This window comes from Rahnella inusitata (genome assembly GCF_003263515.1).
Lineage (GTDB): Bacteria > Pseudomonadota > Gammaproteobacteria > Enterobacterales > Enterobacteriaceae > Rahnella > Rahnella inusitata.
On sequence record NZ_JYDE01000007.1, the window covers coordinates 172,068 to 215,306 of the forward strand.

At 49.7% G+C, this 43,239-nt stretch carries 45 protein-coding genes and 1 pseudogene (1 of these 46 cut by a window edge); 32 read left to right on the forward strand and 14 right to left on the reverse strand.

Annotated features, from left to right (window positions below):
* Positions 1 to 99, forward strand: partial view of an NADP-dependent oxaloacetate-decarboxylating malate dehydrogenase gene (gene maeB, locus TU92_RS05035; protein ID WP_112164908.1) — the final stretch only. Its footprint begins 2,181 nt before the window's first position; 99 of the gene's 2,280 nt are visible here — the last part of the coding sequence; its start codon lies off the left edge, out of view; its stop codon occupies positions 97 to 99.
* 171 nt (positions 100 to 270) lie between these two features.
* Here maeB and uriH read toward each other — a convergent pair whose 3' ends face one another.
* The 4 genes from uriH to amiA form a co-directional block, all read right to left on the reverse strand.
* The gene (uriH, locus tag TU92_RS05040) at positions 271 to 1,218 is read right to left on the reverse strand and encodes a uridine-preferring nucleoside hydrolase UriH (RefSeq protein ID WP_112164910.1); all 948 of its coding nucleotides are present in this window, start codon (positions 1,216 to 1,218) and stop codon (positions 271 to 273) included.
* A gap of 47 nt (positions 1,219 to 1,265) precedes the next feature.
* Entirely contained in the window at positions 1,266 to 1,715 is a 450-nt protein-coding gene (locus TU92_RS05045) for a YaiI/YqxD family protein (RefSeq protein ID WP_112164912.1), read from the reverse strand.
* Entirely contained in the window at positions 1,715 to 2,680 is a 966-nt protein-coding gene (gene hemF / locus TU92_RS05050) for an oxygen-dependent coproporphyrinogen oxidase (protein ID WP_112164914.1), read from the reverse strand. The genes TU92_RS05045 and hemF overlap by 1 nt, the downstream gene beginning before the upstream one ends.
* Positions 2,681 to 2,752: 72 nt before the next feature.
* Positions 2,753 to 3,637 carry an N-acetylmuramoyl-L-alanine amidase AmiA gene (gene amiA, locus TU92_RS05055; protein WP_112164916.1) on the reverse strand — a complete coding sequence of 295 codons (885 nt, stop codon included), beginning with the start codon at positions 3,635 to 3,637 and terminating at the stop codon, positions 2,753 to 2,755.
* Between the two features lie 277 nt (positions 3,638 to 3,914).
* Between amiA and TU92_RS05065 the strand changes: the two genes are divergently transcribed.
* On the forward strand, positions 3,915 to 4,340 hold the full coding sequence (locus tag TU92_RS05065; RefSeq protein ID WP_112164920.1) for a GNAT family acetyltransferase: 426 nt from the start codon (positions 3,915 to 3,917) through the stop codon (positions 4,338 to 4,340).
* A gap of 68 nt (positions 4,341 to 4,408) precedes the next feature.
* Here the strand turns inward: TU92_RS05065 and TU92_RS05070 are convergent, their stop codons facing one another.
* Complete coding sequence (locus tag TU92_RS05070) at positions 4,409 to 4,807, reverse strand: YgiW/YdeI family stress tolerance OB fold protein (RefSeq protein ID WP_208640418.1); 399 nt, start codon at positions 4,805 to 4,807, stop codon at positions 4,409 to 4,411.
* Positions 4,808 to 4,978: 171 nt separating this feature from the next.
* Between TU92_RS05070 and TU92_RS05075 the strand changes: the two genes are divergently transcribed.
* From TU92_RS05075 to TU92_RS05185, 23 genes are all read left to right on the forward strand, one after another.
* A complete protein-coding gene (locus TU92_RS05075) occupies positions 4,979 to 5,422 on the forward strand; it encodes a DUF2919 domain-containing protein (RefSeq protein ID WP_112164924.1) in 444 nt (147 codons plus the stop codon).
* Between the two features lie 147 nt (positions 5,423 to 5,569).
* Entirely contained in the window at positions 5,570 to 6,196 is a 627-nt protein-coding gene (locus TU92_RS05080) for an RpoE-regulated lipoprotein (protein WP_112164926.1), read from the forward strand.
* A 107-nt stretch (positions 6,197 to 6,303) separates the two neighbouring features.
* A complete protein-coding gene (locus TU92_RS05085; protein ID WP_112164928.1) occupies positions 6,304 to 7,203 on the forward strand; it encodes a Dyp-type peroxidase in 900 nt (299 codons plus the stop codon).
* Between the two features lie 297 nt (positions 7,204 to 7,500).
* Positions 7,501 to 8,478, forward strand: a complete 978-nt coding sequence (locus TU92_RS05090; RefSeq protein ID WP_244207721.1) for a sulfate ABC transporter substrate-binding protein — start codon at positions 7,501 to 7,503, stop codon at positions 8,476 to 8,478.
* Positions 8,478 to 9,308, forward strand: coding sequence for a sulfate/thiosulfate ABC transporter permease CysT (gene cysT / locus TU92_RS05095; RefSeq protein WP_112164931.1), 831 nt, complete (start codon positions 8,478 to 8,480; stop codon positions 9,306 to 9,308). The genes TU92_RS05090 and cysT overlap by 1 nt, the downstream gene beginning before the upstream one ends.
* Complete coding sequence (gene cysW, locus TU92_RS05100) at positions 9,308 to 10,183, forward strand: sulfate/thiosulfate ABC transporter permease CysW (RefSeq protein ID WP_112164933.1); 876 nt, start codon at positions 9,308 to 9,310, stop codon at positions 10,181 to 10,183. The genes cysT and cysW overlap by 1 nt, the downstream gene beginning before the upstream one ends.
* Positions 10,173 to 11,267: a sulfate/thiosulfate ABC transporter ATP-binding protein CysA gene (gene cysA / locus TU92_RS05105; RefSeq protein ID WP_112164936.1), complete on the forward strand. Its 1,095-nt coding sequence runs from the start codon at positions 10,173 to 10,175 to the stop codon at positions 11,265 to 11,267. The genes cysW and cysA overlap by 11 nt, the downstream gene beginning before the upstream one ends.
* A 644-nt stretch (positions 11,268 to 11,911) precedes the next feature.
* The gene (locus tag TU92_RS05110; RefSeq protein WP_120078184.1) at positions 11,912 to 12,268 is read left to right on the forward strand and encodes a hypothetical protein; all 357 of its coding nucleotides are present in this window, start codon (positions 11,912 to 11,914) and stop codon (positions 12,266 to 12,268) included.
* Positions 12,269 to 12,659: 391 nt separating this feature from the next.
* A complete protein-coding gene (locus tag TU92_RS05115; RefSeq protein WP_167457449.1) occupies positions 12,660 to 13,385 on the forward strand; it encodes a type IV pilus major pilin in 726 nt (241 codons plus the stop codon).
* Between the two features lie 39 nt (positions 13,386 to 13,424).
* Positions 13,425 to 15,074 (forward strand): type II secretion system protein, encoded by a 1,650-nt coding sequence (locus tag TU92_RS05120; protein ID WP_167457450.1) that lies wholly within the window; start codon positions 13,425 to 13,427, stop codon positions 15,072 to 15,074.
* A 69-nt stretch (positions 15,075 to 15,143) separates the two neighbouring features.
* A complete protein-coding gene (locus TU92_RS22420) occupies positions 15,144 to 15,728 on the forward strand; it encodes a TcpQ domain-containing protein (protein WP_244207698.1) in 585 nt (194 codons plus the stop codon).
* A gap of 23 nt (positions 15,729 to 15,751) precedes the next feature.
* Positions 15,752 to 17,230, forward strand: coding sequence for a type II and III secretion system protein (locus TU92_RS05130; RefSeq protein WP_112164944.1), 1,479 nt, complete (start codon positions 15,752 to 15,754; stop codon positions 17,228 to 17,230).
* Positions 17,231 to 17,235: 5 nt separating this feature from the next.
* The gene (locus TU92_RS05135; RefSeq protein WP_112164945.1) at positions 17,236 to 17,787 is read left to right on the forward strand and encodes a hypothetical protein; all 552 of its coding nucleotides are present in this window, start codon (positions 17,236 to 17,238) and stop codon (positions 17,785 to 17,787) included.
* A 121-nt stretch (positions 17,788 to 17,908) separates the two neighbouring features.
* Positions 17,909 to 18,616, forward strand: coding sequence for a hypothetical protein (locus TU92_RS05140; protein WP_167457451.1), 708 nt, complete (start codon positions 17,909 to 17,911; stop codon positions 18,614 to 18,616).
* On the forward strand, positions 18,598 to 19,125 hold the full coding sequence (locus tag TU92_RS05145; RefSeq protein WP_112164949.1) for a hypothetical protein: 528 nt from the start codon (positions 18,598 to 18,600) through the stop codon (positions 19,123 to 19,125). The genes TU92_RS05140 and TU92_RS05145 overlap by 19 nt, the downstream gene beginning before the upstream one ends.
* Positions 19,126 to 19,160: 35 nt before the next feature.
* Positions 19,161 to 20,648: an ATPase, T2SS/T4P/T4SS family gene (locus TU92_RS05150; RefSeq protein ID WP_274611823.1), complete on the forward strand. Its 1,488-nt coding sequence runs from the start codon at positions 19,161 to 19,163 to the stop codon at positions 20,646 to 20,648.
* A complete protein-coding gene (locus tag TU92_RS05155) occupies positions 20,635 to 21,663 on the forward strand; it encodes a type II secretion system F family protein (protein WP_112164953.1) in 1,029 nt (342 codons plus the stop codon). The genes TU92_RS05150 and TU92_RS05155 overlap by 14 nt, the downstream gene beginning before the upstream one ends.
* Before the next feature lie 21 nt (positions 21,664 to 21,684).
* A complete protein-coding gene (locus TU92_RS05160) occupies positions 21,685 to 22,656 on the forward strand; it encodes a hypothetical protein (protein WP_112164955.1) in 972 nt (323 codons plus the stop codon).
* Between the two features lie 23 nt (positions 22,657 to 22,679).
* Complete coding sequence (locus tag TU92_RS05165; protein ID WP_112164958.1) at positions 22,680 to 23,522, forward strand: prepilin peptidase; 843 nt, start codon at positions 22,680 to 22,682, stop codon at positions 23,520 to 23,522.
* Complete coding sequence (locus tag TU92_RS05170) at positions 23,522 to 24,265, forward strand: M23 family metallopeptidase (RefSeq protein WP_112164960.1); 744 nt, start codon at positions 23,522 to 23,524, stop codon at positions 24,263 to 24,265. Before TU92_RS05165 ends, TU92_RS05170 begins: the two co-directional genes overlap by 1 nt.
* Positions 24,266 to 24,451: 186 nt before the next feature.
* A complete protein-coding gene (gene cysM, locus TU92_RS05175) occupies positions 24,452 to 25,336 on the forward strand; it encodes a cysteine synthase CysM (protein WP_112164962.1) in 885 nt (294 codons plus the stop codon).
* Positions 25,337 to 25,436: 100 nt separating this feature from the next.
* The gene (locus TU92_RS05180) at positions 25,437 to 26,120 is read left to right on the forward strand and encodes a response regulator transcription factor (RefSeq protein WP_112164964.1); all 684 of its coding nucleotides are present in this window, start codon (positions 25,437 to 25,439) and stop codon (positions 26,118 to 26,120) included.
* A 4-nt stretch (positions 26,121 to 26,124) separates the two neighbouring features.
* Complete coding sequence (locus TU92_RS05185) at positions 26,125 to 27,453, forward strand: HAMP domain-containing sensor histidine kinase (protein ID WP_112164966.1); 1,329 nt, start codon at positions 26,125 to 26,127, stop codon at positions 27,451 to 27,453.
* A 65-nt stretch (positions 27,454 to 27,518) separates the two neighbouring features.
* Here TU92_RS05185 and crr read toward each other — a convergent pair whose 3' ends face one another.
* From crr to cysZ, 5 genes and pseudogenes are all read right to left on the reverse strand, one after another.
* On the reverse strand, positions 27,519 to 28,028 hold the full coding sequence (gene crr, locus TU92_RS05190; protein WP_056774079.1) for a PTS glucose transporter subunit IIA: 510 nt from the start codon (positions 28,026 to 28,028) through the stop codon (positions 27,519 to 27,521).
* A gap of 47 nt (positions 28,029 to 28,075) precedes the next feature.
* The gene (gene ptsI, locus TU92_RS05195; protein ID WP_112164969.1) at positions 28,076 to 29,803 is read right to left on the reverse strand and encodes a phosphoenolpyruvate-protein phosphotransferase PtsI; all 1,728 of its coding nucleotides are present in this window, start codon (positions 29,801 to 29,803) and stop codon (positions 28,076 to 28,078) included.
* A 50-nt stretch (positions 29,804 to 29,853) separates the two neighbouring features.
* Complete coding sequence (gene ptsH, locus TU92_RS05200; protein ID WP_003038086.1) at positions 29,854 to 30,111, reverse strand: phosphocarrier protein Hpr; 258 nt, start codon at positions 30,109 to 30,111, stop codon at positions 29,854 to 29,856.
* A gap of 400 nt (positions 30,112 to 30,511) precedes the next feature.
* Positions 30,512 to 31,476, reverse strand: a pseudogene (gene cysK, locus TU92_RS05205) (cysteine synthase A).
* A gap of 234 nt (positions 31,477 to 31,710) precedes the next feature.
* Complete coding sequence (gene cysZ, locus TU92_RS05215) at positions 31,711 to 32,496, reverse strand: sulfate transporter CysZ (protein ID WP_112164973.1); 786 nt, start codon at positions 32,494 to 32,496, stop codon at positions 31,711 to 31,713.
* A gap of 223 nt (positions 32,497 to 32,719) precedes the next feature.
* Between cysZ and zipA the strand changes: the two genes are divergently transcribed.
* From zipA to TU92_RS05230, 3 genes are all read left to right on the forward strand, one after another.
* Positions 32,720 to 33,706, forward strand: a complete 987-nt coding sequence (gene zipA / locus TU92_RS05220) for a cell division protein ZipA (protein ID WP_112164975.1) — start codon at positions 32,720 to 32,722, stop codon at positions 33,704 to 33,706.
* Positions 33,707 to 33,776: 70 nt separating this feature from the next.
* On the forward strand, positions 33,777 to 35,798 hold the full coding sequence (gene ligA, locus TU92_RS05225; RefSeq protein ID WP_112164977.1) for an NAD-dependent DNA ligase LigA: 2,022 nt from the start codon (positions 33,777 to 33,779) through the stop codon (positions 35,796 to 35,798).
* A gap of 3 nt (positions 35,799 to 35,801) precedes the next feature.
* Entirely contained in the window at positions 35,802 to 36,044 is a 243-nt protein-coding gene (locus TU92_RS05230) for a DUF3820 family protein (RefSeq protein WP_112164979.1), read from the forward strand.
* 51 nt (positions 36,045 to 36,095) lie between these two features.
* Here the strand turns inward: TU92_RS05230 and TU92_RS05235 are convergent, their stop codons facing one another.
* A complete protein-coding gene (locus TU92_RS05235; RefSeq protein WP_112164981.1) occupies positions 36,096 to 37,088 on the reverse strand; it encodes a bile acid:sodium symporter family protein in 993 nt (330 codons plus the stop codon).
* A gap of 100 nt (positions 37,089 to 37,188) precedes the next feature.
* Between TU92_RS05235 and TU92_RS05240 the strand changes: the two genes are divergently transcribed.
* Positions 37,189 to 38,115, forward strand: a complete 927-nt coding sequence (locus TU92_RS05240) for a LysR family transcriptional regulator (protein ID WP_112164983.1) — start codon at positions 37,189 to 37,191, stop codon at positions 38,113 to 38,115.
* 32 nt (positions 38,116 to 38,147) lie between these two features.
* Here the strand turns inward: TU92_RS05240 and TU92_RS05245 are convergent, their stop codons facing one another.
* Positions 38,148 to 38,489, reverse strand: a complete 342-nt coding sequence (locus TU92_RS05245; protein ID WP_112164985.1) for a FlxA-like family protein — start codon at positions 38,487 to 38,489, stop codon at positions 38,148 to 38,150.
* Between the two features lie 103 nt (positions 38,490 to 38,592).
* Positions 38,593 to 39,150, reverse strand: a complete 558-nt coding sequence (locus tag TU92_RS05250) for a nucleotidyltransferase family protein (RefSeq protein ID WP_244207699.1) — start codon at positions 39,148 to 39,150, stop codon at positions 38,593 to 38,595.
* Between the two features lie 261 nt (positions 39,151 to 39,411).
* Here TU92_RS05250 and eat point away from each other — a divergent pair, with 261 nt between their 5' ends.
* Genes eat through eutC form a run of 3 tightly spaced genes read left to right on the forward strand, consistent with a single transcriptional unit; the run spans position 39,412 to position 43,041 of the window.
* A complete protein-coding gene (gene eat, locus TU92_RS05255) occupies positions 39,412 to 40,821 on the forward strand; it encodes an ethanolamine permease (RefSeq protein WP_112164989.1) in 1,410 nt (469 codons plus the stop codon).
* Between the two features lie 21 nt (positions 40,822 to 40,842).
* On the forward strand, positions 40,843 to 42,225 hold the full coding sequence (locus tag TU92_RS05260) for an ethanolamine ammonia-lyase subunit EutB (protein WP_112164991.1): 1,383 nt from the start codon (positions 40,843 to 40,845) through the stop codon (positions 42,223 to 42,225).
* 30 nt (positions 42,226 to 42,255) lie between these two features.
* Positions 42,256 to 43,041 (forward strand): ethanolamine ammonia-lyase subunit EutC, encoded by a 786-nt coding sequence (eutC, locus tag TU92_RS05265; protein ID WP_112165007.1) that lies wholly within the window; start codon positions 42,256 to 42,258, stop codon positions 43,039 to 43,041.
* Here the strand turns inward: eutC and TU92_RS22350 are convergent.
* The coding region (locus TU92_RS22350) for a hypothetical protein (RefSeq protein WP_211182591.1) at positions 43,028 to 43,239 on the reverse strand (212 nt) is incomplete at its 5' end. The two genes, eutC and TU92_RS22350, sit on opposite strands and share 14 nt — an antisense overlap.

A 43,239-nucleotide genomic window follows, 5' to 3' on the forward strand; every position in this document is an offset into this window, starting at 1 on the left:
TCGAAACCGGTGCATATTCTGACGCCCATTGCCTCGGTCAGACGCATTGTAAACATGGTGGCGCTGGCGGTGGTCGAAGCGCAGACCGAACCATTATAACTTTCGTTATATAAGTAAAAGGGCGTCCCGGAGGAAGCCCATCAGATTGCTAAGTCCAGTCTGTGCAGATAAAGACAGGCAGAAGAGTAAAGCGTCCACGCCATGGATGGCGCGGTTCTGCCTGGTTTCACTGTTGCGGACTGTTTGTGAACTGCCTCAGACATCATTAGGTCAGTATTTCACTTCTCCGATCCGTTCAAGCGCATCGACGATCAGATCCCAAAAGCGCTGATGATCGAGTTTCACTGCGACCTGTGTATGACAGTTCGGCGGCGGCGGGGCGCGGAAATCTGCGACGGTCATGCCCAGCGTCAGCATACCGGTCAGCTCGATATCTATCGGCACTTTGCGCACCGTCATCACGTTCGGATCAATTACATAAGCCACGGCGCAGGGGTCATGCACAGGCGGGGAATCAAAGCCCTGACGGTCTTTGTAGCTCAGGCCGAAGAATTCGAGCAGCTCGCCGACGAATTTTGCCGGTTGCGTACCGACGGCGGCGATGCGTGCCGCCACTTCCGGCGTCGCCAGCGCCTGATGGGTTAAATCCAGCCCGACCATGGTCAGCGGCCATTTTTCGTTGAAGACGATGTGTGCGGCTTCCGGGTCAATTTTGATATTGAACTCCGCCACGGCGCTCCAGTTACCGACGTGATAACCACCGCCCATCAGCACCACTTCTTTGACGCGTTCTGCAATGCGCGGCTCTTTGCGTACCGCCATAGCAATATTGGTCAAACCACCGGTCGGCACCAGCGTGATGGTTTTCGGCGGATGGGACATGATCAAATCAATAATCAGATCGATGGCGTGAACCGGTTCGAGGGTAATGGCGGCTTCCGGTAAAACCGGACCATCGAGGCCAGAGTCCCCGTGGATTTCATCGGCGATTTCCACCTGACGCACCAGCGGGCGGGTTGCGCCTGCGGCGAAAGGCACACCGGTCAGGTTGATGACCCGCGCCACGGCTAAGGCGTTGCGGGTGACTTTTTCCAGCGTCTGATTGCCGACCACCGTGGTGACGGCGAGCAGTTCGATCTCCGGATTTCCGTGCGCCAGTAACATCGCAATGGCGTCATCGTGTCCCGGATCACAATCGAGGATAATCTTTTTGACCATTTCTTATTCCTTTAATGTGTAGGGTAAATCGGTTTGCCCGACCGGATTTAGCGTTTGGCCTGTTGCAGCCATTTATCCAGTTCATTGGCGAATTGCTGACGGTCGCGTTGATTGAGTGCAGGCGGTCCGCCGGTCTGCACGCCGCTGGCGCGCATGGTATCCATGAAATCGCGCATGTTCAGACGCTCTTTAATGGTTTCAGTGGTGTAGCGTTCGCCGCGCGGATTAAGCGCGACGCCGCCTTTCTCGATCACTTCCGCTGCCAGCGGGATATCGGCGGTGATCACTAAATCGCCCGGCTCAGTGCGCCGGACGATTTCATTATCGGCGACGTCAAAACCGGCCTCTACCCGCAGCGTGCGCAGGAATTTGGACGGCGGGGTATGGATGATTTGGTTAGCCACCAGCGTCACCATCATGCCGGTGCGCTCGGCGGCACGGAACAGAACGTCTTTGATGACGTTCGGACAGGCATCGGCATCGACCCAGATTTGCATCAGTACTTTTCCTCATTCTTTAGCCAGTCGCGTACCGGCAGGAAATCGCTGTACAGCGCGGCTTCCGGGCTTCCCGCCTCTGGCTGATAACCGTATTCCCAGCGCACCAGCGGTGGCATCGACATCAGAATCGATTCTGTGCGGCCTCCGGTTTGCAGGCCAAACAGAGTACCGCGATCCCACACCAGATTGAATTCCACATAGCGGCCACGACGGTAAAGCTGGAACTGGCGTTCGCGTTCGCCCCACGGCAGCGCTTTACGTTTTTCAACAATCGGCAGATAGGCGTCGGTAAAACCGTTGCCCACGGCCTGCATGAAATCGAAGCAAGTTGAGAAATCCGGGGTGTTCAGATCGTCGAAGAACAAGCCGCCGATACCGCGCGCCTCGTTGCGATGTTTGATAAAGAAGTAGTCGTCGCACCACTTTTTGTATTTCGGATAAACGTCGTCGCCAAATGCCTGGCAAAGCTGCTGCGCCGTCAGGTGCCAGTGGCGTGCGTCTTCTTCAAATCCGTAGTAAGGCGTAAGGTCAAACCCGCCACCGAACCACCACACCGGCGCTTCACCTTCTTTTTCAGCAATGAAAAAACGCACGTTGGCATGACTGGTTGGCACGTAAGGACTCAGCGGATGGATGACCAGCGAAACGCCCATCGCCTGGAAGCTGCGTCCTGCCAGCTCCGGCCTGTGCGCGGTGGCGGAGGCCGGAAGCGTGGCGCCTGAAACATGCGAGAAGTTGACGCCCGCCTGTTCGAAGACTGCACCGTCGGTTAACACCCGGCTCTGGCCGCCGCCGCCTTCTTCGCGCACCCACTGATCTTCGGCGAACTGGCCCTGACCGTCGGCGGCTGCCAGTTGCTGAGTAATGTTCTCCTGCAGTTGGAGCAGGAAAGTTTTAACTTGCTGGATGTCGGGAATCGATTGGCTCACGGGCAAACTCGCAGACGTTGACTGAAAAGACATTCAGCGCCTTGCGGGCGCTGAATCAAAAAAATAGGAGGTCAGTATAACGTGATTTGTGCTCAGGTTGGCAGATCAGCGGGGTTTGCGTTCGTTGGCATCGAAGTAACTGAAGAAATTGATAATGCCCTGCGAAATCGCCTGCGCTATCTCTTTACGGAACGCCGTGGTGCTCAGCAACTGCTCTTCCTGATGGTTTGTGATGAACGAGGTTTCCACCAAAATCGACGGGATCGACGGGGATTTCAGTACCGCGAACGCCGCCTGTTCGGTCTGCTGACTGTGCAGGTGGTGGATCGGACGGATGCGGTCGAGCACATGGTGGCCGAGCGTCAGGCTGTTTTTAATGGTATCGGTTTGCACCAGATCGAATAAAACCTGTTGCAGGTAATTGTTGTCTTCTTTGGCATATTTCGCCCCGGCGACCAGATCGGCATCGTTTTCTTTTTTCGACATATATCGCGCCATCGCGCTGCTGGCTCCTCGATTGGAGAGGGCGAACACCGAGGCGCCGGAGGCACTCGGGCTGGTGTAGCCATCGGCGTGAATCGATACAAACAGGTCGGCCTGATGCTGATGAGCCAGCTCGACGCGCTGATACAGCGGAATAAAATGATCGGAATCGCGGGTCAGTTTGACTTCAATATGGCTCTGCTCACCGAGGATGGCGCGTACATAATTGGCGATTTCCAGCACCACGTGTTTCTCTTCTGAGCCTTCGTGGCCAACGGCACCCGAATCAATCCCGCCGTGGCCCGGATCAATCATCACCAGCTTTTTAGAGCCGGGCGGCTTGGGTGCCGGAGCTGATTTGGTGATATGTTCCTGCTGCGCGGCGGTGGCGGAGCGGGAACCAAAAGCGGCAATGGCTAAACCCAGACCGGACAACAAGAGTTGGCGACGTGTGGCGGCAGCAGGCAGAGGCTGGAAATGCAGAAATTTGTTCAGAGGGTTTAACATCAGTCCATTACCGTCAGAATAAGTGCAGAATGCCCTATGTTATAGAGTATCTTTTTTGTAGTTTCGATCTGAGAACTATTACTTTTTATGAATTTTGTGTCGTGAATGAATATATTGCCGCGCAAATATTTCCCAAAGTAATGATTAATTCTCTGCCGGGCGATGAAAGTGACGGATAAATTGCGGTTATAAAATACACGATTTTCGATTTTGATGTTGCGTATCAAGCAGATCACGCGATAATTAGATCATCCCTTTATTACCCGTGGCGACAGTGATGGAAATTCGCGTATACCGTCAAGAAGATTTCGAAGAAGTACTGACCTTATGGGAGCGCTGCGACCTGCTGCGTCCGTGGAATGATCCTGAACTGGATATTGAGCGCAAAATTAACCACAGCCCGGAGTTTTTCCTGGTGGCGGAAGTCGGTGGGGAAGTGGTCGGCACGCTGATGGGCGGCTACGACGGTCATCGTGGATCAGCGGGTTATCTCGGTGTTCATCCGGATTATCGCGGGCGCGGCATTGCCAATGCGCTGGTGAACCGTCTGGAAAAGAAACTCATCGCGCGCGGCTGTCCGAAAATCAATTTAATGGTGCGCGCTGAAAACGATGCGGTTGTCAGTATGTACGAAAAGCTCGGCTATGAGATTTCAGACACGTTATTGCTGGGGAAGCGGTTGATCGAAGATCAGGAATATTGATCCCCTCAGGCATTCATTAAAAAGCCCCGACAGCTTTCACCGTCGGGGCTTTTTACGTCAGGGCGTGGTTACTTGATGACTTTTACGCTTTTGACGTCCACTTCCACAGAGTTCCAGTCTTTATCGACTTTACCTTCGATGCGGATTTTATCTTTTGGCGATACGTTCTGTCCCTGCCAGCGTTTGCCATCAATCTCAACATTCAGGGTACCGGTACTGTCGCGGAAAATGTATTTGTCATGGTCGATGCGCTGATCGATAAAACCTTCCAGCATTACCCACTGATCGTCTTTCATGGTTTGCGCATCTTTCACCGTGCTGAGCGCAGTCGTGCCGGTGAATCCGCCCTGTGGTGCGGCCTGAGTTTGAGCTTCCTGCGCCGAAGGACCATTAAATCCGCCGGTCTGTTGTGCAAAGGCAGTCGCTGAACATAGTGCGATGAGGGTTGCCAGAGTGATCTTCTTCATCATAATAGGTCTTCCTTAATTAACTGTTTCTGGTGAGTGTCAGCAACTATGGCATCTTTTCGATGTGTTGCTGCGTTGAGAACCATTAAAACAGAGTCTTCTTAACGGTTTCTTAAGCTGCCCTGATTATTGTTTAATTTCCCTTAATGTGCAGGAACATTGTCCTCATTTATGAACCCGGATGATTATAACGACCACGGTATGTTGCGATTGCCGCTGTGGTTCTGGACGATTTTGATTTTACAGGCGCGAACCTGGTTGCTGTTTGTGATGGCAGGCGCATCGCGTCAGCAGGGCAGTGATTTGCTGGCGCTGTTCTACCCTGATCCCCGCAGTTTCTGGTCAGGTATTTTGCTCGGCCTGCCGCCCGCGATGATTTTTCTGCTCAGCGGCCGCCGTCATTTGTTTCCGCGTGTCTGGCAGGCCGGTTACTGGTTATTGCTGGCGGGCATGTTCGTGACGTTCGCGTTGCAGGCGCTCGGGCTGTGGCAAAGTACTGATATGATTTCGGGTGTCGATATCGTGCTGGCGCTGCTCGATGCCGCCGCGCTGGCGTACTGGCTGTTGAGCCGCCGTCTGCGCGCCTGTTTTGATGCCGCACGACGTCTGGTATGAAGCTTTTGAACTTTTACACAAAGAAAGCACTCGAACTGGCGCTGATTTCGAAAAACTGATCTCTGAAAAATATCCCATTTTTATGCTGCCGGTTTATCTGTCAGGCCGTACCGGCCAACGGGAACGGGCCGTCAAGGAGTGTACTGAATGACTGTTCGCTTACAGGTTCGCCCGATGTTATTGGCGCTGCCTCTGATCCTCACCGGCTGTTCGTCAATGTCACATATGTCGATGCCGAGCGTGTCCTGGTCATCTTTCAATCCGCTTAACTGGTTCGGCAGCAGCCTGACCGTGTCCGACAAAGGCGTCGGCGAGATAACCGCCAGCACGCCGCTGACAGAAGAGGCCATCAAGGACGCGCTGGACGGTGATTACACCCTGCGAAGCGGCATGTCGATGAGCAACGGCAAGATGCTGAGCTTCTATCAGGCGATGAGTGATAAAGAGGTGAAAATGTCCATCAGCGGCGCGCCGAAGGGTTCGGTGGAGCGTGTTGATGTGGTGGATGCTAAAGTCGAAAGCGAATGGGGCGTGAAAATCGGTACGCCGTTTAGCGATCTCTACACCAAAGCGTTTGATGTGTGCGTGAAAGGCGAGGGCGACGATGCCCAAAACATCGAGTGTAAAGCGCCGCAAAGCACGCACGTCAGCTACGTGTTCAGTGGTATCTGGCATGGCCCGGATTCTCTGATGCCTGCAGATGATTCACTCAAAGACTGGAAGGTCAGCAAAATTATCTGGCGCGCGGATCCTACGGCGGCAACTGCGCAATAAAGCCTGAATTTTTGGCCCCACTAAATCCTCAATGCCTTGCCTTCGCGCAAGGCATTTTTATTGACATCCGGTATGATATCGCCGGTCAAATTAACGAGGATGAAAACATGACTCAGGTTCAGAGCGGCATCTTGCCCGAACATTGCCGTTTCGCCATTTACATAGAAGCGAAAGCTCAGGGCGACCTGGATGCGCTCCGGCAGGGCTGCCGGACATTTGTAGCTGCGCTCGAAGAGTTGCAGCAAAAGTTTCCTGATCAACATCTCGGCGCGGTGGTGGCATTTGGTCACGACGTCTGGCGCGACCTTTCCGGTAATCAGGGCGCGGACGAGCTGAAATCTTTCGTGCCACTGGGCAAAGGGCTGGCACCGGCCACGCAGCGCGATATGTTGCTGCACATTCAGTCTCTTCGCCATGACGTGAACTTTGCGCTGGCGCAGGCGGCGCTAAAAGCCTTTGGGACATCCATTGTAGTGGAAGAAGAAACGCACGGTTTTCGCGGAATCGAAGAACGTGATCTCAGTGGTTTTGTCGATGGTACTGAAAATCCGAAAGCCGAAGCCCGTGCGCAGGTGGCGATCATTCCTGAAGGCAGCGTTGATGCCGGTGGCAGCTACGTGATGGTACAGCGCTGGAAACACAATCTTGTGCAGTGGGAGCGCTTCTCCGTGCAACAGCAGGAAGAGGTGATTGGCCGCACCAAGCTGACCGACGAAGAACTGGATTCAGAAACCCGTCCGGATACCTCTCACGTCAGCCGCGTGGATCTGAAAGAAGAAGGCAAAGGCCTGAAGATCCTGCGTCAGAGTCTGCCGTACGGCACCGTCAGCGGCGAGCACGGTTTGTACTTCATCAGTTATTGCGCGCGTTTGTGGAACATTGAGAAACAACTGCTGAGCATGTTTGGTGACCTGGACGGTAAACGCGACGCCATGTTGCGCTTCACCCGCCCGGTGACCGGCAGCTATTATTTCGCGCCTTCCCTGACCCGTCTGTTAGCGCTGTAAATTCTCCCTGCGCGTCCGTTTCGGGCGCGCTGTTTTCCCATCCTCCTTAACACCCGCCTTGTTTCTCCCCTCGATTGTTAATGCCTTATAGCTTTTCATGCTTGAAAATCACTAAATGGTATATAAAACCGTTACAGCCTGAACCTCAGTTATAAATACACTGTGTGATATTGAGCGGCATTTATCAGCGTCGCATATCGGTTCACTCACCTAAGGCTAAGCATGAAAACTATCGGGTTTGCAGAAACGGGGTTGGGTAAAGCGTGGTTTACAGGCAACGTGCTGAAAGGTTCCGTGATGGCGATGTTGCTGGCAAGCGGTGCGGCATCCGCCACCGAATTGCTGAACAGCTCTTATGATGTTTCCCGCGAGCTGTTCGCGGCGCTGAATCCGCCGTTTCAAAAACAGTGGGCTGAGCAAAATAACGGCGACAAACTCGAGATCAAACAATCGCACGCCGGTTCGTCAAAACAGGCGCTGGCGATTTTGCAGGGCCTGAAGGCCGACGTGGTCACTTACAATCAGGTGACGGATGTGCAGATCCTTCACGACCGTGGTGATTTAATCCCCGCCGACTGGCAAAGCCGTCTCCCAAACAACAGCTCGCCGTTCTATTCCACCATGGCGTTCCTGGTGCGTAAGGACAATCCGAAGAACATTCACAGCTGGGATGATTTAACCCGTGCTGATGTGAAGCTGGTGTTCCCAAATCCAAAAACCTCCGGCAATGGCCGTTATACCTATCTGGCCGCCTGGGGCGCTTTCAATCTTGAAGATAAGAAAGATACCGTGAAGACTCGCGCCAAAATGGCGAGCTTCCTGAAAAACGTGCAGGTTTTTGATACCGGCGGCCGTGGCGCGACCACCACGTTTGTGGAACGCGGTCTGGGCGATGTGTTGATAAGCTTCGAATCCGAAGTGAACAACATTCGCAAACAGTACGGCGACGACAAATACGAAGTGATTGTTCCACCTGTGGATATTCTTGCTGAGTTCCCGGTGGCGTGGGTCGATAAAAACGTCGAGAAAAATGGCACCGAGAAAGCGGCCAAAGATTATCTGAATTACCTGTGGAGCCCGCAGGCGCAGAAAATTATCACCAGTTTTAACTACCGCGTATATGACAAAACGGCAATGGCCGCGGCGAAAGGGCAGTTCCCGGACACCCAACTCTTCAAAGTCGAAGACCAGTTTGGCAGCTGGAAGCAGGTCATGGACACCCATTTTAGTACCGGCGGTGAGCTGGATAAACTGTTAGAGCAAGGTCACAAGTAATGTTGTTGTCGAGCAAACGCGTATTACCCGGATTCACCCTGAGCCTCGGCAGCAGCCTGCTGTTCGTGTGTCTGGTGCTGCTCTTACCGCTGAGTGCACTGGTGATGCAGCTGTCACAAATGACGCTGTCGCAATATTGGGACGTGATAACCAACGGTCAGGTTGTCGCCGCGTACAAAGTGACGCTTCTGGCGGCGGGCGTGGCCAGCCTTTTCAACTGCGTGTTTGGCATGCTGATGGCGTGGATCCTCACCCGTTATGAGTTCCCCGGAAAAAGTCTGATCGATGGCCTGATGGATTTGCCGTTTGCGTTACCGACTGCCGTAGCGGGGCTGACGCTGGCGGGACTGTTCTCAACCACCGGTTTTTACGGCCAGTGGCTGGCACATTTTGATATCAAAGTCTCTTACACCTGGCTCGGTATCGCGGTGGCAATGGCGTTTACCAGCATCCCGTTTGTGGTGCGTACTGTTCAGCCGGTGCTGGAAGAGTTAGGCCCTGAATATGAAGAAGCTGCTGAAACGTTAGGGGCATCGCGCTGGCAGAGTTTCCGTCGGGTAGTGTTGCCGGAAGTGATGCCTTCGCTGATGGCGGGCACGGCGCTGTCGTTTACCCGCAGCCTCGGGGAATTCGGCGCAGTGATTTTCATCGCCGGCAATATCGCATGGAAAACTGAAGTAACGTCGCTGATGATTTTCATCCGCCTGCAGGAATTTGATTATCCGGCGGCCAGCGCCATTGCCTCGGTTATTCTGGCGGCGTCTCTCATCTTACTGTTCGCAATTAATACGTTACAGAGCCGCTATGGCCGTCGTCTGGGAGGCCAATAATGTCTGATGTTCCGGCTTTTGCAGGCGCATCCCGCCAGCGTATTGACTGGGTGAAATGGGCGCTGATCGGCACCGGCGTGCTGATTTGTATTCTGCTGTTGGTGATCCCGATGATCAGCATCTTTGTGCTGGCGTTTTCTGACGGAATTGCCGCGGTGTGGAAGAACCTGTCGGATTCCGACATGTTGCACTCCATCTGGCTGACCGTGCTGATGGCGCTTATTACCGTGCCGGTCAATCTGATTTTCGGCACGTTGCTGGCCTGGCTGGTGGCGCGCTTTAACTTCCCTGGCCGCCAGCTGCTGCTGACGCTTATCGACATTCCGTTTGCCGTGTCGCCTGTGGTTGCCGGTTTACTGTATCTACTGTTCTACGGCACCAACGGGCCGCTGGGCGGCTGGCTGGACGCGCATAATATTCAGTTCATGTTCGCCTGGCCGGGTATGGTTATGGTGACCGTTTTCGTCACCTGTCCCTTTGTTATCCGTGAGCTGGTGCCGGTGATGTTAAGCCAGGGCAGCCATGAAGATGAAGCAGCGGTATTACTCGGTGCGTCAGGCTGGCAAATGTTCCGCCGTGTGACATTACCGAATATTCGCTGGGCACTGCTGTACGGCGTGGTGCTGACTAACGCCCGCGCTATCGGAGAATTCGGCGCTGTCTCGGTGGTGTCCGGGTCGATTCGCGGCGAAACCTATACGCTGCCATTACAAGTTGAATTACTGCATCAGGACTACAACACTGCCGGCGCGTTTACTGCCGCCGCGCTGCTAACCCTGATGGCCATCGTCACACTGTTTCTGAAAAGCGGACTGCAATGGCGTCTGAAGCGCCACAACGACCGTCTTGAGCGGGAGGAAATTCATGAGCATTGAAATTAACGGTATCAACAAATATTTTGGCCGCACGAAAGTGCTTAATGATATCTCGCTCGATATTGCTTCCGGAGAAATGGTTGCGCTGCTCGGGCCCTCCGGTTCAGGGAAAACCACGCTGCTGCGCATTATCGCCGGGCTGGAAAATCAGAGCGCCGGGTCCCTGAGCTTCCACGGTAAAGACGTGACACGTCTGCACGCCCGCGACCGTCAGGTCGGTTTTGTGTTTCAGCATTACGCGCTGTTCCGCCACATGACGGTATTCGATAATATCGCCTTTGGTCTTACGGTGCTGCCGCGTCGCGAGCGTCCAAACGCCGAGGCTATCAGGCAAAAAGTCACCAAACTGCTGGAGATGGTGCAACTGGCGCATCTGGCCAATCGCTATCCTGCCCAGCTTTCCGGTGGCCAGAAACAGCGTGTCGCGCTGGCGCGTGCGCTGGCCGTTGAACCGCAAATCTTGCTGCTCGATGAACCTTTCGGCGCGCTGGATGCACAGGTACGTAAAGAACTGCGACGCTGGCTGCGTCAACTGCATGAAGAACTGAAATTCACCAGCGTGTTCGTAACGCACGATCAGGAAGAAGCAATGGAAGTTGCTGACCGCGTGGTGGTGATGAGTCAGGGCAATATCGAACAGGTCGGGGCTCCGGAAGAAATCTGGCGCGAACCGGCGACCCGTTTTGTACTCGAATTTATGGGCGAAGTGAATAAAATCAGCGGTGACATCCGTGGCTCGCAGCTATACGTAGGCGCACATCACTGGCCGCTGGAAAACCCGCCTTTGCATCAGGGGCCGGTCGATCTTTTCCTGCGTCCGTGGGAAATGGAAATCACCCCGCAAAGTAATCCGCGCTGCCCGCTGCCGGTTAAAGTGCTGGAAGTCAGCCCGCGAGGGCATTTTTGGCAACTAATAGTCCAGGCCGAAGGTTGGCATGACGAACCGCTGGCAGTGGTGCTTTCACAAACTCACGGTGTCAGCGCGCCACAGCGCGGCGATCGCTTTTATGTCGGCGGTCTTAATGGTCGCCTGTATGCCGGCGATCAACAGCTGCAATCCGTTGCATTGGCAAAAAGTGCCTGATAATTAATTGGTTATTAGCCGAAAGTAGCAAAATACTGCTTTCGGTTTACTGATGTAATCCTCTCTTTACCTCCGTATTTTTAGTAATTTCTCCGACACCTTCCTTGCTCTTCTCCTCGTTCCCCTCGAATAAAAAAAAGCAGACATGATCCCTTCAAGAACTTGTGTTGTGGAGGAGAAGTGACTTCATGAATTCTAAAGGACACTAAAAGACAGAGTAAATCTGTAACTTGTACCTTACTGATAGATAATGAGAATGAGAGCTATAAATATAACCAACAAAATGACATGCAAGGTAATATCCTTTTTAAAGAATAAGTTGGACTTTTAATTAGCATGTGAAAATAACTTTTCATGCTTTGGGTAAATCTTTAAGGCAATTGTATTATTATGTTTAACTTTCTGATTTCTATAGTTTATTTTTATTTAAAATATAATTTAATATTGAATGAAGAGAATGAATTTTTAATAGTTTTTTTGTATGTATTTTACTTGTAAATAAGTCAAAGTTATGAATTTAAAATAGTGTTGCTATATTAAAAATAGCTATCTATAATGCGGCCAATAAATCGGATAGCCTATTTATGAATTGAAAAGATTTCTAATCTGACAAATGTCAGGGAGCCGTCACGGATGGGGTTAGTATGAATAAGAGATACTCATTATTGGCATTGTGTCTAATGGTTTTCGCCTCTGTAGGTTGCAGCAATAAAATGCTGCCCGTACAGGAACAGGCTCAGCCAGGACGTGAAGCATGTAATAAAGAATTTGTAGCTTTAGGTAAGCTTGATCCAAATGCTTATGCATTATATGCAAAACAATTTGCTGAAATTAACAAATCCTATGCCACCTTTAAAGCGCAAGGGGATAAAGTTAATAAAGATGCAAAAGAAGTACTTGGACTTGAAATTGACACCAAGCTTCAACTTATTTGCGCAAGAGTGAAAAGCTCTGCATTTAAGAATATGAAGAAACGGTCAGTTGAATTAAACGCTCTATAAAATAGAGTGTTATGTGAAAAGAAGTAATTTCAATAAAATAAATTGTGGTGGTTTATTCGTTTTTTATCATCCTGTTTTATTGTAATGCTTGTGTGTAACTCTCTTGTAGTTGAGTTGGATTCATCTATAAATATATTGTCATTTTCCCACGCGATTCAGGTTGCAGGGTAGGTGAAGTATTATTTTGTACGAAAGTTGTTAGTGTTGTTAGTCTGGACGCCTAGAGCTTATTCATTAAATAAGACAGGTAAGCATTTAATCTCTCTCCTAATGATTATTAGCAGGTAGGGTAAATGCTGGGTGGATTCCTTTAGGAATTGCTTACTGATATTTAATTGGAAATGCAACGGGCAATAATCTCTATTAAATCTTTTAAATTATGGAAAATATAATGAACAAATTTGTTAACAAAATGAAATCCAAGGCAAATAAGACTCTTGCCATGAAAAAACAACGTGGTATGAGCTTGCTGGAAGTTATCATTGTATTGGGCATCATCGGTACCATGGCAGCTGCAGTGGTTATCTTGGCTCAGCGTGCATTCTCAAGTCAGGATATCACCGACCTGGTAGATAACACCAACTCCGTGCGTGTTGCCGCTGGTAATGCTTATCACGACACTGGTATCTATCCAAGTGAAGCAGCAACTGCATTGAACCTGACCCCTGCAAATATGAATGAATCGAAAGGTGATACGGCGCCAATGGCTGCTACATTGGTTCAGTTGGGTCAAGTTAGTGTAAGTGAAATCAAAAATGGTATTTCAGGCGATTTCTTCACAATGAAAGGCGTGAAGGTAACTGGAGATGCAGCAGAGAATTCAACAAAAGGCTTCATTCTTGATGTTAACGGCCTTGACGCTGGTGAATGTCGTAGCCTGCTGACTCAGCTGGGCAACCAATGGGATTATGTAGAAGTTGCAACTGCTGCAGCAGGTGCTGATCCAACTGCCCCAGACACTTTAGATGGCGCAGTTGTAATTACTGCTGCGGGTGGTGGCCCAGTTGGTGTTATGAGAAGCCTGGCAAGTGAAGGTGCTGTAGCAATTACAGCGAGCTCCGCTGCTCAAGCTTGTAGTGAAAACTCTGATAATGCCATTATTTTAGGCAGCAAGTAAGTGTTATATCCCCCTCCCATACGGGAGGGGGCTCAAACTTTGTCTAAAGGTAGATATCAGGTGCGAAAGGGAAATTCTGGTTTTTCACTTCTGGAAGTAATAATCGTTTTGGCATTGATCGGCATGATGTTAGTGATGTTAGCCAATTATAAAAAGAAACAAATTGACGAAGCCGGACGACAGATAACAGCAAATGCAATAGTTCAGGAAATGTATGGTTTCTTAAAGTTTGTTAATGAAGATGAAGTTGCGATGGATAATTCCGCTAAGCCATTAACTAACCCACTCTATACCAAAGATAAAAGCAATATTGATTCATACAAAGATGTTTATTATAAACGTGTGAGCAATACAGGATTACTGGATTCTTTATCAACGACTGACTATTTATCCTGGAAAGGAACTGACTCAAAACGTAAGTATTTTACCCGTAAGGGCTGTGATGGTAGCAGCGCGGATCCAACTCAAGGACAAGTTGATCGAACATTTGAGCAAGATTACATCCGTTGTGAGTTACCTCAAATTGCTGTCAATGGCAATATGAAGTTTGATCGTGTCGATTTAGTGGGCAGTGCGACTGAAAGTCTTGCGATTGAGCGTGTAGATTTTATTGTAAGATTTGTACCAGATGCGAAATCTGAGTACTTATTTTTTGAGAATTACAAACCCGCTTTTGATCAGGCTTTGACAAACTATAAAATAAGTTATAAGCAAGCCGCATTATTGCGTCGCACCAAAGGGGCGACGGATAAAGATTGGAAAATTATCCTGACAAATAAATCGGGAACTGACGCTGCTATTGATTTTGGAACTGTGGCTAGCCACACCAGCGATCTGACTAATTCGCAAAACTATGACTATGCGATTCGATTTAGTTTTGAAACCGGGATTGGAAAATACGCAAAATCTGATGGTTCTACGGGTGTGGACAAGATGTGTTGGAATATGAATACCCGTATGACAGGACCATGCATAGAAGCGAACAATGCGGATCGCCTGCAGATTTACAGTGGCACAGGGAGCACAACGAATAAACCGGGTTTATGTTGGGATTCAAATGAAGGTAAAAGTCTGCCCTGCTTGGCTGTTTCTGAAGGGGATAGTACAGGCGTAAATGGTGATGATCAAACCATGCATCTGACCACTGAGAAAGATAATAAGACGGTTACCGGCACATTAATGGCCAACATTATTGTGGAAAATACAGGAAATGTAGACAGTGACGGTTCTCCAGAATTACTGACTGTACCTGTCATTGAATATCGTGCATTTGGTAATGATTATGATTCTGCTAAAAAAGATACTGACTATACCGGAAATGTCGACAGTGAAAGTGGAACAATGAAGGTCAATGTACAAAAATGCCCGGTTGCGCCTGGTGGTAGAGAAATGTATCCACGACTGGTTGCTGCTATCTCTTCGGTTGCTGCTGATGCCGGTACAGATAGTGATGGTGGTAAAAGTGAAAGTGATTTTTCCAATCAGGCAAAAAATAGAACGGAATTGGGTGTTGTTGGCCGTCTGGCCGGTGTTGCACTCCAGGTTAACTTAAATGGTGATGCGACTAGCTGGACTGTCAGTGCTACGTCCGCTATTTACGATAATACCTCAGGTGATGGTATTAATCTTATTAACTCCAAATCAGTGTCGGTTGTTCTGACTTCTTGGTGCAGTACGATAAAGCAGTGACCATAAATCAAGTTAGTAACAACTGAAATAACTCAGTTTTAAACAGGAATTTAAAAACTAGGAATATTTATGAGCAAAAGGGACGCAAAAATAATACAAAAAGCGATAGGTTACTGTCTGCTATTTCTATCAGTGCCAACTCTAGCAACTGAAGGCGGTTTCACCGAAGCGCAGAGTCGCGACCCCTTTAGCGAAAGCCGTAGCACGAGCGATCGTTCGGAATATCCTTCCGTACTGACAGAACCTGATTTTGAGTCGAGTGTGAATAATATCGTTGCATCGCCTAAACCAACTGTACCAAGTGCTTCACCGAAAAAAGTTACAGAGTTAAAAACGCCAGTACGGCCTGTAGCTTCATCTGCACTGAATACACAAAAATATGCGATGGTGGCACCTACATACCCCACTCGAGCTCTTGTGTTACATGAGAATGTTTTATTAAGCCAGGCGTTAAACCAATGGGCAAAAGACTCTGGGTATAAAATGCTTTGGAATAGTAATAAAGACTACATGATTTATAGCACTATTACCTATACGGGAGCAACTACAGATGATGTTCTCGGTGATTTAGGTAAATTATTCTCTTCCGAGAATTATGGTTTAGTTATAAAACTTTACCAAAAGAATAAAGTGCTACTGGTTGATGAACAATAATATGCGATTTTTATGGAATACTTATGAAAACTAAAATTGGAGTCTACTCACTGCTCTTCATCTTGCAGGGCTGCACGACGATTGACCAAAAATATAATCCAGATACGTTAACTGATTCTAAAGATGGTAAGGTCACGACCACGGATGATGTAAAAACGCGACCATACCAGAAATTTGATACTGCGTTCCTGGGTAAAAAAGTAGACTATAACGCCAAAACTCAGGAGTTATTGGCGAAAAAAGTGAATATTCAATCCTATGAGCAAATGGATTTGAATATGCTGATGAACGCAGTCTCTGAACAGACGGGGATCAGTTTCAGACTTAATTACGCGGCGCCAGGAACCGGAACAGCGAAAGTTGATGCCACCAATGACCCAAGTAAAGATACGCGCAGCGTCAACTTCAATGGTAATTTTGAAGAGTTTATGCGCTATATTTCTGCGCTTTATGACATTAGTGCGACGCTTGATGATAACAATGTCTTAAAACTCGACCTGTACAGTTCATACATTATTAAGATGGACTTCTATGGTGAAGACACCAAATCAGAGTCTAGTTTAGATATTGCGGGTAATGCATCTACATCCAGCGGTGGATTGAAAGGTAAGTCAGAAACTAAGTTTGACTCATCCTACTGGGATGATGTCGATGATATGGCGCAAAAATACATTTCAAGTGGTGTATATACAATCTTCAAAGATGCTTCCATTTTAACATTCTCTGGGCGTCCTTCAGAATATAATGCACTCAATGATGTGTTAAAGAAATATCAAGTTGATAATAATAAACAATTTGTCGTTACCTACAAAATTTATACACTCGACAAATCGAAAATGAAAGAACTTGGTGCTGGTGCGACAATGCAGTACAAAAATGGTGGCACAACATTCAACGTTGATAGCAATAAAATATTGAGCAATATGGAGGGTGGAATGTCGTTTGGCCGCAATTTCTATGCGGGCTCTGGCCATACCTTGAATGTAAGTGCTCAGATGAATGCATTATACGAACTTACAGGTAACAAAGTTATTCAAAGTGGATCTTTTGTCACTCGGAATGGAACGCCTATACCATTAAATATGACTCAGACGCAACACTATGTCTCAGGGCGTACTAAAACAACTAATGATCTGACTTCAACCGAAGACACTTCAGTTGAAACTTCCGAGTTAGTGACGGGTACCAGTTTTATCATTACGCCACGTGTACAAACCGATGGCCGTATTGAGGTAACGAGTGGTTTTACCAAGCGCTATTTAAATGAAATACAAACTTTTGATTCGGTGCAATTGCCTAAAACAACCACGACTGAAATGTATAATACAACAATGGTATCTGCGGGTACTATGTTAATGGTTGGTAAGTATGAGGCACAAGAGTCATCTGATGGTCATAGTTATTTAATGCTCGGTGCCGATGCAACGAATAGTGAATCAAATGTGACGGTAGTTACTGTGGTTGGCATTGATTATTACCGGGCTCCTACTTCAGCTAGGTGATTCTTATGATTAATTATCTTTATGAGCATAATGTCATTACAGGCTTGATTTGGGAGCCGGAAAATACAGAAGGAAATAGCAGGAATTATCAACTGTGGCTAAACAAGGTGCGTCGTACTCACAGTCAACTTGTCTACACCACTTCTGATGGTGGATTGCTTAAAGGATATTCTGAGAAGAAATTGGCTGAATTAGAACCTTTTGCGATCCATGTCAGGAGTGAATTTGGTGATGGTATATATTACTTTACTGCTTCCAAAGAAGTTGATGATGTATATTTTCTTGTCGTCAACGAAGATAGAATCGTGAGTGGCAGTGATAGAATAGTTAAAAAAGAGTTCTTTGATGCTTTGATGCATGACTTTTCTGAAGGAGCTCTTTCTCATTTGAGTGTTAGGGAGTTGCAACGTCCCTGGATAGAGCATATTTCATCTTTATGCGAACAGCGACAAGTTATTATTAAGCGTAAACAAAAGTTATTTATAATAGGTGTCGCCGCTGTCGGGGTATTCTTGCTGGCACTGATGGCGGTGCTGCTTAACATGATGCTATCTTAGGTGATTTATGAACAAGGGATTGTATTTTTGGAAGGGTGGTCTCACTCCCAATAAAAGACAATGGATAATACTGACTATTATAGTTGCGATTGTTCTTGCGTCAGTTTCCGGATGGTATTACATGGTTTATGTACCTCATAAAAAACATGAGGAAGAAGTCCTAAGGAAAAAAAATGAATTACAACAGAATGTTAAGACAGTAAATAGCTTTTATGAAGAGCAATTAAAAGGCGGAAGTATCGAACGTTTTAATTTGCTGCTCAATGAGATTTACAAAAGCCGTACGCTCTTAGCTATGACCGGATATGATGAAAAAGTCATAACGTGCAAAAATAATAGTTGTAACTTTAATTATGAGATATTGAAATCACACGTTTTCAATGTGCAGAAGAAAAATTTCTGGGGCAAAGATTACTCGGCCAGTTTTTCTAATAAAGGGATTAATTTTTCAGGAATCCCGGCTAAGTTAGAGAGTAATAGTATATTAGACAGCTATAAAAGAGGCAAAGATGTATCTATAGCTGATTGTGGGGAATTGTTAAGTTATATTTACGCTTTTAACTCAATTAATGATAAGTCCGATCAGTTGGTTATTGCTAAAGCTCCTGCATCATCAGTACTTGATGTTGAGGAGAAAATAAAAGGCAATAATAAATATTATGGGTTGCTTTTTGGTACCTGGTCTATGAAGGCTAAAAATGACGTTATACATGTCATGAGCATTTTTCAACGTCAGGCATTAAAAAACAGCTTTATTGTTAAAGGTATTGAGCTTAAATCTAAAGCATTGAATATTTCAGGAGGTTTTGTATGCAAAAGTGGAAAATAGTTTTATGGACATTACTGGTTTTAGGCATTACCTCATCTGAAGTGTATGCAGCAGATACGAAGCCCTCAGACAGTACGGCTGCAAAGAATAATACCCAATCCGATGCTCTTCCTGCACCAGTGCAAGATCATATGATTGAGATGATGCAGGATGATTTTACGTTTGAAAATCAAAAGCGTGCATTATCTAATGAATTGGAGCTTGAAAAGATCCGCAGTGAAATCCAAAAAGCGAAAGGGATCACTGAGGTAGCTCCGGTCGTTGAGACTTCAGCCAACAATACTGATGCTAATGAAGGTACCCCTGACGAAGGTAAAATGATTGAAGAAATGCCTTTGCCTAAAGTTTTACTTGTTTCTGATATTGGTGGAGTGTCTCGAGTGGCAATATCCTCTAATAATGTAGTGAAATTAGTTAAAATAAATGAAAAATTCTCAATGGATGGGCATAACTTTATAGTTTTCAATGCTGGTCATAATATGCCTACGATTAAGGAAGTCACCCCGTGATTCTGGATTTTCTTTATCTGACAAGCGACTCCGTTATGGCGGGGGAGTGGCGTTTTGTTGAGTATGAAGAAGATTTGATTACCGGGTCTTTTGATGATAGAGAATATTTACTGACTGTTAAATCATTATCCGACAATCTTCTAACACTCGATAGTGATATTTCTAGGCTGAATTCATTCTACAGTTGTGATATCTGTGGGATTGCTATCATATCAGAAGCTGATTATTACCGCGTGCTTGAGCAAGCGTCTGTTAATAAGAGGAAGTTAAATCTCGCTGATAACAGTGATATTCAAAATGCATTGGAAAGCATTTTACTTAGTGCTGTTAATATGGGTGCCAGTGACCTGCATATTACCCGTAATGATAATATTGCTCAAATAGAGTTACGTGTTAATGGTGTATTGAGTACCTTTATGCAAATGAAGGCAGATAAGTGTGATGAACTTGTATTTGTATTATATAACGTTGAAGCTAGTACTAAAGATACCACCTGGAATCGTGCTATCCCCCAGAGTGCTAACATATTATATACGTTAGGTAATAACAACTATCGCTTCCGTTATGCACATTTCCCAATTTTTGGTGAGACGGCGGGTTGTTATCACGCAGTATTGCGTGTTATTCGTTCAGGAATACAGAAAGCGGCTATCGCCAGTCTGGATAAATTAGGTGTTTCAGATGATGAATTATCCGATCTGAAAAAAATATTAAGTAACCCTTATGGGGCTTATATTATTGCAGGTACCACGGGTTCCGGTAAGTCAACAACGCTAAAAAACTTAATGGAGTGGTTGCAAATCAACCGTTATGACGACAAGGGTTGTTTCCTGACGGTTGAGGATCCCGTGGAGTATCAAATATATGGTGCGAAGCAAAGTTCGGTGTTGAATGCTGAAGGAGGTGGTTTCCATTTAGCTATTAAATCAGCACTGCGCCGTGACCCTGATGTGCTGATGGTGGGGGAAATACGCGACAATATTTCTGCCAATGCTTTGGCTGGCGCTGTAGAGAGTGGTCACTACTGCTTTACAACTGTTCACGCCGGTAACATTGTCTCACTTTTGCAGCGTTTATCTGCTTTGGGTATTACCAGTGATAAATTATCAACACCAGGATTTGTTGCAGGATTGCAGTGTCAGAAATTGATTCCCGTGCTTTGTAATAAATGCAAAATCAGTAAAGAGATAACCATATTAGGAAAAAGTTTCTCAGTATTTACCCGCCACAATTTGGGATGCTCAAATTGTAAGGATACGGGTATTGCTGGCCGTCAGTTGGTATTGGAATATATGCGCCCAGGGTATGAAGAACTTGAGGCTATTTCAAAGCAAGAATGGTTGCGTGTATATACTATTTGGCGTGCTAAGAGAAAGTTGATGCCGTCTCTCTCTGAAGGATTTGAAATAAAGGAGAAGGTCATGGCTAAAGTTTTAGCAGGGCAAGTATGCTCATCATGGTTTGATATGGAATTCGGTGTTTTGGAAAATGAAGCACTGGAGGTGATCCTTGAGAAAATTTAGTAAAGCCAATCGTCTTTATTTGTATCAGTTTTGTGCTGATATGATTAATGCTGAATTGCCACTCTATGAGTCTTTGCTGAAACTGGAAAGCGACGGTAAAACGCTTCTTGGTAAAAGTTTCGTTAAAAAACTGCAGTCATTAATCGGTAAAATGAAGGCGGGTATTTCTATTTCCTCAGTATTTCAGGATTTAGTCCCACAAGATGAACTGAGTGTTATTCATGCTTCTGAACGAAGCGGGGGCCTGGCTGATGGCTTCCTGACTTTAGTGAGTATGATTAAATATAATGAAGTACTACGCAAGCAACTCGTCTCTGCTGTCATATTTCCTATTATCATGACATGTATGGCACTTATTGTGATCACGGGTTATGCATTAAAAGTATTTCCTGCTTTTGAAAAGGTTGTTCCTGTAGTTCACTGGCCGAAAATTACGCAACTGCTGTTTAGTTTTGGTAATGCATTATTCCACGGTCTGTGGTTTATGATATTACTGGGGGGGGTGGCTGTGTTCTTCTTCTTGCGTTTCCTGATGGGTAATTTGACCGGTCCTGTACGTGATAAATATTTTGATAAAGTATTGCTATTCTCAACATTTAAAGAAATAGCGGCGTCAGTATTTTTGAATAACCTGGCCAGGATGTTAAAAAATAACATTCCTATTAATGACAGTTTAAGTATTATCGCTCTAAACTCTAGTCGTTGGCAGAAAAGTCACGTAAATAAAATGTTGAATAAAATGACATCAGGCGCAAATTATGCCGAAGCCCTTAATACCGGACTTTTTGGCGCTGAGGAACTATTGAATATTACCTTGTATTCCAGTTTACCGTCTTTTAATGAGGTTTTATCTGCTGTTTCTGAACGCTCAAGAACGAAGATTCAGGAATATATCAAAAAAATTGCTGGGCTATTAAAGTCATTATCAACCCTTATTCTCGGTGGTTGCGTTATCTGGGTATTTTTGGCGCTGTATGCACTGACTGATGCGCTATCGAAAATGTCGCAGTATTAATTCATTATAAGGAAATTATTTATGAAAAATAACATGTCAGATAAGAATAAAAAATTAATCTCAGCGATAATATCTCTTGTTGTTGGTCTCGGCGTATCAGGTATGAGCCATGCCGGAACCTCAACAGATGCAAAATCGGGCAGTTTCAAATATGTCGTACCTTCCGGTATGTCTAATATGAATGCCTGCCCAGGTCCGTATGAGTCTCTCGCTATAACGACTCAGAATAGAACGAATTATCAGTATGAGTGGTATGGTGATCACGGAAGACCTCTGGCTGTTAACGTGATGTATGTCCTTAATGATAAGAGAGAATACACCGGGAATTTTATCAAGACTGAGACTGACTTATCGCAATACCCAGTCGAAAGAAAAGGTCATAATTCACCCTCAGGCTTAGCAGCACGCATAGCAAATTACCCGGCAGGGGATGTTTCAGGTCCTGTTACGGGAGCGCTGCTCAGAAAGAACGTAGCTCAACAACCTGTTCGTAGTTGGTCGGATACCAAGTCTGACTATCCTTCTCTTGCCAAAAAATATGGGGAAAGTAACCTCAACGTTTTGACAGAAATAACAGAGCATGGTGACGACACCTATATGGATTATATCGACCGCGCCCCTATTACAATGCGTATCCCCATTAGGAATTATAAAATGTTACACATTGAGGTCGTAAGTGGGGCAACTGATTACAATGTTCCGAATTGGTTAAGTAAAATTATGGTTTGGGAAGGTGAGTCAATTTCATCTGAGGATGGTACAAGACTTAAAGTGACCCGGTCTGAGCTTTATAATAAAAAAGATGGCACTACGTTTGGTACCTATAAAGCGATTCCTGGCATGGCTGTAGGATCTACTGTGGATCTACTATCTCTGGATAATATAGCCATACTTGCCAAAGGTGACTTTAATGATGCTATGTATACAAACAGCAGCATGAGTTTTAATAAATTAAAAAATACTAAAACTGGCAAAGATGTGAATTGTCATTAATATGCTAAATTACTGAGGTCGTTGTGGCTGAGTTTATATTATTTTCCAGTTACCCAATACTGGCATTGATTGTTGGGTTAGTTATAGGCAGTTTCCTCAATGTGGTCATTTATCGCCTGCCATTGATGATGCTTGCTCAATATGATGAAGAAAATGAGGGGGCTAAACCAGTGAATCTCTGGTGGCCACCTTCTCATTGCCCGCAATGTGAAAAACCAGTACTGAAACGGGATAATATACCGGTCATCAGTTGGCTTTTGTTAAAAGGGAAATGCCGTTTCTGCGGCAACGGCATTTCCGCACAATATCCGATCACCGAAGCGGTGGTCGGGTTGTGGTTCTTTGTTATGGCTTTTTATTTAGTACCACGTATCAGTGTGACTGAATTTGTGTTTTGCATGGGGTTATTCTGTGTTCTCTATACGCTGGCGGTTATTGACATCAAAACCCTTTATCTGCCTGACCCTCTGGTATACATGTTGCTGTGGGGTGGCGTTCTGGCTTCGGTATTTGGAATTATCCCTGTAAAACCGCAACAGTCTGTTCTGGGAATAGTGGTGTCCTGGGCACTGATGTACACCGTAATGACGCTGTACAAAAAATTTCGTCACCAGGATGGCCTTGGCAACGGTGACGTTAAACTGTACGCGGCAGCATCGGCGTGGTTAGGGTTGGATCTGCTGCCTGAACTGATTTTGATTTCAGCGGTAGTAGGCGGGTTTGTTTATTTCGTCTCATGGGCTTATTACGAAAAGATTTTACGTGTCTCTGAAAGCCCGCTAATTAAAGAGAACAATTACATTCCTTATGGTCCTGCTATTGCAGTAGCCACGTTGATTCTTTTCCATGTGAATATTGTACAGTGATGAAATTAGGGCTGAAGAGTTTATGGATGATTCTGGTCTGTTCTGTATCAGCCTACGGTAGTGTGCAGACGGATAACGTGGACGGTGTATCACCGCTGCGTTATAGCGGCCAGCTTTCTTTCGCCTCACCGCTGCAGGTGCCTTTACGCGTGACGTCCGGCTTTGGGCGCCGCTTTCATCCGGTGACTGCGCGTTTCGCGACGCATAATGGTACCGATTTTGCAGCTCCGCTACATAGCAAGGTGCTGGCAGTTCAGAGCGGGGTGGTGACAAAAGTGGGCAGTGACCCGATTTCGGGGCGCTATCTTGTTGTTACCCATAAAAATGGCTGGGTCAGCAAATATTTGCACCTGAGCGTATTTAACGTTTCTGTCAATCAACCCGTGTCCAAAGGCCAGGTGATTGCATTATCCGGTACCACCGGTAGAACTACCGGACCTCATTTGCATCTGGAGCTCAGTTACAGAGGGCAATCTTTAGATCCCGGTTTGGTATACTTTTCGCCTTCCCGTTACGTTCTGTCGGCGCAGATGCAGATGGTAAAAAAATCAAGGGAGGCAGCTGAACCGGAGGTTTCTCAGGAGGCTCGAATTGTCTTTATCACCCAGAAAGCGGGGGGCCCCGTGATCGGGGTGAAAAAAGGGAAAAAGCTGGTTTTAGTTAATCCCGGAGACAAAGTTTTCAAAGAATTCAGAGTAGTAAATAACGGTAAACGTTACAGCTTACAAAAAATCGGCAATTAACAGGGCGTCGTCTTTCCCCTTTCTGTTTATGGCAAACTAACAATGTTTGCCAATCAATCTTCCTGCTGTTAATTTTTCTTGAGCAGCAGGCTTAAAAAGCGGCCCTGAGGTCGCTTTTTTTACGTCTGAATTCCCTTAATTCCGTATTGGCATCGTCAATAACGCCCTGTCATAAGGCCAGTCCCAGTGAGTACGCTCGAACAATTTATCGGTAACACCCCTCTGGTGAGATTACAGCGCCTGACCAAAGGTCTGGACAGCGAGATTTGGGTTAAGCTGGAAGGCAATAACCCTGCCGGCTCGGTAAAAGATCGCGCAGCGCTGTTCATGATTGAGCAGGCGGAAAAGCGCGGAGAAATCCACCCCGGCGATACGCTCATTGAAGCCACCAGTGGAAACACGGGTATTGCGCTGGCAATGATTGCTGCGCTGAAGGGCTACAAGCTGAAATTGCTGATGCCGGAAAACATGAGCCTCGAACGTCAGGCTTCAATGCGGGCTTACGGCGCAGAGCTGCTGTTGGTTAGCCGCGCGCAGGGTATGGAAGGCGCACGTGATCTGGCGCTGGACATGGAAAAGGAGGGACAGGGAAAAGTGCTGGATCAGTTCAATAACCCGGACAATCCCCTCGCTCATTTCACCACCACAGGCCCGGAAATCTGGCAGCAGACCCAGGGGCGGATCACGCATTTTGTATCCAGTATGGGCACAACGGGTACCATTACCGGCGTCAGCCGTTATTTGCGCAGCCAGAATGCGGGCGTCACCATTGTCGGCCTGCAACCTTCTGAAGGCAGCAGCATTCCGGGGATCCGCCGCTGGCCACAGGAATATCTGCCGGGTATTTTCAAACCTGAACTGGTCGATGACGTCATGGACATGGGCCAGACGGAAGCTGAAGACACCATGCGTGCGCTGGCGCGTGAAGAAGGTATCTTCTGCGGCGTCAGCTCCGGCGGTGCCGTGGCGGGTGCATTACGTGTGGCAAAAAGCCACCCAGGCAGCGTTGTCGTTGCGATCGTTTGTGATCGTGGCGATCGCTATCTGTCGACTGGCGTTTTTGATCTCTGATCCTATATTCATCACTAGAATGTAAAATTAGAGTAAAAGCGGCTGCGCATTGCATGCTTAGTGGTAAAAATGACCAGAATTTTAGCCAGGCGGAATAATAATGAAAATTTTGTTAGTCGATGACGATCTCGAGTTAGGCACCATGCTCAGCGAATACCTGATTGCCGAAGGCTTTGACGCCTCACTGGTGCTGACCGGGAAAGCGGGGGTGGAAGGCGCCATGTCTGGCGAATACACCGCAATGATCCTCGACATTATGTTACCTGACATGAGCGGTATTGATGTGCTACGCCAGGTGCGTAAAAACAGCCGTCTGCCGATCATCATGCTGACCGCCAAAGGCGACAACATCGATCGCGTGATTGGTCTGGAAATGGGCGCGGATGATTACATGCCAAAACCGTGTTATCCGCGTGAACTGGTGGCCCGCCTGCGTGCTGTGCTGCGTCGTGTGGAAGAGCAGCAGGAATCACACTCAGATTCCTCATCGGTCAACTACGGCGATCTGACGCTCAATCCTGCCACCCGCAGCAGCGAATGGCGCGGTGTGCCTTTCGATCTGACCGCTTCCGAATTCAACTTGCTTGAACTGCTCTTACGTTCCCCGGAGCGTGTTGTTTCCAAAGATGAATTGTCCGAGAAAGGTCTGGGACGCCCACGTGAAGCATACGACCGCAGCATTGACGTGCATATCAGTAATATTCGTCAAAAACTGGGATCACTGGACGGTGGCGATATTCTGACTATTGAGACGGTGCGCAGTATTGGTTACCGGATCCGATAAACGTATGCGCGGAAGGTTGTTCTGGAAAATCCTCTTAGGATTTTGGTTTACTTTCGTTGCCATCACCCAGGGCCTTTGGGTGGTATTCGCCTTTTATAATCCGCATGAACCGCCGGAAAGCGGCATAGCACGGCGTTTCGTTAAGTTGCAAATCAACTCGGCCGTCTCGATGCTGCATACCGGTGGAATGCCTGCGCTCAATAACATGATGGCCAACTGGCCGGAGAGCGACCGCAAACTGTTTTCGGTAACGCCTTCACTGCTGCCGGCGCAGGGCAATACCGTGCAGGATCTGGAACCGGGCAAAATCCCCCATGAAGTCGTCGAATTTGTTCAGGGACCGGATGGACAAGGCTATCGCCTGCGTTACGACGTTCAGGGGCTGATGCACGAATACCGGCCACGCCGGCACAGAGATCTGCTGAACATGCCGCCGCCGCTGCTATGGCTGGGCGGCCTGGGTGGATTACTGTTCAGTGCGGTACTGGCATGGAACCTGACCCGGCCGATGCTGCAAATGCGTAAAGCGTTCGGACGGGTGGCGCAGGGTGATTTATCGGTGCGGTTGTTCTCCAGCATGGGGAAACGTCACGACGAGCTTTCTGAAGTGGCGCGTGATTTCGATTCTATGGCCGAACGTTTACAAGTGCTGGTGAAAGCGCGCGAAGAACTGCTGCACGATGTGTCACATGAGCTGCGTTCGCCGCTGGCTCGCTTGCAGCTGGCGATCGGTCTGGCGCGGCAGAATCCGTCGAATGTAGAAACGTCTCTGAGCCGCATAGAGCATGAAGCAGGGCGCCTGGATAAGATGATCGGTGAACTGCTCGCGCTGTCACGAACAGAAAGCAGCGAAATTCCTGATGAAGAATATTTCGATCTGTTCGGGCTGGTCGAAGCGGTGGTCAATGATGCTCGTTATGAAGCGCAGTTACCGGGTGTGGAAATTGCTATGCATCCTGAAACGCCGGATGACGCGGATTACACCGTGAAAGGCAACGCGGAACTGATGCGTCGTGCAGTTGATAATGTGGTACGTAACGCGTTACGTTTCTCAGCCCGCGGGCAAACGATTACCGTTTCGCTGGCGCATTTTGAAGACTTCTTGCAGATTGAAGTGGCCGATCAGGGGCCGGGTGTGGAAGAAGACAAGCTCTCGAGCATCTTTGACCCGTTCGTGCGCGTCAAGTCGCCGTTATCAGGCAAAGGTTACGGTCTGGGGCTGGCAATCACCCGTAAGGTGATGGTGGCGCATGAAGGCAAAGTAGATGCCCGTAATGCCCAGCCGCACGGGCTGGTGATCAGTCTGCAGGTTCCCCACTGGAAGATTCAGTAAAGACTCTCTGAATTCGAGCAATAAAAAACGGCGCTTAAGCGCCGTTTTCTTTATCGCTGAGCGACTTACTTCTTGATGCGGATGATTGGGGTTTCGCCCACAGTCACGCTACCAGTCAGTTTAATCAGCTCTTTGATCTCGTCCATGTTAGAGATGACAACCGGAGTCAGGGTAGACTTCGCTTTCTCTTCCAGCAGAGCCAGATCAAACTCGATAATCAAATCACCTTTCTTCACACGTTGGCCTTCTTCAGCGATGCGTTTGAAGCCTTCGCCTTTCAGTTCCACCGTATCGATACCGAAGTGAACAAACAGTTCAATGCCACTGTCGGATTCGATTGAGAAAGCATGGTTAGTTTCAAAGATTTTACCGATAGTGCCGTCAACCGGAGCAACCATTTTGTTGCCAGTTGGTTTGATTGCAATACCGTCGCCGACGATTTTCTCAGCGAAAACAACGTCTGGCACATCTTCAATGTTGACAATTTCACCAGAGATTGGCGCTACGATTTCAATAGTGCCAACGTCTTTTTTATCATCAGAAACCAATGATTTCAGTTTATCGAACAAACCCATGATCTTCTCCTAAGCATTAATTTGGGCAGCTTTACAGCATCGCGCAATTAGCAGAGTGTTTTTTCTTCAATGAACTTGTTAACCAGGTTCATCAACTCTTGCGCCGTAGGTTGAGCCAGAGCCTCATCTGCCAGCGCTTTCACATCTTCGAAGTTTGTATTGCGAATAATTTTCTTGATGCGTGGAATTGAGATAGCACTCATGCTGAACTCGTCTAATCCCATGCCCAATAGAAGAAGTGTAGCACGTTCGTCACCGGCTAGCTCGCCACACATCCCTGTCCATTTACCGGCAGCATGAGATGCGTCAATAACTTGCTTGATTAAGCCAAGTACAGACGGAGACATTGGGTTGTAAAGATGAGAGATCAGCTCGTTACCGCGATCCACAGCCAAAGTATACTGGGTAAGATCGTTTGTACCAATACTGAAGAAATCGACTTCTTTTGCCAGATGGTGAGCAATCACGGCGGCTGCCGGAGTTTCTACCATCACGCCAACTTCGATAGTTTCATCGAATGCCTGGCCTTTCTCGCGCAGCTGAGCTTTCAGCATCTCGAGTTCTGCTTTCAGTTCACGCACTTCTTCAACAGAAATGATCATCGGGAACATGATGCGCAGTTTGCCGAAAGCAGAAGCACGCAGAATACCTTTCAGCTGGTCGTGAAGAATTTCTTTACGGTCCAGACAGATACGGATTGCACGCCAGCCCAGGAACGGGTTTTCTTCTTTTGGCAGATTCATGTACGGCAGGTCTTTATCACCGCCGATGTCCATGGTACGCACGATAACAGCTTGTGAACCCATCGCTTCAGCAACGGCTTTATAAGCTTGGAATTGCTCTTCTTCGGTAGGCAGGCTGTCACGATCCATGAACAAGAATTCAGTACGATACAGGCCGACACCTTCAGCGCCGTTGCGCTCTGCACCGGCGACGTCGCGCACGGTACCGATGTTGGCGCAAACTTCAACCTGATGACCGTCGAGTGTAATGGCTGGCAAGTCTTTCAGTTTCGTCAGTTCGTCTTTTTCAGAGATGTACTGGTTCTGAACCGCTTTCAGCTCGTCAATAATATCGGCAGTCGGGTTAACGTAGATTTTATTGTTGACGGCATCGAGGATCAGATAGTCATCATTTTTGACTTGTTTGGTCACGTCGCTGGTACCCACGATAGCAGGCAGTTCCAGTGAGCGAGCCATGATTGAGGTGTGAGAAGTACGGCCACCCAAATCAGTAATGAAGCCGAGCACCTTGTTCAGGTTCAGCTGTGCTGTTTCTGAAGGCGTCAGATCGGTCGCAACCAGAATGACTTCATCCTGGATGGAGCTCAGATCGACAATCGCCATGTCCAGAATGTTACGCAGGAGACGCTTACCGATATCACGTACGTCAGCCGCACGTTCTTTCAGGTATTCATCATCAAGCTCTTCCAGGGCTTTCGCCTGGCCTTCAATGACAGAGAAAGCGGCTGCGTCAGCAGATGCATGCTCGTCTTTGATGAGGGCTATGATTTCCTGCTCAAGCTCTTCGTCTTCCAACAACATGATGTGGCCTTCGAAGATGGCTTCTTTCTCTTCACCGAAGGTCTCACCGGCTTTGGTCTTGATCACTTCCAACTGGGCGGACGCTTTCGCACGGCCAGTGAGGAAACGTTCAACTTCCTGATCAACGTGATCGGGAGAGATTTTTTTCCGGTTGATGACAATTTCATCTTCTTTCAACAGAAGTGCTTTGCCGAAAGCGATACCGGGAGATACTAAAATGCCTGAAATCATAACCCTACCTTTCTCTTGACTGGTTTAAACGATATAAGAGCGGCTTGTTGTTACTCGAGCTCTGCCATCAGTTTTACCAAGTGTTCAACGGCTTTCTGCTCGTCTTCACCTTCAGCTGAGAGGGTCACAACGGTACCTTGGGTCAGGCCCAAAGTTTGCAGTTTGAACAGACTTTTAGCACTGGCGCTTTTACCGTTTGAAGTCACGGTAATGTCAGAAGTGAAACCTTTCGCTTCTTTCACGAATTGTGCCGCAGGGCGAGTGTGCAGACCATTTGGTGCAGTGATAGTAACTTCTTGCTGGAACATTGTTGTTTCCCCAACTTATTAAAGTAATGTTGTGGAGCTAAAGTTTAGCGTATTGGCTTCACTTTGGCCTGAGAGATTCGCGCCTGACTATGGTTCAGGGGCTGGTTCTGATGCAACAGAAAAGAGAAAATACCGCACTCTGCGATAAAACTCTTTGCCCTAGATCTAGGCTTTTCTGTTCTCACCCCATTATGCCGTCTTTTTCCCTCATGTAACAAATCGGTAAATCGATTCAGCGGGAGGCGGGATGAAGGCGATTAATTTCGCGCACCGAAATAATTGTCCGGTTAAATACTAAAACTGGCGGGTAAAATCAATGACAGAGTGGTGTAAAGTTTGACGTAGCCCACAAAAAAGCACCCGTTAAGGTGCTTTTTTGAGCGCTTTTAGTGATGTAGCATTATTGTTGCAATTCTTTTTCAGTGAATAAATCAGCAAACAATGCGGTACTCAGATAGCGTTCGCCAGAGGACGGTAAAATCACGACGATGATTTTATCAGCAAATTCCGCTTCTTCGGACAATTTAACCGCAGCGGCTACTGCGGCACCGGAAGAAATCCCGGCCAGAATCCCTTCTTCTTCCATCAGACGCGCGCCATTTGAATGGATTCATCATTTGTGATCAACGTCACACGGTCCAGCAGTTCTAAATCAAGGTTACCCGGAATAAAGCCGGCACCGATACCCTGAATTTTATGCGGGCCCGGTTTCACTTCTTCGCCGTTCAGCGTCTGGGTGATAACAGGGGAGTCCGTCGGCTCGACGGCCACCAGCGTCACGCTGCTTTTTTTGCTTTTCAGATAACGGCCCGTCCCGGTGATGGTACCGCCGGTACCTACGCCCGCGATCAGTACGTCCACGTCACCGTCGGTGTCTTCCCAGATTTCAGGGCCGGTGGTTTGTTCATGGATGGCAGGGTTCGCCGGATTGCTGAACTGCTGAAGAATCAAATAACGTTGCGGATCGCTGGCCTGAATTTCTTCAGCTTTGGCAATCGCGCCTTTCATGCCTTTCGCGCCTTCGGTGAGCACCAGAGTGGCGCCGAGGGCTTTGAGCAGTTTGCGGCGTTCAACGCTCATGGTTTCCGGCATGGTCAGTGTCAGCTTGTAACCACGCGCAGCAGCGACGTACGCCAGCGCGATGCCGGTATTGCCGCTGGTCGGTTCTACCAGTTCGATATCTTTGGTCAGGATGCCGCGTTTTTCGGCATCCCAAATCATGTTGGCACCGATACGGCACTTCACGCTGAAGCTCGGGTTACGCGACTCGACCTTAGCCAGGATGCGACCATTACCGATGCGGTTCAGGCGAACCAGTGGCGTATGGCCGATTGTTAATGAATTGTCTTCATAGATCTTGCTCATAACCCGTCCTTTAACTGTATGAAATATCCACGGTGTGAAGCTTTCAACACTCTGAAATTAGTGGGAATCAGAAAAGCATACGCGAACGGCTTTTCCAGTGAAGTAAGCTTTTGGTATTTGGTATATCGATAGGTTATTAAGAAATAAGTTTGAGAGGCAAAAGTCAAGCTAAGCCAACAGCCGCATAACGCGGCTGTTGCGATAAAAATCATTAAAAACAAGTGCCTGAGGCGCTTATCCTCGTGTCGGGTTAATGTCCAGATTATTTCTGACGTACAGCGAACGGTAGCGGTCGCACCACATCGCCGTTGCGCCACACACCGCCACCGGGAGGATCACCAGATTCAGCACCGGAATCATCGTAAACAGGCTGACCAGCGCGCCGAACTGCATGTTGTCGATTCGGTTTTTACCGAGTGAACGGCGCATGTCGGCAAAACTGACTTTGTGATTATCGAAAGGATAGTCGCAGTATTGGATAACGACCATCCAGGCGCTGAACAGGAACCACAGCACCGGCGCGGCGGTTTGTCCAACCACCGGAATAAAGTACAGCGCAAACAGCACCAGCGCGCGCGGGATGTAATACGCCAGCTTTTGCCATTCGCGTTTCATGATGCGCGGCAGGTCTTTCATGATGTCCCAGATGCCGGTATCCGGCGGCGCTTTTCCGGTCAGCCGCGCTTCGAGCTGTTCTGAGAGTAAGCCGCTAAACGGGGCGGCGATCAGATTGGCAATTGTGCTGAAGAAATAGCTAAATACCAGTACCACAGAAATCACTGCGACCGGCCAGATCAGATAATCCAGCCAGCTTAGCCAGCCGGGCACGCGGCTCATCATCGCCGGGATCCATTCCCCGAGCTTAGTGAACAGCCACCAAAAGGCACCGCCCATCAGAATGACGTTAACCGCGAGGGGTAAAATCACAAAACGTCGTATCCCGGATAAGGAAATGAGCGTCCAGCCCTGTTTGAAATAATGCACGCCGTTGTGGTCTGCGGCGTTTGGCGATGAAGTCATAAAAGAAATTTTCTCTCTGAGTTGAATGACATGGACTATCATATCGGTATGATTTTCCACTGGCTAGCCGCGTATTGGCTGAAAAAGCAGCAAAAAAAGGTGCAACTATGATGTTTCTTACCAGAAAGTAGTGTCCAGACTTGCACTTATCTACGTGGGCAAATAGAGTTAAACATGTATATGTTTGCCGTGGTGGCAATGAATTAGAACAACAGAGATAGCAATGATGCAGGATTTGCGTCTGATATTAATCGTTGTTGGCGCGATCGCCATAATAGCGTTGTTATTGCACGGTTTGTGGACCAGCCGTAAAGAACGCTCTTCGCTGTTTCGCGATCGTCCAGCTAAACGTATGAAAAAAGAACGGGACCCGTCTCCGTCTGACGATTTTGTCGATGGAGTGGGAGAGGTGCGCGTGCGTCCTGCTCATTCTCAGGACGAGCCGACTTTTGGTCAGTACGATGAACCAGAACAGTCTGCACCGCCACGTCAGCCGCAGGCACCCCCTGCGCAGCCAGCGCCTGCTGCACGTCCGCAGCAGCCTGCTCAGCCTCAACATCATGCCGTGCAGGAAGATCCGCTGTTAAGCGGGTATTCTGCTGCTGAACCTGAAACCGGATCCCGCCGCGAACCTGCGGTTGATTTCGCCCCTTCAGCACCAGCGAGACCGCAGACACCGGTTCCTCCGCAGGAAATTCATGCGGACGCAGCACCTGCGGCGAAAGCAGAGCCTCAAACGTCACCGTTTGCCCCTGCTGAGCCAGACGCGCCGGCAGAAAAAGCAAAACTGAAAGAGACGGTTCTGGTTCTGCATGTCGCAGCGCATCAGGGTGGTGTGATCGGCGGTGAAGTGTTGCTTAACAGCGTGCTTCAGTCCGGCTTCCAGTTCGGTGCCATGAATATTTTCCATCGTCACGTCAGCCCTGCGGGCAGTGGCCCTGTGTTGTTTAGTCTGGCAAATATGGTCAAACCAGGTTCCTTCGACCCTGACAATATGTCCGACTTCTCTACGCCGGGGATTACGTTGTTCATGATGGTGCCTTGCTACGGCGATGCGCATCAGAACTTCAAACTGCTGTTACAGTCCGCACAACGCATTGCCGATGATGTCGGTGCAATGGTGCTCGACGATGAGCGTCGTATGATTACGCCGCAGAAGCTCGAAACCTATAAAGCGCGGATCCGTGAGGTCCTCGAGGCGACTGCCTGACTCAGGCAGTTGTGACATCCCCCTTTTCAAGACCCCCGCTTGCGGGGGTTTTTTATCTCCACGGTGAGTCATGGCCACTATCGAACAACAAATCAATCATTTACGCGCTCAGCTGCGCCATCACGAATATCAGTACCACGTTCTTGATGCACCAGAAGTGCCTGATGCCGAATACGATCGTCTGATGCGTGAGCTGCGAGAGCTGGAAACGGCGCACCCTGACCTGGTCACCGCCGATTCCCCGACGCAGCGCGTGGGAGCTGCACCGCTGTCCGAGTTCGGGCAGGTGAAACATCAGGTACCAATGCTTTCGCTGGACAACGTGTTTGATGAAGACAGCTATCTGGCATTCTACAAGCGCGTTCAGGATCGGCTGAAAACCGCTGAGCCGCTGACGTTTTGCTGTGAGCTGAAACTCGATGGTTTAGCCGTGAGCCTGCTGTACGAAAATGGGGAACTGGTGCAGGCCGCGACGCGCGGTGACGGCACGACCGGCGAGAACATTACCGCCAACGTGCGCACCATCCGCGCGATCCCGCTGCGTTTGCAGGGCGACAATATTCCGGCAAGGCTCGAAGTGCGTGGCGAAGTGTTCATGCCGCAGCCGGGCTTTGAAGCGATGAACGAAGAAGCACGCCGTACCGGTGGCAAAGTATTTGCTAATCCGCGAAATGCCGCCGCTGGATCACTGCGACAGCTCGATCCGCGTATCACCGCCAAACGTCCGCTGACCTTCTTCTGCTACGGCATCGGCGTGCTGGATGGCGGTGAATTGCCGCGCAGCCATTATGAACGCCTGCAACAGCTGAAAGCCTGGGGTTTACCGGTCAGCGACCGCGTGCGCGTCTGCACCGGCAGTCAAGACGTGCTCGAATTTTACCGCCAGGTGGAAGCTGACCGTCCTACGCTCGGTTTTGATATCGACGGCGTGGTGGTGAAGATTGATTCGCTGGATATTCAGGAAACGCTGGGCTTCGTGGCGCGTGCGCCGCGCTGGGCGACGGCCTTTAAATTCCCGGCCCAGGAACAAATCACGCAGGTGAAGGACGTTGAGTTTCAGGTTGGCCGTACCGGGGCGATTACGCCGGTGGCGCGTCTGGAGCCGGTGCTGGTCGCCGGTGTGATGGTCAGCAATGCGACCCTGCATAACGCCGATGAAATCGAACGCCTTGGTTTGCGCATTGGCGACACAGTGATTGTCCGCCGTGCCGGTGACGTCATCCCGCAGGTTGTCGGGGTCGTGATGGACGAACGTCCGGAAAATGCCCGCGAAGTGATCTTCCCGACCCATTGTCCGGTGTGTAATTCCGACGTTGAACGCGTGGAAGGCGAAGCGGTGGCCCGCTGTACCGGCGGTCTTATCTGCGGCGCGCAGCGCAAAGAGGCGCTGAAGCATTTTGTTTCCCGCCGTGCGCTGGACGTTGATGGCATGGGCGATAAAATTATCGATCAGCTGGTGGAAAAAGAGTACGTCAAGAATCCGGCCGATCTGTTCCGCCTGACTGCCGGCAAACTCACCGGTCTTGATCGCATGGGGCCGAAGTCCGCACAGAACGTAGTGAATGCGCTGGAAAAAGCCAAAGAAACCACGCTCGCCCGTTTCCTGTATGCGCTCGGTATTCGCGAAGTGGGCGAAGCGACGGCGGCTAATCTGGCGGCGCATTACGGTTCTGTGGAGGCGCTGAAAGCGGCGGATATTGATTCCCTGAAAGCCGTGCCGGATGTCGGTGACGTGGTGGCGAAGCACGTGGTGAATTTCCTGTCGGAAGAGCATAACCAGCAGGTGATCGACGAGCTTCTCAGCCCGGAAATCAACATTCACTGGCCCGCAGTGCAAGTGATTGTACCGGAAGAGATCGACAGCCCGTTCTCCGGTAAAACCGTGGTGCTGACCGGTTCTCTGTCTGTCCTGTCGCGCGATGAAGCCAAAGACCGCCTGACGGCGCTGGGCGCGAAAGTCTCCGGCAGCGTATCGAAGAAAACCGATCTGGTGATAGCCGGAGAAGCGGCCGGATCCAAACTGGCGAAAGCGCAGGAGCTGGGGATTGCCGTTATCGACGAAGCGGAGATGATCCGCCTGCTGGGTGAATAAGCGATGGAAAAAGAAGATCTGATCCAAATCGCCAACATGGTGATGCCGTTTGGCAAATATGCCGGGCGGGTGCTGATTGACCTGCCTGAAGAGTATTTGCTGTGGTTCGCCCGCAAAGACGAATTTCCGCAGGGAAAACTCGGTGAACTGATGCAACTGACGCTGACCATCAAAAGCGAAGGGCTGCAAAGTCTGATTAATCCACTGCGTCGCAACGGGCCGGGTTCAGGCGGCACTGACGATTAACGTCAGACCTCATAACGAAAAAAGGCGCTGATGTCAGCGCCTTTCTTGTTCCTATGACTCTGTCACCGGCACTTTTTTCAGCGCCATGTCCTGCTGTTTCTTCTGATACCTTTTCGCCAGCACCGCGCAGGTCATCAGCTGAACCTGATGGAAGATCATCAGCGGCAGCACCATCATGCCAATCGCACTGACCGGGAACAAAATGTTGGCCATCGGAATGCCGTTCGCCAGACTTTTCTTCGAGCCGCAGAACACAATGGTGATTTCATCCGGTTTGCTGAACCCCATCCAGCGCGCCATGTATGTATTGATCACCAGAATCAGCGCCAGCAGAACCAGACTGACCACCACGATAAACAGCAGCGATCCGATGCCCACCTGATGCCAGATCCCCTGCGTGACGGCTTCGCTGAATGCCGAATACACCACCAGCAAAATGGACGTCTGGTCGGTTTTGCCGATCATTTTGCGGTGACGCTCTACAAAACCGCCAATCAGAGGCCGCAGAAGATGCCCGGCAATAAACGGTACCAGCAGTTGCAGGACGATGTGCCCGACCTGTTCCAGACCGTTTCCGGTTGTACCCTGGACGTGCATCAGCAGGCTGACCAGCAGAGGTGATACAAAAATCCCTAACAGGCTTGAGGCCGAGGCGCTGCACACCGCCGCCGCGACGTTCCCGCCCGCCAGCGACGTGAAGGCGATCGCCGATTGTACGGTCGCAGGCAGAATACACAGATAGACGAACCCGCTGTAAATCTGCGGGCTGACGTCCACCGGATGCCACCACTGAAACAGCAGGCCGAGGACCGGGAACAAAATGAAGGTGCTGAACATCACCCACAGGTGCAGTCGCCAGTTATTACTGCCCTGAAAAATCGCCTCGCGGGAAAGCTTGGCGCCGTGCATAAAAAACAGCAGGCCGATGGCGAAAATGGTCAGATTGTTGAAAAACGCAACGAACATGCCGCTGGCCGGGAAAAATGTCGCCAGTAGCACGGTGGCAATCAGCGTCAGGGTGAAGCGATCGGGTAAGAAGCGCATGGGGATATCTCATATTTATAATCTTATCGTGAGCGCTATTCTGAGCGACTGCGATACAATTAAAAAATTGATTTATTTAATCCATTGATGTGGAAAATTCATGAATTATTCCCTCAGACAGCTTCGCGTGTTTGTCGCCGTTTCGCGCCACGGCAGCTTCAGCCGGGCGGGCGAGGCCATTGGCCTGAGTCAGTCGGCGGTCAGCCACAGCATGAAAGAGCTGGAAATGGAAATGGGCGTACGGCTGCTCGATCGCACCACGCGCGAAGTGGCACTGACCGACGCTGGACGTCGTCTGGCAAATCGCGTGGAACCGCTGCTGGATGAGTTGCACGCCATGCTGCTCGATACCCGCAGTTTCGGTACGCAGCACAATGGCCGCGTGCGGATTGCGTCCAGCCAGACCATTTCTGCCCAACTGATGCCGCAATGCATCGCCAGCGGAGAGCGGCTTTATCCTGATATCCGCATTTTATTGCGCGATCAGGCGCAGCAGCTGGTACTCAACAGCGTGCGTAATGCCGAAGTGGATTTCGGCATTGTGATTGACCCCGGCGAAAATACCGATCTCGACTGCGAGCCGGTATTGCATGAGCCTTTTTTGCTGATGTGCCGGGAAGATCATCCGTTCGCCAGCCAGACGTCGGTGAAGTGGCAGGCGCTGAACGGTTGCCGGCTGGTATTGCAGGATTACGCATCGGGCAGCCGCATCCTGATTGATAACGCGCTGAAATCTCAGGGCGTGAAGGCAGAAATCGCCCAGGAAATCGGACATACCGCCACCTTATTTCCGATGGTGGAAGCGGGGATTGGCATCAGCGTATTTCCGGCGCTGGCGTTGCCGGTACCGCAAGGCAGCAGGCTGGCAATCAGGCCGCTGGAACCTGAAATCAACCGCGTGCTGATGCTGGCAAAGCGCAAGAACCGGTCGCTTTCGCCCGCCGCGCAGGCCATCTGGCAGGTAGTGAAAGATCAGGCGCTAATACTGAGTGAAAAACGCAGCCAGCAGGGTGTGTTCAAACCCTGACACCATGCCGGCTGTTTCATGCCGGACGTTGGTTAGACGTAAATATCAATCGCATTGGTGTCGGTCGGCTTGTTGACGCCTTCCTCTTTTTTGATGTCAGTGGCTGCTTCGGCTTTTTGCTGCTGTTCCAGCGCTTTTTCCGCCTGCTGCTGCTGAATCTGTGCGATCTGTTGTTGCAGCATTTCGATCTGTTGCTGCAACAGTTCCTGCTGTTGTTTCACGTCTTCAGAATCGCCGCCTGAGCTGCTCAGATTCTTAACCTGTTCGGTCAGTTTCTGGATCTGTTTAGTCAACTGTGCAATCTGACTGCTGCTGCCCGCATCACTGCTTGAAGACGAACTCACTGCACTGCCGGTGGCACTGATAGTGCTCATAATAGCCTCGCTTAGTGTGAATAAAATTTTGCACGTAAAGGTGCTTAAGCGTTATCGGCGGCGTTTGGCCCGGCTTTATTGGTTTTGCATATTCCTTACAGTGTTAACGCATTTCTTGTACTTCAAGCTTTGGCCACAGCCTCAGCCAGCCTTTGGTGCTGACGCGTTCGGCAAATACCGCCGGGATAGCGTGGCGCGGATTAGGCGTGATCGTTAAGTGGAATAAACTCTCCAGTCCGAGCGGGGCGTTCAGTTCAACCTGACCGTCAGCATTCATTCGCGCGCCAATCGCCGTTTCCACTTCTACCCAGTAACTGATGGCCTGCGCGCTGGAAGCGTAAGGCGCGTGGCCGTGACGTTCATGCATACGCGCCTGATTTTTCACTGACCACGGCAGCTCAGGCGCGGCTGCGCGCAAACGCTGCTCTAAACGCTCATCCGCTTCCACTGAACGGTCCTCAGGATTGAAATACACTACGTCGATATCGTTGAGCGGCGTGACGCGCGGGTAGCCGTGCAGCCGGTCCCACACCAGATTGCGTACAAAACCCGCCGCCAGCCAGCCATCGTTCAGCCCCAGTTTTTGCACTTCCATCAGCGCCCGCACATGCAGCGGTTCTTCGCTGAGCCAGGTGATAATTTGCTGCTCCCTCTCTTTCACACGCGCTTCTCCACAGGAATGGGATCTCATTGTAGCCAAATTTGATGACAGCGCGGCAACGCACCGTTTCGGATTTTGCTGCAATCCGGACGCGCCAAAATGAAGCAAACCGGCCAGCGGAAGCCTGTCCGGCCGCGTTAATGCTGGATCGGTTAAGTGGTACAGCCTTTGCAGGATGAATTATGCCGCAGAAAAATCGGGCAGAACGGCGGCCTTTCTCTTCCAACAAAAATTGAGTTATCACCGGGCAGGGGATCACACATGCATACCACGAAAGTCACTCCCGTTTTAAAGCGGACGCTGGGCAGTTTTAAACTGTGGGGCATTGCCGTCGGACTGGTTATTTCCGGCGAGTATTTTGGCTGGAGCTATGGTTGGGCGCAGGCCGGCACGCTGGGTTTTCTTATCACCGCGCTGGTGATTGCCGCCATGTACTGCGCCTTTATTTTCAGCTTTACCGAACTCACCACGTCGATTCCTCATGCAGGCGGTCCTTTTGCCTACGCCTATCGAGCCTTCGGGCCGACGGGGGGATTCGTCGCCGGATTCGCCACGCTGGTGGAATTTGTTTTTGCGCCACCGGCGATTGCGATGGCTATCGGTGCCTATCTCAACGTGCAGTTTCCTTCCATCGAACCGAAATGGGTAGCGGTCGGCGCGTACATTGTTTTCATGGTACTGAATATTCTCGGCGTCAGCATTGCCGCGACGTTTGAACTACTGGTGACGCTGCTGGCGATTTTTGAACTGCTGGTGTTTATGGGCGTGGTTGCACCGGGCTTCCAGATGTCGAACTTCATGCACGGCGGCTGGGCGGGCAGCGATACGTTCAGCCCGGCGGCGTTCTCCGGCATCTTTGCGGCGATCCCTTTTGCCATCTGGTTCTTCCTGGCAATCGAAGGCGCATCAATGGCCGCTGAGGAAGCCAAAGATCCGCAGCGCACCATTCCGAAAGCCTTTATCGGCGGGATCCTGACGCTCACCGTACTGGCGCTGGGCGTGATGCTGTTTGCCGGAGGTGTGGGCGACTGGACCAAATTGTCGAATATCAACGATCCGTTACCACAGGCCATGAAACTGATTGTCGGCAGCAACAGCGGCTGGCTGCATATGCTGGTGTGGCTGGGGTTATTCGGGCTCATTGCGTCTTTCCACGGCATTATCATGGGCTATTCCCGTCAGATATTTGCGCTGGCGCGCGCCGGGTATCTGCCCAAACGGCTGGCGACGGTGAATGCACGTTTCCAGACTCCGCATCTGGGCATTATCGCCGGTGGCGTGGTAGGGATTGCGGCCATTTTCTCGGATTCGCTGATTGTGATTGGCGGGCAGCCGCTGACCGCGAATATCGTGACCATGTCGGTGTTTGGTGCGATTGTGATGTACATCATTTCGATGGCTGCGCTGTTCAAACTGCGGCGCAGCGAGCCGAACCTGATCCGGCCATTCCGCGCGCCGCTCTATCCTTTTGCACCGGCGCTGGCTCTGGTGTTGGCGGTGGTGTGTCTGGGGGCTATGATCTATTACAACACTCTGCTGTTTTTGATCTTCGCCGCCATGATGTTGCTGGCCTACGCCTGGTTCCTGCTGACACATCAGGCGCGCACGGACGCGGCGGAAGACCCGCAGTTACGTGGATTGCGACCGGCATCTGCCAAAATCGGCAAATAACCCGATTCGCTAAGGAGCGTTATGTTTCAGACCACATTGAGCCATCGCAGCTACCGGTTTAAAGATTTACGCGAGCTGATGGCAAAAGCGTCTCCCGCGAGGTCGGGGGATTATCTTGCTGAAGTGGCGGCGACCAGCGCGGAAGAGCGGATGGCGGCAAAAATGGCGCTGGCCGACGTCCCGCTGAAAACCTTCCTGCAACAGTTGCTGGTGCCGTATGAAGATGATGAAGTCACGCGGCTGATTATCGATACCCACGACGTCACGGCGTTTGCCGCGATTTCACATCTCACCGTGGGAGATTTTCGCGACTGGCTACTGAGCGAAAAAACCGACAGCGCCGTGCTTGCGGCGGTTGCGTGGGGGATTACTCCGGAAATGGCGGCGGCGGTCAGTAAGCTGATGCGCAATCAGGATCTGATTCTGGTCGCTAAAAAATGCCGGGTGATCACTAAATTTCGCAATACCATCGGGTTGCCGGGGCACATGAGCGTGCGTCTGCAACCGAATCATCCGACTGACAATTTGCAGGGCATCGCCGCCAGTATGCTCGACGGGCTACTTTATGGCTCAGGCGATGCGGTCATCGGCATCAATCCGGCCAGCGACAGCCTGCCGCTGCTGGAAAATCTCAATTACATGCTCGATGACATTATCACGCGCTTTGAAATTCCCACGCAGTCCTGCGTGCTGACTCACGTCACCAACACCATCAAATTGGTGGAACGCGGTGCGCCGGTCGATCTGGTGTTTCAGTCGATTGCAGGAACGGAGGCCGCCAATAGCGGGTTCGGCATCAATCTTGCGCTGCTCGAAGAGGCGCAACAGGCGGCGCTGAGCCTGAAACGCGGGACGCTTGGCGATAACGTGATGTATTTCGAAACCGGGCAGGGGAGCTGTCTGTCTGCCAATGCGCATTTCGGTGTCGATCAGCAAACCTGTGAAGCGCGGGCTTACGCCATCGCCCGACGATTCTCGCCGTTGCTGATCAATACGGTGGTCGGCTTTATCGGGCCGGAATATCTCTATGACGGCAAGCAAATCATCCGCGCCGGGCTGGAGGACCATTTCTGCGGAAAACTGCTGGGCGTGCCGCTGGGCTGCGATGTGTGCTACACCAACCATGCCGAAGCCGATCAGGATGATATGGATACGCTGCTGACGCTGCTGGGCACCGCCGGGCTGACGTTCCTGATTGGTGTGCCGGGCGCGGATGACATCATGCTGAACTATCAGAGCACGTCGTTCCACGACGCGTTGTATATCCGTGAGTTGCTGGGGCTTAAACACGCGCCGGAATTTGCCGTCTGGCTGGAGAAAATGAAGATTATTGATCCGCAGGGTGCTTTGCAAGATACCCGCGCGTCACATCCGTTACTGCGCCAGTTGCCGCAACTAAGCTGAGGAAAGCCTGTGACCGATAAAGACAAAGGGCTGTCGCCGCTGGTCCACAACAATCCGTGGGAAACGCTGCGGCAGTTTACCGCGGCGCGCATTGCGCTGGGGCGAACCGGTTCAAGTCTGCCGACCGATGAACTGCTGCGTTTCGGATTAGCCCATGCGCAGGCGCGTGACGCTGTGCATCAGCCTTTCGACAGTGATGCACTGGAAACCGAACTTCATCAAATGGGGCTGGAAACGCTGACCGTCGCCAGTGCTGCGCCAGACAGGGCAACGTACCTGTGCCGTCCGGATCTGGGGCGCAAACTCTCTGAGGAAAGTCGCGAGTCGTTGCAAAGTCGCGCACGGGAGGCGTCAGATATCGTGCTGGTCGTCGCTGACGGATTATCTTCCAAAGCCGTTCATCGACAGGCCGTGCCGCTGATTAACGCGCTGCTGCCGTATTTAAGGACGCTGGAACTGACGTTAGGACCGGTGGTTCTGGCGCATCAGTCTCGGGTGGCGCTGGGGGATGATATTGCGCAGGTGATGAAAGCAAAGGCGGTGGCGATTTTGATCGGCGAACGTCCGGGATTGTCTTCACCCGACAGTTTAGGTATCTACATGACCTGGGGGCCGCATACCAAAAGGCTGGAGTCGGAGCGCAATTGTATTTCGAACGTTCGCCCGGAAGGGCTGGACTACCCGCAGGCTGCTTTTAAGCTCGCCTGGTTGTTGGAACAATCTTTCCACCGCCAGCTGTCCGGTGTGAATCTGAAAGACGAAAGTGATAATCCGGCGCTGCACAATAAAGTGGTGCCGACGTTTACGCTGGGGTAGGGGATGAGGAATATGCTCGAACCAGCAACGGGTTCGCCTCCATCACGGATTGACTCCGGATTTTACATACGAAAAAAGCACCAAAAGGCGCTTTTCTCTCTTCTTTATAAATAAAGAGTGGTGGGCCGTGCTGGATTTCACATACGAAAAAAGCGCCAAAAGGCGCTTTTCTCTGAATTGGTGGGCCGTGCTGGATTC

Bases quoted from the DNA above. Each gene is read 5' to 3' on its own strand.
- uriH (WP_112164910.1), bottom strand. From the start codon at position 1,218: ATGGTCAAAAAGATTATCCTCGATTGTGATCCGGGACACGATGACGCC.
- TU92_RS05045 (WP_112164912.1), bottom strand. From the start codon at position 1,715: ATGCAAATCTGGGTCGATGCCGATGCCTGTCCGAACGTCATCAAAGAC.
- hemF (WP_112164914.1), bottom strand. From the start codon at position 2,680: ATGTCTTTTCAGTCAACGTCTGCGAGTTTGCCCGTGAGCCAATCGATT.
- amiA (WP_112164916.1), bottom strand. From the start codon at position 3,637: ATGTTAAACCCTCTGAACAAATTTCTGCATTTCCAGCCTCTGCCTGCT.
- TU92_RS05065 (WP_112164920.1), top strand. From the start codon at position 3,915: ATGGAAATTCGCGTATACCGTCAAGAAGATTTCGAAGAAGTACTGACC.
- TU92_RS05070 (WP_208640418.1), bottom strand. From the start codon at position 4,807: ATGAAGAAGATCACTCTGGCAACCCTCATCGCACTATGTTCAGCGACT.
- TU92_RS05075 (WP_112164924.1), top strand. From the start codon at position 4,979: ATGAACCCGGATGATTATAACGACCACGGTATGTTGCGATTGCCGCTG.
- TU92_RS05080 (WP_112164926.1), top strand. From the start codon at position 5,570: ATGACTGTTCGCTTACAGGTTCGCCCGATGTTATTGGCGCTGCCTCTG.
- TU92_RS05085 (WP_112164928.1), top strand. From the start codon at position 6,304: ATGACTCAGGTTCAGAGCGGCATCTTGCCCGAACATTGCCGTTTCGCC.
- TU92_RS05090 (WP_244207721.1), top strand. From the start codon at position 7,501: ATGGCGATGTTGCTGGCAAGCGGTGCGGCATCCGCCACCGAATTGCTG.
- cysT (WP_112164931.1), top strand. From the start codon at position 8,478: ATGTTGTTGTCGAGCAAACGCGTATTACCCGGATTCACCCTGAGCCTC.
- cysW (WP_112164933.1), top strand. From the start codon at position 9,308: ATGTCTGATGTTCCGGCTTTTGCAGGCGCATCCCGCCAGCGTATTGAC.
- cysA (WP_112164936.1), top strand. From the start codon at position 10,173: ATGAGCATTGAAATTAACGGTATCAACAAATATTTTGGCCGCACGAAA.
- TU92_RS05110 (WP_120078184.1), top strand. From the start codon at position 11,912: ATGAATAAGAGATACTCATTATTGGCATTGTGTCTAATGGTTTTCGCC.
- TU92_RS05115 (WP_167457449.1), top strand. From the start codon at position 12,660: ATGAACAAATTTGTTAACAAAATGAAATCCAAGGCAAATAAGACTCTT.
- TU92_RS22420 (WP_244207698.1), top strand. From the start codon at position 15,144: ATGAGCAAAAGGGACGCAAAAATAATACAAAAAGCGATAGGTTACTGT.
- TU92_RS05130 (WP_112164944.1), top strand. From the start codon at position 15,752: ATGAAAACTAAAATTGGAGTCTACTCACTGCTCTTCATCTTGCAGGGC.
- TU92_RS05135 (WP_112164945.1), top strand. From the start codon at position 17,236: ATGATTAATTATCTTTATGAGCATAATGTCATTACAGGCTTGATTTGG.
- TU92_RS05140 (WP_167457451.1), top strand. From the start codon at position 17,909: ATGGTTTATGTACCTCATAAAAAACATGAGGAAGAAGTCCTAAGGAAA.
- TU92_RS05145 (WP_112164949.1), top strand. From the start codon at position 18,598: ATGCAAAAGTGGAAAATAGTTTTATGGACATTACTGGTTTTAGGCATT.
- TU92_RS05150 (WP_274611823.1), top strand. From the start codon at position 19,161: ATGGCGGGGGAGTGGCGTTTTGTTGAGTATGAAGAAGATTTGATTACC.
- TU92_RS05160 (WP_112164955.1), top strand. From the start codon at position 21,685: ATGAAAAATAACATGTCAGATAAGAATAAAAAATTAATCTCAGCGATA.
- TU92_RS05170 (WP_112164960.1), top strand. From the start codon at position 23,522: ATGAAATTAGGGCTGAAGAGTTTATGGATGATTCTGGTCTGTTCTGTA.
- TU92_RS05180 (WP_112164964.1), top strand. From the start codon at position 25,437: ATGAAAATTTTGTTAGTCGATGACGATCTCGAGTTAGGCACCATGCTC.
- TU92_RS05185 (WP_112164966.1), top strand. From the start codon at position 26,125: ATGCGCGGAAGGTTGTTCTGGAAAATCCTCTTAGGATTTTGGTTTACT.
- crr (WP_056774079.1), bottom strand. From the start codon at position 28,028: ATGGGTTTGTTCGATAAACTGAAATCATTGGTTTCTGATGATAAAAAA.
- ptsI (WP_112164969.1), bottom strand. From the start codon at position 29,803: ATGATTTCAGGCATTTTAGTATCTCCCGGTATCGCTTTCGGCAAAGCA.
- ptsH (WP_003038086.1), bottom strand. From the start codon at position 30,111: ATGTTCCAGCAAGAAGTTACTATCACTGCACCAAATGGTCTGCACACT.
- cysZ (WP_112164973.1), bottom strand. From the start codon at position 32,496: ATGACTTCATCGCCAAACGCCGCAGACCACAACGGCGTGCATTATTTC.
- zipA (WP_112164975.1), top strand. From the start codon at position 32,720: ATGATGCAGGATTTGCGTCTGATATTAATCGTTGTTGGCGCGATCGCC.
- ligA (WP_112164977.1), top strand. From the start codon at position 33,777: ATGGCCACTATCGAACAACAAATCAATCATTTACGCGCTCAGCTGCGC.
- TU92_RS05230 (WP_112164979.1), top strand. From the start codon at position 35,802: ATGGAAAAAGAAGATCTGATCCAAATCGCCAACATGGTGATGCCGTTT.
- TU92_RS05235 (WP_112164981.1), bottom strand. From the start codon at position 37,088: ATGCGCTTCTTACCCGATCGCTTCACCCTGACGCTGATTGCCACCGTG.
- TU92_RS05240 (WP_112164983.1), top strand. From the start codon at position 37,189: ATGAATTATTCCCTCAGACAGCTTCGCGTGTTTGTCGCCGTTTCGCGC.
- TU92_RS05245 (WP_112164985.1), bottom strand. From the start codon at position 38,489: ATGAGCACTATCAGTGCCACCGGCAGTGCAGTGAGTTCGTCTTCAAGC.
- eat (WP_112164989.1), top strand. From the start codon at position 39,412: ATGCATACCACGAAAGTCACTCCCGTTTTAAAGCGGACGCTGGGCAGT.
- TU92_RS05260 (WP_112164991.1), top strand. From the start codon at position 40,843: ATGTTTCAGACCACATTGAGCCATCGCAGCTACCGGTTTAAAGATTTA.